Annotated in this window: 45 protein-coding genes and 1 riboswitch; of the genes, 18 read left to right on the forward strand and 27 right to left on the reverse strand. The window is 61.5% G+C overall.

What is annotated here, in order from left to right; genetic code table 11:
- Positions 1–361: 361 nt before the first annotated feature.
- From mobA to FS767_RS19755, 3 genes are all read right to left on the reverse strand, one after another.
- Positions 362–937 carry a molybdenum cofactor guanylyltransferase MobA gene (gene mobA, locus FS767_RS19745; protein WP_144967614.1) on the reverse strand — a complete coding sequence of 192 codons (576 nt, stop codon included), beginning with the start codon at positions 935–937 and terminating at the stop codon, positions 362–364.
- A gap of 61 nt (positions 938–998) precedes the next feature.
- Positions 999–4127 (reverse strand): efflux RND transporter permease subunit, encoded by a 3129-nt coding sequence (locus tag FS767_RS19750; RefSeq protein ID WP_144967616.1) that lies wholly within the window; start codon positions 4125–4127, stop codon positions 999–1001.
- A gap of 11 nt (positions 4128–4138) precedes the next feature.
- Complete coding sequence (locus FS767_RS19755) at positions 4139–5314, reverse strand: efflux RND transporter periplasmic adaptor subunit (RefSeq protein ID WP_144967618.1); 1176 nt, start codon at positions 5312–5314, stop codon at positions 4139–4141.
- Positions 5315–5522: 208 nt separating this feature from the next.
- On the opposite strand from FS767_RS19755, the gene FS767_RS19760 reads away from it, so the two are divergent.
- The 4 genes from FS767_RS19760 to ilvA all read left to right on the forward strand — a co-directional run bounded on the left by FS767_RS19760 (position 5523) and on the right by ilvA (position 9777).
- Positions 5523–6218 (forward strand): response regulator transcription factor, encoded by a 696-nt coding sequence (locus FS767_RS19760; RefSeq protein WP_058605030.1) that lies wholly within the window; start codon positions 5523–5525, stop codon positions 6216–6218.
- Positions 6219–6224: 6 nt separating this feature from the next.
- Positions 6225–7532 (forward strand): ATP-binding protein, encoded by a 1308-nt coding sequence (locus FS767_RS19765; RefSeq protein ID WP_144967620.1) that lies wholly within the window; start codon positions 6225–6227, stop codon positions 7530–7532.
- Between the two features lie 74 nt (positions 7533–7606).
- Positions 7607–8038, forward strand: coding sequence for a PACE efflux transporter (locus FS767_RS19770; protein ID WP_144967622.1), 432 nt, complete (start codon positions 7607–7609; stop codon positions 8036–8038).
- A 179-nt stretch (positions 8039–8217) separates the two neighbouring features.
- Positions 8218–9777, forward strand: coding sequence for a threonine ammonia-lyase, biosynthetic (gene ilvA, locus FS767_RS19775; RefSeq protein WP_144967625.1), 1560 nt, complete (start codon positions 8218–8220; stop codon positions 9775–9777).
- Between the two features lie 9 nt (positions 9778–9786).
- Here ilvA and FS767_RS19780 read toward each other — a convergent pair whose 3' ends face one another.
- The 3 genes from FS767_RS19780 to FS767_RS19790 all read right to left on the reverse strand — a co-directional run bounded on the left by FS767_RS19780 (position 9787) and on the right by FS767_RS19790 (position 16597).
- Positions 9787–10968, reverse strand: a complete 1182-nt coding sequence (locus FS767_RS19780) for a hypothetical protein (protein WP_058637768.1) — start codon at positions 10966–10968, stop codon at positions 9787–9789.
- A gap of 58 nt (positions 10969–11026) precedes the next feature.
- Positions 11027–12646, reverse strand: a complete 1620-nt coding sequence (locus FS767_RS19785) for an NADP-dependent glyceraldehyde-3-phosphate dehydrogenase (protein ID WP_144967627.1) — start codon at positions 12644–12646, stop codon at positions 11027–11029.
- Between the two features lie 141 nt (positions 12647–12787).
- On the reverse strand, positions 12788–16597 hold the full coding sequence (locus tag FS767_RS19790) for a dermonecrotic toxin domain-containing protein (RefSeq protein ID WP_144967629.1): 3810 nt from the start codon (positions 16595–16597) through the stop codon (positions 12788–12790).
- Positions 16598–16913: 316 nt separating this feature from the next.
- Here FS767_RS19790 and FS767_RS19795 point away from each other — a divergent pair, with 316 nt between their 5' ends.
- The 3 genes from FS767_RS19795 to FS767_RS19805 all read left to right on the forward strand — a co-directional run bounded on the left by FS767_RS19795 (position 16914) and on the right by FS767_RS19805 (position 20066).
- Complete coding sequence (locus tag FS767_RS19795; protein WP_144967631.1) at positions 16914–18062, forward strand: hypothetical protein; 1149 nt, start codon at positions 16914–16916, stop codon at positions 18060–18062.
- 66 nt (positions 18063–18128) lie between these two features.
- Entirely contained in the window at positions 18129–19259 is a 1131-nt protein-coding gene (locus FS767_RS19800) for a glycosyltransferase 61 family protein (protein ID WP_144967633.1), read from the forward strand.
- 36 nt (positions 19260–19295) lie between these two features.
- Entirely contained in the window at positions 19296–20066 is a 771-nt protein-coding gene (locus FS767_RS19805) for an AraC family transcriptional regulator (protein WP_144967635.1), read from the forward strand.
- Between the two features lie 10 nt (positions 20067–20076).
- Here FS767_RS19805 and FS767_RS19810 read toward each other — a convergent pair whose 3' ends face one another.
- A complete protein-coding gene (locus FS767_RS19810; protein ID WP_144967681.1) occupies positions 20077–20658 on the reverse strand; it encodes a LysE family translocator in 582 nt (193 codons plus the stop codon).
- Between the two features lie 285 nt (positions 20659–20943).
- On the opposite strand from FS767_RS19810, the gene FS767_RS19815 reads away from it, so the two are divergent.
- On the forward strand, positions 20944–22515 hold the full coding sequence (locus tag FS767_RS19815) for a TerC family protein (RefSeq protein ID WP_144967637.1): 1572 nt from the start codon (positions 20944–20946) through the stop codon (positions 22513–22515).
- Here the strand turns inward: FS767_RS19815 and rarD are convergent.
- Both rarD and FS767_RS19825 read right to left on the reverse strand, forming a co-directional pair.
- The gene (gene rarD, locus FS767_RS19820) at positions 22478–23365 is read right to left on the reverse strand and encodes an EamA family transporter RarD (RefSeq protein WP_058605022.1); all 888 of its coding nucleotides are present in this window, start codon (positions 23363–23365) and stop codon (positions 22478–22480) included. The two genes, FS767_RS19815 and rarD, sit on opposite strands and share 38 nt — an antisense overlap.
- A gap of 33 nt (positions 23366–23398) precedes the next feature.
- Positions 23399–24985 carry an EAL domain-containing protein gene (locus tag FS767_RS19825; RefSeq protein ID WP_144967639.1) on the reverse strand — a complete coding sequence of 529 codons (1587 nt, stop codon included), beginning with the start codon at positions 24983–24985 and terminating at the stop codon, positions 23399–23401.
- A 295-nt stretch (positions 24986–25280) separates the two neighbouring features.
- On the opposite strand from FS767_RS19825, the gene hppD reads away from it, so the two are divergent.
- Positions 25281–26357 carry a 4-hydroxyphenylpyruvate dioxygenase gene (gene hppD / locus FS767_RS19830; protein WP_027914930.1) on the forward strand — a complete coding sequence of 359 codons (1077 nt, stop codon included), beginning with the start codon at positions 25281–25283 and terminating at the stop codon, positions 26355–26357.
- Positions 26358–26372: 15 nt separating this feature from the next.
- Here hppD and FS767_RS19835 read toward each other — a convergent pair whose 3' ends face one another.
- The gene (locus FS767_RS19835; RefSeq protein WP_144967641.1) at positions 26373–27185 is read right to left on the reverse strand and encodes a CSS-motif domain-containing protein; all 813 of its coding nucleotides are present in this window, start codon (positions 27183–27185) and stop codon (positions 26373–26375) included.
- Positions 27186–27486: 301 nt separating this feature from the next.
- Here FS767_RS19835 and FS767_RS19840 point away from each other — a divergent pair, with 301 nt between their 5' ends.
- Positions 27487–29550, forward strand: a complete 2064-nt coding sequence (locus tag FS767_RS19840) for an ATP-binding protein (RefSeq protein WP_371921605.1) — start codon at positions 27487–27489, stop codon at positions 29548–29550.
- 18 nt (positions 29551–29568) lie between these two features.
- Here the strand turns inward: FS767_RS19840 and FS767_RS19845 are convergent, their stop codons facing one another.
- The 7 genes from FS767_RS19845 to FS767_RS19875 all read right to left on the reverse strand — a co-directional run bounded on the left by FS767_RS19845 (position 29569) and on the right by FS767_RS19875 (position 39206).
- Positions 29569–30624 (reverse strand): tetratricopeptide repeat protein, encoded by a 1056-nt coding sequence (locus FS767_RS19845; RefSeq protein WP_144967643.1) that lies wholly within the window; start codon positions 30622–30624, stop codon positions 29569–29571.
- 185 nt (positions 30625–30809) lie between these two features.
- On the reverse strand, positions 30810–32225 hold the full coding sequence (locus FS767_RS19850; RefSeq protein ID WP_144967645.1) for an efflux transporter outer membrane subunit: 1416 nt from the start codon (positions 32223–32225) through the stop codon (positions 30810–30812).
- Positions 32222–35401 carry an efflux RND transporter permease subunit gene (locus tag FS767_RS19855; protein ID WP_144967647.1) on the reverse strand — a complete coding sequence of 1060 codons (3180 nt, stop codon included), beginning with the start codon at positions 35399–35401 and terminating at the stop codon, positions 32222–32224. Before FS767_RS19855 ends, FS767_RS19850 begins: the two co-directional genes overlap by 4 nt.
- Before the next feature lie 12 nt (positions 35402–35413).
- On the reverse strand, positions 35414–36655 hold the full coding sequence (gene mexE / locus FS767_RS19860) for a multidrug efflux RND transporter periplasmic adaptor subunit MexE (protein ID WP_144967649.1): 1242 nt from the start codon (positions 36653–36655) through the stop codon (positions 35414–35416).
- A gap of 175 nt (positions 36656–36830) precedes the next feature.
- A complete protein-coding gene (locus FS767_RS19865) occupies positions 36831–37118 on the reverse strand; it encodes a hypothetical protein (RefSeq protein ID WP_058605015.1) in 288 nt (95 codons plus the stop codon).
- 86 nt (positions 37119–37204) lie between these two features.
- Positions 37205–38557 carry a GntP family permease gene (locus FS767_RS19870; RefSeq protein WP_027914937.1) on the reverse strand — a complete coding sequence of 451 codons (1353 nt, stop codon included), beginning with the start codon at positions 38555–38557 and terminating at the stop codon, positions 37205–37207.
- A gap of 109 nt (positions 38558–38666) precedes the next feature.
- Positions 38667–39206, reverse strand: a complete 540-nt coding sequence (locus FS767_RS19875) for a gluconokinase (protein ID WP_144967651.1) — start codon at positions 39204–39206, stop codon at positions 38667–38669.
- A 204-nt stretch (positions 39207–39410) separates the two neighbouring features.
- Between FS767_RS19875 and FS767_RS19880 the strand changes: the two genes are divergently transcribed.
- Positions 39411–40430, forward strand: coding sequence for a LacI family DNA-binding transcriptional regulator (locus tag FS767_RS19880; protein ID WP_058637753.1), 1020 nt, complete (start codon positions 39411–39413; stop codon positions 40428–40430).
- A gap of 28 nt (positions 40431–40458) precedes the next feature.
- Here the strand turns inward: FS767_RS19880 and FS767_RS19885 are convergent, their stop codons facing one another.
- From FS767_RS19885 to FS767_RS19920, 8 genes are all read right to left on the reverse strand, one after another.
- Positions 40459–43740 carry a transporter substrate-binding domain-containing protein gene (locus FS767_RS19885; RefSeq protein ID WP_144967685.1) on the reverse strand — a complete coding sequence of 1094 codons (3282 nt, stop codon included), beginning with the start codon at positions 43738–43740 and terminating at the stop codon, positions 40459–40461.
- A gap of 13 nt (positions 43741–43753) precedes the next feature.
- Complete coding sequence (locus FS767_RS19890; RefSeq protein ID WP_058605012.1) at positions 43754–44368, reverse strand: response regulator transcription factor; 615 nt, start codon at positions 44366–44368, stop codon at positions 43754–43756.
- 220 nt (positions 44369–44588) lie between these two features.
- A complete protein-coding gene (locus FS767_RS19895) occupies positions 44589–44831 on the reverse strand; it encodes a DUF1272 domain-containing protein (RefSeq protein WP_144967653.1) in 243 nt (80 codons plus the stop codon).
- Between the two features lie 63 nt (positions 44832–44894).
- On the reverse strand, positions 44895–45641 hold the full coding sequence (gene cobM / locus FS767_RS19900; RefSeq protein ID WP_144967655.1) for a precorrin-4 C(11)-methyltransferase: 747 nt from the start codon (positions 45639–45641) through the stop codon (positions 44895–44897).
- Positions 45642–45675: 34 nt separating this feature from the next.
- Positions 45676–46062 carry a cobalamin biosynthesis protein gene (locus FS767_RS19905; RefSeq protein WP_144967657.1) on the reverse strand — a complete coding sequence of 129 codons (387 nt, stop codon included), beginning with the start codon at positions 46060–46062 and terminating at the stop codon, positions 45676–45678.
- Positions 46059–46745 carry a CbtA family protein gene (locus FS767_RS19910; RefSeq protein WP_144967659.1) on the reverse strand — a complete coding sequence of 229 codons (687 nt, stop codon included), beginning with the start codon at positions 46743–46745 and terminating at the stop codon, positions 46059–46061. The genes FS767_RS19905 and FS767_RS19910 overlap by 4 nt, the downstream gene beginning before the upstream one ends.
- 10 nt (positions 46746–46755) lie before the next feature.
- The gene (locus FS767_RS19915; protein ID WP_144967661.1) at positions 46756–46947 is read right to left on the reverse strand and encodes a CbtB-domain containing protein; all 192 of its coding nucleotides are present in this window, start codon (positions 46945–46947) and stop codon (positions 46756–46758) included.
- Positions 46948–47034: 87 nt separating this feature from the next.
- A riboswitch (cobalamin riboswitch) is annotated at positions 47035–47258 on the reverse strand.
- 54 nt (positions 47259–47312) lie between these two features.
- Complete coding sequence (locus FS767_RS19920) at positions 47313–47792, reverse strand: GNAT family N-acetyltransferase (RefSeq protein ID WP_144967663.1); 480 nt, start codon at positions 47790–47792, stop codon at positions 47313–47315.
- A gap of 134 nt (positions 47793–47926) precedes the next feature.
- Here FS767_RS19920 and FS767_RS19925 point away from each other — a divergent pair, with 134 nt between their 5' ends.
- The 4 genes from FS767_RS19925 (at position 47927) to FS767_RS19940 (ending at position 50878) form a co-directional block, all read left to right on the forward strand.
- Positions 47927–48550 (forward strand): LysE family translocator, encoded by a 624-nt coding sequence (locus FS767_RS19925; RefSeq protein ID WP_144967665.1) that lies wholly within the window; start codon positions 47927–47929, stop codon positions 48548–48550.
- A gap of 20 nt (positions 48551–48570) precedes the next feature.
- On the forward strand, positions 48571–49491 hold the full coding sequence (locus FS767_RS19930; protein ID WP_144967667.1) for an alpha/beta fold hydrolase: 921 nt from the start codon (positions 48571–48573) through the stop codon (positions 49489–49491).
- A gap of 45 nt (positions 49492–49536) precedes the next feature.
- The gene (locus FS767_RS19935) at positions 49537–50400 is read left to right on the forward strand and encodes a pirin family protein (protein WP_144967669.1); all 864 of its coding nucleotides are present in this window, start codon (positions 49537–49539) and stop codon (positions 50398–50400) included.
- 217 nt (positions 50401–50617) lie between these two features.
- Entirely contained in the window at positions 50618–50878 is a 261-nt protein-coding gene (locus FS767_RS19940; protein WP_144967671.1) for a DUF1652 domain-containing protein, read from the forward strand.
- Between the two features lie 33 nt (positions 50879–50911).
- Here FS767_RS19940 and FS767_RS19945 read toward each other — a convergent pair whose 3' ends face one another.
- On the reverse strand, positions 50912–51199 hold the full coding sequence (locus FS767_RS19945) for a hypothetical protein (protein ID WP_049695925.1): 288 nt from the start codon (positions 51197–51199) through the stop codon (positions 50912–50914).
- 142 nt (positions 51200–51341) lie between these two features.
- Complete coding sequence (gene alkB, locus FS767_RS19950; RefSeq protein ID WP_144967673.1) at positions 51342–51989, reverse strand: DNA oxidative demethylase AlkB; 648 nt, start codon at positions 51987–51989, stop codon at positions 51342–51344.
- A gap of 171 nt (positions 51990–52160) precedes the next feature.
- On the opposite strand from alkB, the gene FS767_RS19955 reads away from it, so the two are divergent.
- From FS767_RS19955 to FS767_RS19965, 3 genes are read left to right on the forward strand one after another with little or no spacing between them, the layout of a single operon-like run.
- On the forward strand, positions 52161–52904 hold the full coding sequence (locus FS767_RS19955) for a gluconate 2-dehydrogenase subunit 3 family protein (RefSeq protein WP_144967675.1): 744 nt from the start codon (positions 52161–52163) through the stop codon (positions 52902–52904).
- 3 nt (positions 52905–52907) lie between these two features.
- Complete coding sequence (locus FS767_RS19960; RefSeq protein WP_144967677.1) at positions 52908–54692, forward strand: GMC family oxidoreductase; 1785 nt, start codon at positions 52908–52910, stop codon at positions 54690–54692.
- Positions 54693–54704: 12 nt separating this feature from the next.
- Complete coding sequence (locus FS767_RS19965) at positions 54705–56006, forward strand: cytochrome c (protein ID WP_144967679.1); 1302 nt, start codon at positions 54705–54707, stop codon at positions 56004–56006.
- Positions 56007–56176: the final 170 nt, after the last annotated feature.

The following is a 56176-nucleotide window of genomic DNA, read 5'->3' on the forward strand; positions in this document are numbered from 1 at the left end:
ACCTGCGTTCGGCCTTCTGAAGTCGCGAAGATCAAAAGCAAGATCAAGATCAAGATCAAGATCAAGATCAAGATCAAGATCAAGATCAAGATCAAGATCAACAGAAGCACAAACAGAAACAGTAACCTGTTTTAACTCTCAGTAGAGGTGTCTGGGTACGCGTAATAGTTATATCCGGAACAGTGTTCACGATATCCGCTGGCGTATATAGCACTTAAGAGCGACATTGCCGGGGCGCCTGAAAGGCCGCAATGGGTTGCGAGACAGCCCCGGCAATCTATGCTGCGAAGCTAAATTCCAGAGGCCGCACCGCCGCCCACCGTTGCTCTTTGTGCCGGGAAAACCCCCGAGAGCCACCTTTTCAGCCCTCAAGCCACTGCGGGCTGTTGAAATTATTCAATCGGCTATCCTCTTCAGCGCAATCAACCGCCGCTACGGGCGAGCCGAGCAAGGCTTTTTGCAAACTACGCTCCCCAGCATGCCAGGCTTGCTCAAGCAGCGGCAGGATGGCACGGGGCAGCACGCTGAACATCGGTTGCCAGTACCCACCCTGGCGGACCATGGCGGTACTGTTGGCCGCCAAGGCGGCGCGGCGCAGGTCATTGACCAACACCTGATCAACCCGTGGCGCATCGCAGGCGAGCACCACCACCCACTCGTGCCGCGCTACCGCCAACCCGGCAAGCACGCCAGCCAGTGGGCCAGGGAAGCCGGCCTCTGTATCACTCACGCATCGCTCGGCGTACCGCTGGTATACCTGCTGATTACGATTGCACGAAACGATCAGGTCATCACTGAGCCCCCGAACCACCGCATGAACGTGGGCAATCAGAGGACGGCCTTGCCAGTCGATCAGCCCTTTGTCACGCCCACCCATGCGTTGGCCACGGCCACCGGCGAGCATGAGGACAGAGCAAGGGGGCAGGGTAGCAGGCATGAAAAAGGGTTCCGGGCAGTCAATGCCCGAAACCCTCCCACTTCACGCTCCGCTTGTCCAGTCAGTCACTGCGCGTGGCTGGCTCGTGGCCAGGCTCCAGTGGTCGTCGGCGCCCGGACAAACGCATCACCACAACGAAGAACACCGGTACGAAGACCACCGCCAGTGTGGCACTCAACATACCGCCAATGACCCCCGTACCGATGGCCTGCTGGCTTGCCGAGCTGGCACCGGTGGCGATGGCCAGCGGCACCACCCCAAGGATGAACGCCAAAGACGTCATTACGATGGGCCGCAGGCGCAGGCGGGCAGCCTCGAGTGCAGCCTGGGTGGCATCCATGCCCTGGTCCACCAGGCTCTTGGCGAACTCGATGATCAGGATGGCGTTCTTAGCTGAAAGCCCGATCAAGGTGATCAAGCCCACCTTGAAGAACACGTCGTTAGGCATGCCGCGCAGTGTGACCGCCAGCACCGCACCCAGAATGCCCAAGGGCACCACCAGTAGTACGGCTGTGGGGATCGACCAACTTTCATACAATGCCGCCAGGCACAGGAACACCACCAACAGCGACAGGGCCATGAGTACCGGCGCCTGGCTGCCCGAGAGCCTTTCCTGCAGCGACAAGCCGGTCCATTCCAGCCCTACGCCGGGCGGCAGCTGCGCCACGATTCGCTCGATCTCGGCCATGGCCTGACCGGAGCTTTGCCCGGCTGCCGGCTCACCCGAAATGGACACCGCTGGGTAACCGTTGTAACGCGTCAACTGGACTGGACCGCTGACCCATCGTGGCTGGACGAAGGCGCCAAGCGGCACCATCTTGCCGGCGCTGTTGCGCACGTGAATCTTCAGCAAGTCTTCCACCTGGCTGCGCTGATCGCCCTCAGCTTGCACCACCACCCGCTGCATGCGGCCTTGGTTGGGAAAGTCATTGACGTAGCTCGAACCCACCGCTACGTCCAGCACCGAGCCGATATCGGCGAACGAGACGCCCAGCGCATTGGCCTGACGGCGGTCGATCTCCAGCTCCACTTGCGGGCTTTCGGCCAGGGACGCCTCGCGCACGTTGGTCAGTAGCGAGCTCTTGCTCGCCTTGGCCAGTAGCTCGTCACGTGCAGCCATGAGTTGGGCATGACCAAGCCCACCACGGTCCTGCAGGCGGAACTCGAAGCCGGTGGACTCGCCTAGGCCGTCAATCGGCGGCGGCAATACGGCGAAGGCGATGGCGTCCTTGAGTTGCGTGAATGCCATGTTTGCGCGATCGGCTATGGACTGGGCACTGTCATCGGCGCCACGTTCAGACCAGTCTTTCAGGGTCGTGAAGGCCAACGCCGCATTCTGGCCACTGCCGGAGAAACTGAAACCCAGAATTACCGTGGTATTGCCCACGCCAGCTTCACCGCCATTGTGAGCTTCGATCTGAGCTGCCACCTGCTCGGTCCGCATGCGGCTAGCGCCTGGCGGCAGCTGTATATCTGTGATGGTGTAGCCCTGGTCTTCGGTCGGCAGAAAGGCTGTGGGCAACTGACTGAAGCCGTAGCCCAACACGCCCAGCAGCACAGCGTACACCAGCAGGTAGATCCCGCTGCGGCGAAGTGCTTGGGACACCCAGCCCTCATAGCCCTTGCTCATGCCCTCGAAGCGCCGGTTGAACCAGCCGAAGAAACCGCCGCGCTGATGATGCTCGCCTTGGTTCACAGGCTTGAGCAACGTCGCGCACAGCGCTGGCGTCAGGCTCAGGGCAAGGAAGGCCGAGAACAGGATGGAAACTGCCATGGACACCGAAAACTGCTGGTAGATCACGCCGACCGAGCCCTTCATGAAGGCCATTGGCAGGAACACGGCTACCAGCACCAGCGTGATGCCGATGATCGCCCCGCTGATCTGGCCCATGGCCTTGCGTGTGGCTTCCCGTGGCGCCAGGCCTTCCTCAGCCATGATTCGCTCAACGTTCTCGACCACCACAATGGCGTCATCCACCAGGATGCCAATGGCCAGGACCATGCCGAACAGGGTCAGCACGTTGACCGAGAAGCCCAGTAACAGCATCACGCCGAACGTACCCATCAGCGCCACGGGCACCACCAGTGTGGGAATCAAGGTATAACGCAGGTTCTGCAGGAACAGGAACATCACCGCGAACACCAGCACCATCGCTTCGAACAGCGTGCTGATGACCTGCTGTATGGAGACCTTGACGAACGGCGAGGTATCGTAGGGAATGTCGTACTTCACACCCTCCGGGAAGTAGCGCGCCAGGTCCTTCATCTTGGCGCGCACCAGCGTGGCCGTTTCCATGGCATTGGCACCCGGGGCCAGCTGCACGCTGAATGCGGTGGCCGGCTTGCCGTTCAGGCGGGTGCCGTACTGGTACTCCTGGGCACCGATTTCTACCCGTGCTACATCCCCGATGGTCACCACCGAACCGTCGGTATTGGCCCGCAGGACAATGGCGGCAAACGCTTCTGGCGTGGTCAGTTGGCCCTTGACCACCACATTGGCGGTGATCTCCTGGGTAGCGGGGCTGGGCAGGTCGCCGATGCTGCCGGGCGCTACCTGCGCGTTCTGGGCGGTGATGGCTTCGGCCACGTCGTTGGGTGTGAGGTTCAGGCCCACCAGCTTGGCCGGGTCGATCCAGATGCGCATGGCGCGCTCGGAGCCGTACAGCTGGGCCTTGCCGACCCCCTTGATGCGCCGGATCTCGTTCATCACGTTGCGCGCCAGGATGTCGGACAACGCGGTCTCGTCGAATTTGCCATCCTCGGAGGTGAGCGTGCCCAGCAGCAGGAAGCCAGTGGACACCTTTTCCACCTGCAACCCTTGTTGGGTAACCGGGCGTGGCAGGCGCGACTCGACCACTTTCAAGCGGTTCTGCACGTCGACCTGGGCCAGGTCGGGCACGGTGCCCGGCTCGAAGGTGGCGGTGATGGTGGCGCTGCCCAGGCTGCTCTGCGACTCGAAGTACAGCAGGTTGTCGGCGCCGTTGAGCTCTTGCTCGATCAGGCTGACCACGCTTTCATCCATGGTCGCCGCCGAGGCGCCAGGGTATACGGCGTAGATCTCCACCTGCGGTGGCGCCACGTTGGGGTACTGGGCCACGGGCAATTGAGGAATGGCCAGGGCGCCAGCCAGCAGGATGAACAGCGCCACCACCCAAGCGAAAATAGGGCGGTCAATGAAGAATTGCGGCATCGATCAAGCCCTCACTGGCCGGTGTGCTGGGTGACGGAGGTGGCCTCGGGTGCGGAGTCAATCTGCACGCGTTCGCCTGCCTTGGCATGTTGCAGGCCTTCGACCACCACCTGGTCACCGGCAGCCAGGCCGTCGCGCACTACCCAGCGGTCGCCCTGTACGTTGCCCAGGACCACCTGCCGTTCGCTGACCTGCGATTGAGCATCCACGACCAGCACTTTCGGCACACCTGCACTGTCACGCAGGATCGCCCGTTGCGGGACACTCAGGCCTTGCGGTTGCACGGCCTGGGCCAGGCGCACGCGCACATAGCTGCCTGGCAGCAAGTCGAGGTTGGGGTTGGGAAACTCGCTGCGCAGGGTGATCTGATTGGTCGAAGGGTCGACCTGGATGTCGGAAAACAACAGCTTGCCGGGCAGCGGGTAGGCACTGCCGTCGTCCTCGATCAAGGTAACACTGGCCTGGTCTGCGTCGACCCGTTGAAGCTGGCCGGCACGCAAGGCCTTGCGCAGCGCCGTGATCTCACGGGTCGACTGGGTGACGTCGACATGAATGGGGTCCAGTTGCTCGATGGTCGCCAGCGGCGTGGCTTCGTTCTGCCCGACCAATGCGCCTTCGGTCACCTGGGCGCGGCCAATGCGGCCAGCGATGGGGGCGGTGACGGTGGCGTATCCCAGGTTCAGACGGGCTCGTTGTACGGCTGCCTTGGCCTCGGCCACCGCTGCGTTGGCTTGCAGCAGGCTGGCCTTGGCGTTGTCGTATTCCTGGCCGCTGACGGCCTTGTCGTTGACCAGCTCGCGGTAACGCTGCTCTTGCAGGCGAGCCTGATAACGGGTGGCGTCGGCTCTGGCCAGTGCCGCCTGGGCGCTGGCCAGGTCGGCCTTGAAGGGTGCCGGATCGATCTGGAACAACACATCGCCCTGCTTGACGTCGCTACCTTCGCGGTAGACCCGTTTGAGCACCACACCGGCCACCCGAGCCCGCACCTGAGCAGTACGCGGCGCCAGAATGCGGCCGTTGAGCTCGCTGGTAATGGCCAACGGTTGCAGTTGCAGCGTCTCGACGCGCACATGCGGGACCGGGGCTTGCTGTTCGGGTTCGTCGCTAGCGCTACAGCCGCCAAGGCCCAAGCTTACAAGCGCCAGAAGCGCCATGCGGCGCAGGGTAACAGTGAGTGTGTCGGACATGGGGATCTTCCGCTGATGATCTGCGCTATGCTACGGCACCCGGGCCATGATTGGCTGTTAACAGCTGTACGGGGAGTGTGAAAAAGTGTGAAGCGATGGGTTGTGCACCGTGATGTTTCTATAAGCTTGGGCCACTATAACGCAGCGCTCACCTGGCCATGCCGAGCCGGTGTGCTGCAAGTCCCTACACCTGCCTGCCAAGCGACCCATGCCCACTATACTTCTGGTCGAAGACGACAGCGCCCTGGCCGAGCTCATCGCCAGTTACCTGCAACGCAACGAATTCGTGGTCCGGGTCATTGCCCGGGGTGACCACGTGCTGGACGAATATCGCCGGGACAAACCCGACCTGGTGATTCTCGACCTGATGCTCCCAGGCCTGGACGGGCTGCAGGTGTGTCGCCAATTGCGTCAGCAGTCCCAATGCCTGCCGATCCTGATGCTCACCGCCCGCGATGACAGCCATGACCAGGTGCTGGGGCTGGAAATGGGTGCTGACGACTACGTCACCAAGCCGTGCGAGCCACGGGTGTTGCTGGCAAGGGTGCGCACCTTGCTGCGCCGCAGCGGTAACGAACCCAGGCTGGACCATGACCTGATCGTGGTAGGTGGGTTGTGCATCGACCTGGCCGAGCGCACCGTCACCTGGCGCGGCGAGCCTGTCGACCTGTCGGCCGGGGAATTCAACCTGCTGGTCGTGCTGGCGCGCAATGCCGGGGTGGTGCTCAATCGCGACCGCATTCTTCAACAGCTGCGCGGTATCGAGTTCAACGGCACCGACCGTTCGGTGGATGTGGCCATTTCCAAACTGCGTCGCAAGTTCGACGACAACGCAGGCGAAGCACGCAAGATCAAGACGGTCTGGGGCAAAGGCTATCTGTTCAGCCGTGTCGAGTGGGAGTAGGCCGCGATGTTCAAGATCCTGGTGCGGCTGTATCTGCTGATCATCGTGGCCTATGCCGGAGCCTTGCTGTTCATACCCGACACCATCGTGGGGCTGTTCCAGGAACGCTTCATGGCCTACAACCTCAGCCAGACCAAAGGTGTGCAGACGCTGATCGTGCGTCAGTTCCACCAGGCGCCCCAGTCCCAGTGGCCTGCCGTGGCGCAGGCGCTTGCCGACGATTTTGCGCCCTTGCAGGTACGGCTGCTGCGTATTGACCAGGCCGACTTGGATGAAACGGAGCGCGCGCGATTGGCACAGGGGGAGTCGGCAGTGCGCCTGGCCCAATGGGGCTACTACGAAACCCTGCTGGCGCCATTGGACAGCCATTGGCTGGTACGCCTGGATTCGCCGCCCGATCCTTTGGACATCAACGTCCTGTCCTGGGGCGTGACGGTGTTGATCGGGGCCGCGATGCTCGGTTGCCTGTTGCTCTGGGTATGGCCGCACTGGCGTGACTTGGAGCGCTTGAAGGAAACTGCCCGGCGCCTGGGGCAAGGGCAGATGTCCGAACGCACGCATATCTCGGCGCATTCGAACATTGGCGAACTGGCCAGGGTGTTCGACACCATGGCAAGCGACCTTGAACGCCATGTCAATCAACAGCGCGAGTTGCTCAATGCCGTGTCCCACGAGCTGCGCACGCCTCTGACGCGCCTTGATTTCGGTTTGGTGCTGCTATTTGACGAAGTGCCGCCGGCCAGCCGCAAGCGTTTGCTGGAGCTGGTCGGGCATGTGCGTGAGCTGGACGAATTGGTGTTGGAGCTGCTGTCCTACAGCCGTTTGTACAATGCCGACCAGGCGCGCGAGCGGGTGGAGGTGTCGTTGCTTGAGCTGGTGGACAGCGTGCTAGGCAGCTTTGCCGAGGAGTTGGACGGGCGTGGCATCCAGTGGGAGGTGCATGCCGACGCCGAGTTGCCGCGCTTTGTGCTCGATCCGCGTCTGACGGCCCGAGCGGTGCAGAACCTGGTGCGCAATGCCATGCGCTATTGCGAGCAGCGCCTGGTGCTGCGCTTGCGCCTGGAGCCCGACGGAGCATGCCTGCTGACGGTAGAGGATGACGGCATTGGCATTCCCGTCGAGGAGCGTGAGCGAATCTTCCAGCCGTTCTATCGCCTGGACCGCAGCCGTGACCGCAGCACGGGTGGATTCGGCCTGGGGTTGGCGATCAGCAGGCGGGCCATTGAGGGGCAGGGCGGGACCTTGACGGTTGCCCAGTCCCCATTGGGCGGAGCGCAGTTCCGTATTCGCTTGCCCGCCGGGACGGTGACCTGATGCCTGATAGTAAGCCTCTTCTTTTAACCGGCGGGATCTTGTAGCGTGTCGGGTCGTCATTCAGGGAGCTGAACATGCAAGGCAAGGCCCGCAAGATCGTCCAGGCCATTCTCTACGAGGCCATCGCCGTGGCGTGCGTCGCCCCCGCCCTGGAGTTGGCGTTCGGGGCGGGGATGGCGCAGTCAACCGTGCTGTCGGTACTGATGTCCGGCGTCGCGATGAGCTGGAACATGCTCTATAACTGGGTGTTCGAGCGCTGGGAGGCGCGCCAGCCTCATCGCAAGCGCACGCTCTTGCGCCGCTTGCTGCATGCGCTTGGCTTCGAGGGTGGCCTGGTGGTGATCCTGCTGCCGCTGGTGGCTTATTGGTTGCAAGTCAGCCTGCTGGCAGCGCTTTTGACCAATCTGGCCCTGTTCGTCTTCTTCTTCGTCTACGCCTTCGTATTCCAGTGGGGCTTCGACAAGGTTTTCGACGTGCCGTTGTCGGCGCAGCAGGCCAAGTGTTGACGTGCGGCCAGCCCTCGGGCTAACGTTCGGCGCATGAACCGCTATCAGCCTGCCTTCGCCAGCATTATTACCGCCATCATTGGATTGGCGGGCTAGCGCGAGCATGCACCGAACCCGCCCTGGAGGCGGGTTTTTTTCATCTGACTCCTGGGCACCGTTAACCGGCCAAGGAGTCGACGATGTCCAACCTGTGTTCCGCCCCGCGAGCAATCACCCCTCAGCGACTGCTGTCCGAGCAGGTTCGGCGTATCTTGGCAGCGCCCGTCTATGACCTGGCCATCGAAACGCCGCTGCAAGAGGCCGGGGGGTTGTCCGATAGGCTGGGTAATCGGGTGCTGCTCAAACGCGAAGACCTGCAGCCCACATTCTCGTTCAAGATCCGTGGGGCTTATACGCGACTATCGAGGTTGACGACCCGCCAGCGTCAGGCCGGCGTAGTGACAGCTTCTGCGGGCAACCACGCTCAGGGCGTGGCCATGGCCGCCGCGCACCTGGGCATGACGGCCACGATCGTCATGCCGTCCACGACGCCTTCGCTCAAAGTACAGGGCGTGCGTGCCCGCGGGGGGCGGGTGGTGCTGCACGGTGACAGCTTCCCCCATGCCCTGGCCCATGCCCTGAAGCTGGCCGACCTGGAAGGAGCCACATTCGTGCCACCCTTCGATGACCCGGATGTGATCGCGGGTCAAGGTACGGTCGGCATGGAGATTCTTCGGCAGTGCCCTGGGCCGCTACATGCCGTTTTCGTACCGGTTGGCGGAGGTGGCTTGATTGCCGGAATCGCAGCCTATATCAAATACCTGCGCCCCGAAGTCAAGGTGATCGGGGTGGAACCCGAGGATGCCAACTGCCTGCAGGCCGCCCTGCAAGCTGGCGAGCGGGTGGTGCTCCCGCATGTGGGCACCTTCGCCGACGGGGTGGCCGTGGCCCAGGTGGGCGCCCACTGCTTCGAGCTATGCCGGCATTTTGTGGACGAGGTGCTGACGGTCAGCAGCGACGCGCTGTGTGCCGCGATCAAGGACATCTACGATGACACCCGCTCGATCACCGAGCCGTCGGGCGCTCTGGCAGTTGCCGGCATGAAGCAGTACGTGGACCGCGAGGGTATTGGCGGGCAGACACTGGTGGCTATCGATTCAGGGGCCAACATCAACTTCGATCGGTTGAGGCATGTGGCAGAGCGCGCCGAACTGGGTGAACAACGCGAAGCGGTGATTGCGGTGACCATCCCTGATCAGCCCGGTAGCTTCCGGGCGTTCTGCCAAGCATTGGGCAAGCGCCAGGTCACGGAATTCAACTACCGCTGCCAGCCGGGCAAACCTGCGCGTCTGTTTGTTGGAGTGCAAACGCACCCTGTGCAGGACCCGCGCGATCAGCTGTTGAGCGGTTTAAAAGCACAAGGCTATGAGGTTGTGGACCTGACTGACAATGAACTGGCCAAGCTGCACGTGCGCCACACCGTGGGTGGGCCTTTGGCGCCTGGCAGTCACGAGCAGGTGCTGCGTTTCGAGTTTCCAGAGCGCCCCGGGGCATTGCTGGCGTTTCTGGAGCGCCTGGGCCAGCGCTGGAACATCAGCCTGTTCCATTACCGCAACCACGGTGCAGCCCATGCGCGGGTGTTCGCTGCGCTGCAAGTGCCTGCCGATGAGCGTGCCGGGTTATTCGTGGCGCTCGACCAGATGGATTATCGCTACTGGGACGAAACGGATAACCCGGCTTATCGGCTGTTCCTCGGCTGAGGCGGTGGTTTATCGCTCGCGCATGAAGAAACCGGCCACGAACTTGCGGAAGGTTTCAGGGCTCTTGAAGTCGGCATACCGTTTAAAGTTCTCGGTATCCGGCTCGGGCCCGATGGGTTGTTCAAGCAGCGATATGGACAGAACACGGTCTTGGTCGGACGTCATCACCAGTTCATCCATGAGCTGCCCGCCAACCACCGGGCGGCGCATCTGCACCTTGACGCCCTTGCTGGCCATCCAGTCCACCAGCGATACCAATGCCTTGAGCGGTTCGCGCTCTTCATCGCGATAGACCGGAAACAGATGGCCCCGCGATAGCACCGGTACGCTGGCCACGTGGATCAGCTCAAAGAAGTGACTGCCGGGAGTCGTAGGCGAATAGAGTGCCAGCGTCAGCAGCGGGCCGCAGGTGCGCTGACCACCCCAGTACAGATGATGGCCCTGGAAATCGAAACCGTCTTCGCTTCGGTAGTGAAAGACCTTGCGGCCCTTGATCTGGTCGATGCAGTCGAGCAGTAGCCCATGACGCCGGTGGTTGCCAAAGATCGTGGCCTCACGCAGACGCGCCTTGAGCATCATCATGTGCTTCATGTCCAGGCGCGTTTCCAGGTAGTTGCTGGCCGGTACCCGTTCCACCAGCGGATAGCGACTGGCCACAGCACGCAGTTGAGCGAATTGCCCGGTCAGGTCCTGTTTCAAATGCGTGGCGTAAAGGTTCAGGCCGCTGGTCTCGATCCACGTCAGCAACAAGGCCAGCAACCGCTGTTGTTCGCGGCGCTCACCTGGCCCGTTGGTGCTTGTGCTTGCGCCCGTGCGAAAATCGCCGATCAGCCGCAGCGGCGTATCGGGGGGCAGCCAGGCCACCGGCTGGACAGGTGCCTGTGCACGCTCGGCCGCTTCCTGTTCATCCTTGGTAAAGGGGCAGCCTGGGGCATGTTCGGCCGTGCCAGGGTTGTTCTTGAGAAACAACGTACCGGTGTTGCCATTGAGGGTGACATTGAGCACAGGCAGGGCATCGGTGCGGCAATCGCAGGCCAGCCACTGGTTAGCGTTGCGCACCTTCATCAGCATCTGGTTGGCCTGTAGCAGGCGGGGCCCGGTCAAGCCGCCGGTGGCGAAGTCCACCAGCAGCGCGTCCTCGGCGGGCGTCAGGCTGCGCACCTGGGCGGCGGTCTTGTCGATGATACGCATTGAGCGGCTCCGTGCTATGAGCTTCAAGCTTCCAGCAAAGCGGTGCCGCTTTCAACCGTCAGAAGATGTAGTCGGTGGTCAGGAAACTCGACCGCCGATTGCGGATGATGTCACTGAACAAGGCCTTGTTGTCGTCCTCAAAGCGCGTTGCCACCAGGGTGCGTATGGAAAAGACCCTCAAGGCATCGTGCACCGAAAGAGTACCCTCGGCGCTGTTCTTGCGGCCATTGAACGGATAGGTGTCTGGGCCTCGCTGGCATTGGGTATTGATGTTGATGCGACCGACCTGGTTGGCGAAGATATCGATCAGGCTGCCGACGGTGGCAGGGTCGCTGCCGAACAGGCTCAGCTGCTGGCCATAGTCCGAGTCCAGAACGTAGTCGATGACCGTCTGCAGATCGCGGTAAGGGACGATCGGCACAACCGGCCCGAACTGTTCTTCCTGGTACACACGCATCTGCGCCGACACCGGATACAACAGGGCTGGGTAGAAGAACGAACCCCGGCTGTGCCCCCCGTGCTCGTTGATTACCCGTGCTCCCTTGTCGGTCGCATCGTGCACCAGGCTGTCCAGGTAATCGATCTTGCCGGGTTCGGGCAGCGGTGTCAGGGCGACGCCAGGCTCCCAGGGCATGCCCGGCTTGAGTGTGGCGAGCTTGCGCGTGAACTTGTCGAGAAATGCATCGACCACATCTTCATGGACGAACAGAATCTTCAGCGCCGTGCAGCGCTGGCCGTTGAACGACAACGCGCCGGTCAGGGCCTGCTCGACGGCGTTGTCCAGATCCACCTGGGGCAGCACGATGCCGGGGTTCTTCGCGTCCAGGCCCAGTGCCGCGCGCAGGCGATGGGGCCGTGGGTGCAGCTTCTTGAGATCGCTGGCAGCCTTGTGGGTGCCGATGAAGGCGAAGACGTCGACCTTGCCGCTGGCCATCACGGCGCTGACGGTCTCGCGGCCCTTGCCGTAGATGACATTGATGACACCAGGCGGGAAGCTGTCGCGGAAGGCTTCGAGCAGCGGGCGGATCAGCAGCACGCCAAACTTGGCGGGCTTGAACACCACGGTGTTGCCCATGATCAATGCCGGAATCAGGGTGGTGAAGGTTTCGTTGAGGGGGTAGTTGTACGGACCCATGCACAGCGCCACGCCCAAAGGCGCGCGGCGTATCTGACCCAGGGTGCCCTGCTCGAGCTCGAAGCGGCTGGAGCGCCTGTCCAGGTCCTTGAGGGCATTGATGGTTTCATTGATGTAGTCGCAGGTGCGGTCGAATTCCTTTTCCGAATCCGCGAGGTTCTTGCCGATTTCCCACATCAGTAGTTTGACCACGGCCTGACGCTGCTCGCGCATGCGCGCCAGGAACGCTTCCACATGGCCAATGCGCTCTGCCACCCGCATGTTCGGCCATGCTCCGCGCCCCTTGTCATAGGCTTGAACTGCAGCGTCCAGTGCGGTCATGGCCGTGTCGGCGTCGAGCAGCGGAGCGTGGCCCAGCACCACTTGTTGCTCCTGTCCGTTGTCCTTGAGCCAAACGGGGCTACGGACTGTGGCCAACGGCCCGTCCCAATGGCGCAGTTCACCGCCCACCAGGTAGTCACGTTGTTCAAACGGAGCTTCCAGTTGCCACGCTTGAGGTACGTCGGCGGCGTTGGGGTAAAGGTTGTCGAGCAAGGATTTCATGAAACTGCACCTCACAGTGGCTGAGAAGGGTCTAGCACAGTGAAACGGTTCAGCGACGAGCATGCGCCTGACACGGTCAGAATACCAGCGCACAGCAATCGCTTTAGCAGTGCGCCGGTCGCCCGGCGCGTGATCATGGTGTCACAGGTCGAGCTCGAATAGCCCCTCTGCAGGTTGTTCCAACAGGGCTTGCCGGCCTGGCCCTGCATTATCGATCACGGCCAACCGACGCCAGAACTCCCGGCGCGCTCGCTCGGGGTAGATGAGGAACGGCTCAGCCTCCAGCAGCGCCCTGAGGTCGCGCCGGTATTGCAATGGCAAGCGGCGCCACAGCGCAAATTCAGGTGGGCCGGCCTGTTCGAAGAAGTCGGTGTAGTCGGCCTCATTCACCAACAGGTCCACGTCGTGGATTTCGTTGTACGCTTCGATCTGGTGCAGTATCTGCCCTGCCAGCCATCTGCTTTCCATAGACAGCGGGTCGGCTACCTGAACGGGCAGGGCGAAGCCGTCGGGTAGCTGCACGAACTGGTTATCCGTCAGGTCGACGGTGAGCGGCTCCGTCAATTGCGCTAACCCCTGTGGCAATTCGGTCAGCGAGCATCCCGACAGGAACAGCGATCTTATCCCGCTGTGCATGCGCAGGTCGGGTGCAACCAGCAGCGGATTTTCACTCAGATCGAGTACAGCCAGGCCGGTGTACCGTTGCAGGGTGGTCTGGTCCGTAGCGTCCCAGGTGATGCGGTTGCGGTCCACATCCAGCCAACGCAGGCGCTGGCCGAAGGCCAGGCGAGGCAGGTGGTCGAAGCGGCAATCGCTGAGCAGTAACCGCCTGAGGTTCGGGAACCGCTGGTGGAAAACTGCAGGCAGCTGGCTGAGTGCGGGGTTCCCGCGCAGAGAAAGGTGCTCGATGTGATTGAAATCATCGGTCAGGGGCAAGCTGGCCAAGTCTTCATGCGTCAGGTCCAGCTCGGAGAGTTCGAGGCTGTATAGACGACCGCCGCCATCGAGCATCGTGCGTGACACCCGACGCCAGGCATTGATGACAGGGCGCACGGCAAGGTGGCGCTGATGTGGGCGCAGGGGGTTGGGGGCAGCCCACTGAGCCAGATCACGACGCAAGTTCTCAAGACGGGCTTGCAGGTCGCGCAAGCGCTGGGTGGGCGAGCGCATGTCATGCAGGTTGTCTTCGTCCTCCCCTTCATTGAGCCAGTCGGCAAACTCTGCGTCGGTCGCAGTAGGATAAAGACGCCGGTAGGCCGCGCTCAACGAGCTGGTCTGGCGTGGCGCTGCCGGCAGTGGCTCAAGTGGCTGTCCACCACGCAGCCAACCCCGTGTTTCCAGGCGCAGGCTGCGCTGCCCGTAAAGCCTGCGGGCGAGGGTGGCGCGGTTTGCCTTGGCCCATGTCATCACCCGGTGGCGAAGCTGGGCGCCATCCGTATGCTCGATACCCAGCAGGTCGCGACGGGCGCGAGGCAGTGCCTGTTCGATCGCCTGGCAAATATCCATACTCACCACGCCGGGCGCAGGACGCTCTCCAAGGAATCCTTCATAGCCTTGGCTTGATTTGATCACACGAACGAGCTGACCTACGCCGGTATGAGCCAGGATCGGGCCGTCAGGGTTACCGGCGCGCAATTCCAGACGTATATCGGCGGGCCAGTCCGGCATGGCATCAAGCGCGCTGAATAGCAGACGCTCGGTGTCGGTATTGGCCAGCGCTGGCTGGACGAGCCCCTCCAGCGCCCGCACCAGGGGTAGCTCGCTGTGCACCTGTTCTACCGATTGGCGAATGCTGGCAGGCAGTGTCCCTTCCTGCTCCCAGGCCAGAACTTGGCCAGCCTCCAACCGGCCCAGCAGTTGCCTTGCCAACGGCGGCGTGAGACGCGGATAGGTCGAAAGCAGGCGGTCCAAGCCAGGGGCGTGCGGCCTGCTTGGGCTGTAGCGCTGCTCGAACCACTGCGACGCGTCTTGTGCGTTCATCGGAGGGCGTTCGGCGCTAATGCGCAGGCGCTGCAGAACATCCAGCAGCAACGCCGGCGCCGGTTGCCCGCCAAGGTGCAGGTCTCGCAGGCTGTCGGCGTCGATGCCAATCACATCGCACGCTTGCTGGATGTGCTCTGCTGTAAATGCCTCGAACGGCTCACCCAAGCGCTTTACCAGCGTTGCCAGCGGCCAATCGCCTGGCTGCTCGTGCTGGGCGCGCCAGGCGCCTTGAGCATTGTGTTCAAGGGGTGGCTGCCAGGCATCTGCCCGCTCGGGGTGGACAATCTGCCAACGCGACAGTGAAGGCTCCAGCCGCTGCTCATAGAGGTGTCCGTCCATCTTGATGAAGTACCGGCCGTCATGCAGGTACTGGCCCAGCGCGTTGGGCCGCAACTGCGTTGGCAGCGTTTCATTGCAACGGTAGGGGGCCAAGTCCTGGTTCCAGAGCCTGAATGTGCCATCGCTGCCACGTACCTCTTGCAGCGTCGTACCCCGCAGTTTACCGAACAGTCGTGGCAACGCGTGTCCTGCTGCGGCGAAACCGCCTAGCAACGCAAGGTTGATCCCAACCGATTCGATATGCTCTAGCGCCAGATGACGATCGCCGGCTTCCCAGGCTTCATAACCTTCGAACGCTTCGCCCAGGAGCTGGCAAGCAGTGACGGCCAACATGAAGGTGCCCACCGCAGGTACGAAAAAGCTGGCGATGTTGAGCAGGTCCCAGCCGCGACTTTCCCACGTCGCCAGACGCTGGGCCCTGGCATTGGCGTCGAATTGTGCGGTGGGAACGGCAAGCAGACTGGCTTCGTGCTGCAGACGTGCCCAGTGCCGGGCATAGCAGTCGCTAAATGGGTCCCCCTCGATGGCTTGACGGGCGGGGCGCAGGTCAGCGTCCACGGCGCGTTCCCAGGGGCTATCGATTGGGGTATTGCCAGTCGCGTCCAGGTTTTGCTGGAGCATATCGAAGAAGTGGCCGCGTTGGTCTTGGGCTACATACCCTGCGAACGCTTCACGCGCTGCTGGCTCGAGCAGCAAGATGGCCAGCGCTTCATGCACGGCTGCGAGGTCCTTGCAGCTGCGCAACGCAGGCTCGTGGCTGGGCAGGTACACACCTAGGCCGGCCTGGCCCAGGTCGATCAGCATGACTTCGTACAGGACGGTGCCAAACAGGCTCAGCCGCCAGCATGGCAAAGGCTCGCCCTGCAACAGGCGGTCAAGCTCATCGCGGGCGCTGCCGCTGATCAAGTGCCTAAGCAAGGCCAGGTCTGCCGCCATCTGCAGGCGAACTTTGAGCATCTGCAACATGTGCGTCTTTACGACCGGGCTGTCGAAATACCTTTGCAGATGAGCCTGGTAGGCACTTCCCAAATCCAGCGCTCGCATCATGGCGGCGAACGCGGCTGGCGTGAGGGGCAATGGCGTTACTTGATAGCGCTCCGAGTCAATGGGAAATTGCGCAGCCGGCACCTGCATGCCAATCGGCGCGGTGCCCGTTACCGTAATGGGTGTGATGTGAATATTCTTGCTCAGGGCGATTGCACTCTGGGAAGAGAAAACTTCATCCTCGCCAAAGTTCTGCAGTGCAGCCCTTACGATATTTTCCCGTTGGTGGCTATAGACATAGCGCAGGCCGACCCATCGCCAGGTTTGCTCGACGCGCAGCAACTCGCAGGCCTTCAAGTCCACATTCAAACCTTGCGCCTGCAAGCCCTGCTGCACGGCACGCTCTGCGAATTCTGCAACTTGTTCCAGACCGCGCATCGCTCGCCCCAGCGCTGCCTGCGCGTTGACCAATCGCCGATGACTGGCGGCAACGGCTTCCCTCAGATCCGGTGGGGCATTGCAGAACCAGTCTTGGGTTTCCCAAGGGGGTTGTTGCGTCTGCTTGAGGGCCTGCCATTGACGCGCGGTGGCCCGTGCAGCCCAATGTGGCAAAGTTGTCGGTGACACTGAGTTGCTTTCAGACATGTGGCGCGAGCTCCTTTTGTTGAGCCGCTATCACACGTCATGGGTATTTGATGCGGTGGTACTCGGTTATTACCAGGCGCTATAACTCATAGCTTGGCCCAATCGGGACCAGGCTGCGCCGTGGATTATTGGCGCCATAAAACATATGGCTTTTATAGAGGCTCGCTGCTTGCCAAACACTTTGGTAGCACCTTAAATTGTTACTGAATATGAAACCTCAAAGTAATGCAATGCTCTATTAATCAATAGGTTAGTCGTGCTTCGGCTTTTTTATATGTCTGCAAGAACGCAAAACTTACAGTGGACGTCGAATCTGATGAAACAGACGCTCTGGGCAGTGGCTCGTCGCTCACTGTCACCCTCCCAGCGATATCGGTTACGGCACTTGGCAACCCAGGCACGTGAGATTGCCGCCCGTGCCTGCGTCTGGCGTTGGGAAATCAGTCGGTTTCGCCTGCAACACGAAAGTGCCCATGACATCCTTTATGTAGGCCGCAAACAGCAGCGCGACATGGCCAAGTTGCTGATGAGCGGACTGTCCAGCCCCCGCTCTTCAGTGATCAGCCCTGTACCAAACGCCCGACGTCCAGTGGTAATGGTCAGCGAAGTTCCTACCGCAGGTGCTCTGACGGTGCCTCACTACGTGAGCGCCGTCGTGCCGTTGGGGCGCCCCCTAGAAGACATAACCGCGCGCTATGACAGCGAGTTGCGCCGCAGCATTCGCAAACACCGGCCCCTTTATCACATGCGCCAGGCGGTGTCTGACGAGGACATCGAGATGGCGGACCGGGAGTTCCTGCGCCCCTATGCCACAGCCCGCAAGGGCCTTCTTGCGTCGCAAATACCGACCGATGAAGTCTTCAGGATCGCCAAGCAGGTCGGCAGGCTCGACCTCATCGTGCAGGGTGAACACGTGATCGGTTGTCACCTGGGTTGTGAAGTGGTTCGCGCCGGCAAGCGCTACTGGAGCACTTTGCGTTTCGGCTATTGCGAAGCGGTGTTCTCCGATGCCAAGCGCCTGCGTGAAGTCAACTCGATTACGACTTACATGGCGCTGGAGTGGGCGCTTGGGCAGGGCTTCGATTACTACGACATTGGCCTGTGTCTGGCGCGGCCCGACGACGGGCTGTTGAGGTGGAAGCGTCGCAGAGGCGGCGACATCGACTCGCTGGGCAACCATGCCCACCTCTTTGTGCGCCTGCCCAAATCCGGCATCGCCCACTTTCTATGGGAGACGCCATTGTTTGCAGTCGAAAGTGACAAGCTTACGCTGCACCTTGGCGTGCCTGACGGCGCGAGCGAGCAGGCGCTGGCCAGTCGTTATCACGAAATGGTCTTCGGTGGGCTCAGCAAGATCTACTTGTATGGTGCCGCGGGGGCGGGCGATCAGTTGGTCACAGCGCTCAAGCAGCGGTATGCAGGCCTGCCATCAGCGCCGGCAATGGAGATCATCACCTGTACCTGAGCGCGGTACAGGCAACGCACGGGCCAAGCGGCCACCTTAATCGACAATTTCGCGTGGAGACGTTCAATGGCAGGTGATAGCTTGCAGCCCAGCACTTTGCCCGCGGCCCCGTCGTCGCGCTCATGGACCCTGGCTGCTTATCAGTACATGTTGCGCAAGCGCCTGCTCAGGCAGGCCTCGCCAGATATCAGGAGCATTGCCGAGCGTTCGTGGGACATTGCGCCGGGTGAAATGTCCATTACCCCGCCCGCGATATTTTTGCCAGGCCAGCTCGAGCGCGTCACGGGCTGGGAAGGCAAGCGGTTCTATCCCTTCGTGCACCCGCGCTCCACCATGGAAGGCGGCATCCGGACCGCGCATGGGCCGACCCGCGGCTATTTGTGCAGGGACGTGTGGTTGATCGACGGCGCGTTGTACAAGGGCAAGGCTGCCCAGTGGCTGTCGCACCGGCACAGCGCGTTTGCGCCCCTGAGCGTTGAGCATGAGATCGATCGCGGGGCCATCTACTGCACGCATAACGGCAATGCGTGGTTCGGCACTTGGTTGATGGAAGACTGCCCGACCTACGCGCTGGCCTGCAACGAGGGCATGCCCGTCACCACCGCGCCCTCTGCGAAATACCCGATCTTTACCCAGGCCCCTGCCTATGAAGCATGGCTTGGCATGCAGCCGCATCGCCTGCGCACGGCGTTCTTCCGCGAACTGGTGCTGTTCGATGACCAGAGCAATAACCGTGACCGTCATGCCCGTTATCGGGCAATGGGCGACAAGCTTCGTGCGCATGTTGCCCACGCCTCGCACCCAGGCGTATTTCTGCTGCGCGGAGGCGATGGCGACCTGCGCTTGCTGCGCAACGAACTGGCACTGGCTGAACACTTGCGTGTCACCCGGGGGTTTCGCGTCGTCGATCCGTTGAAAAGCGACGTGCCTTCGATCGTCGCAGCCTGCGCCGGGGCGCATGTGGTCATCGGGGTGGAGGGGAGCCAACTGGTTCACGGCGTGAACGTGCTGGAGGCGGGCGGGTGCCTGCTGACCCTGCAGCCTCCGAACCGCTTCGTCAGCTACTACAAGTACCTCACCGATCGCGACCATCAGCACTTCGGGTTCGTGGTTGGCTTGCCCGACGGGGACGGCTTTCGTATCGACATCCAGGAGGTGGAGCGAACCCTGGACCTGTTTCCGTCTCCGGCGGTGTAGTATCGGCCGATTCCATGGGATGGGGACAAAGCGGCGATGCTTGAGGTATCTCGGTTCTGGCGTGATCCGGCACTGCCTTTCGTCGAGGCGCGTGTGGTAGGAGACGGGCGCCAGGTCTGCCACGCAGCCCACTCCCACGAGAGCTTCTCACTCGGGGTGATCACCGGCGGGCGCAGTACATACGTTAGCGGTAACCAACAGGTCGAGGTCGCGGCCGGCAGCACCGTGTTAATCAATCCGGGCGTGATTCACGCGTGCAATCCTGTGTCGGGTCTGCCGTGGTCGTACATCATGCTGTTCATCGACACGCCGTGGCTGGCATCGGTAGGTTTTACCTGGCCGAGCCAACGATACAGCGCAGCCCCGGGCCTGTATCAGCAGGTGCTATCGGTGTGCGCCACGCTGTTTGACCCTGATGCGGCCGAGCGTGAGCAAGGCCTTATGTCGATGCTGTGCGACCTGCCCAGCTTCCTTGACCATGAACCGGCGCCCGAGGCTGCGCTCAACCCGCGCCTTGAGGCGGCCGCAGCGTTCATCCGCGCCCACCGAAGCGATCCGCTAACGCTGCAAGACATTGCCACGGCCTGCGGCTTGTCGCGTGCCTACCTGATCCGTGCCTTCGGCAAGCGCTTCGGCCTGACGCCGCACGGTTACCTGCTCGATCAGCGTGTGCAATTGGCTCGGTCGCACTTGCGCCACGGGCAATCGATCGCCGAGGCAGCCCAGCACGCAGGCTTTGCCGATCAGTCGCACTTGCAGCGGGCATTCAAGCGGCATCTGGCGGCCACCCCCGGGCATTATCGGTAAGCCGCAGAGTCTATATGACCAGCCCTACTGCGCTGGCGACCAACAACGCAGCAAGCGTACGATTCAATAGGCGCAGCGGGCGCGGGCTGTGCAGGTGCCGGCCTGCAACGCTACCCGCCCAAGCCCAGCAGGCCACGGACACGAAGCATATCGGTGCGTATATCCCTGTAAAGACCCACAGCGCCTGTTGCTCGCCTGCCGTATAGGCGCCCACCCCGGCCACTGCGGCAAGCCACGCCTTGGGGTTCAACCACTGCATGGTTGCCCCGCACCAGGCTGAAGGGGGCGCGCAGGTATGAGTGGCGCCCAGTGCGCCGTCGTCGCTGGCGAGTCGCAAGGCCATGTAAAGCAGAAACAGCACTCCCCCGGCCTGGAGCACACCCTGTAGCGGCGCCCAATGTGCCAGTAGCTGATGCAGGCCGTTGCCCACCAGCAGCAGGAGCGCGCAAAAACCCAGTGTCGCGCCTGCTGCGTGGCCCAGGCTTGCGGGTAGGCCGTGCCGAACGCCGCTGGCCAGGGCCACTACATTAACCGGGCCTGGTGAAATGGAGGCCGCCAGTGCGAAGGCGGCCATGGACAATGCTAGATTCATGGCAAAGTACTCACGGGTGATGTGCCGGGCATCATCCAGCCACAACGTCAGGCCGGTATTGAACAAAAGTGCCCATCCGGCGCCGGGGAACGCACCGGCTGCACACGGGGATAGGCTGCTAACGGTTTGTAATAGTTTTGCGCTTACCGGAAAACCTGCTGTGCTTGTAGGATCATCTTCCCTAATTGTTATTCAGGTCACTATGAGCACCTTCGCGGAGCCTCCCAGTCCCCGGCCTTGCTGGCCACACCGTTCAATCCCCTCAATCTCTACGAGTATCCGCTGATGGAATGGCTGGCTGATCCGACGGCCTGGCTAGGCCTGCTCACGCTTATCGTCCTGGAATTGGTGCTGGGTATCGACAATCTGGTATTCATCGCCATTCTGGCTGACAAGCTTCCCCCTCATCAGCGCGACCGCGCCCGCATCATTGGCCTGAGCCTGGCGCTGATCATGCGCCTGGGCCTGCTGGCGAGTATTTCCTGGATGGTCACGCTAACGGCGCCACTGTTCGAGGTGTTCGACAAAAGTTTCTCGGGGCGCGACCTGATCATGCTCTTTGGTGGTGTGTTCCTGCTGTTCAAGGCGACCATGGAATTGCATGAGCGGCTCGAGGGCCATGTCGCCCAGACCAGCGGCCCCGTACGTCACGCGGCCTTCTGGCCAATCGTTGCGCAGATCGTGGTACTCGATGCGGTCTTCTCCCTGGATGCGGTGATCACCGCCGTGGGCATGGTCGAACACCTGTCCATCATGATGATCGCGGTAATTTTCTCCATCGGTATCATGATCGTGGCCAGCAAGCCGCTGACCCGGTTCGTCAATGCCCACCCGACGGTCATCATGTTGTGCCTGGGCTTTTTGATGATGATCGGTTTCAGCCTGACCGCAGAAGGCCTGGGCTTCCACATCCCCAAAGGCTATCTGTATGCAGCGATCGGCTTCTCTATTCTGATCGAGCTGTTCAACCAGCTGGCCAGGGCGCGGCGCAAGCGCAGCCTGCAGCAGCATCGGCCTTTGCGTGAGCGTACGGCGCATGCGGTGTTGCGTCTGCTGGGTGGTCGTCGCGTCGAAGCTGACGAAGTCGGGGAAGAGATCGCCGACATGGTAGAGGGCAATGGCGAACAGGTGCTGTTTGATCGCCGCGAGCGGGTCATGATCAGCGGCGTGCTGAACTTGGCCGAGCGCCCGATCCGGACAGTCATGACCGTGCGCTCGGAAGTCGACGTGATTGATCTGGCTCAACCGCCCGACGCCATCACACACGCCTTGATCAGTTCGCCTTACTCGCGGCTGCCGCTGATTCGTGATGGCCGGGTGGACGAGCCACTAGGCTTCGTGCACAAGAAAGAGATGCTCAAGGAACTGCTGTCGGGCAATCAGCCTGACCTGGAGGGCATGGCCCGCGCCCCGTTGAACCTGCTGGACAGTTTCAGCATCCTCAACGCCCTCGAACAAATGCGCAACCAGTCCACCCACATTGCTTTCGTGGTCAACGAGTTCGGGGATTTCACAGGCGTGCTGACCATGACCGACATCCTTGAATCCATCGCCGGTGAGCTACCTGACGCCAGTGAAGTCGAAGGGCCCGGGATCATTCAGGACAGCGAGGGCTTTGTCGTCAGTGGCGCAGTGAACCTGACCCAGGTGCAGGCTCGAACAGGCTTCGCTGCTCGTGCGACCGAGGACTACCAGACCCTGGCGGGCCTGGTGATGAGCTTGCTCGATCGACTTCCGATGGTAGGCGATCGTATTGCCTGGAACGGCTGGACGCTGATCGTCGAGGCTGTGGAAGAGCGCCGGGTACGTCAGGTGCGGCTTAAACCGAACGCCGACGGTGACGCAGCATGTGCTTGAACCCTTCGATGACCAGCACCACCACGGCAGCCCAGATGGGCAGGTAAGTGAGCCATTGGTCTGGACCGATGGTTTCGCCCAACAGCAAGGCTACGCCGACCAGCAGGACCGGCTCGACGTAGCTGAGCAGTCCAAACAGGCTAAACGGCAATAGCCTGCTGGCCAGGACATAAGCGATCAACGCAGACGCGCTGATCGCTCCCAGCACGGGGATCAGTACGTAAAGGCCTGGATGTGCCTGCATATCGGCGCTGGAGAGCGGCCCTTGCACCACGAAATAGATGGCCCAAGGCAACAGCAGGCACATGTCGCACCACAGCCCGCCTAGATGATCCGTGCCGCAGCGGCGCCTTAGCACGAAATAGATCGGGTAGCCGATAACCACCACCAGGGTTTCCCAGGCAAAACTGCCATGCTGATACAGTTCATGGCCCACCCCAAGTGCCGCACAGCCCACTGCAATCTTCTGCAAGTGCGACAATCGTTCGCCGTAGACCAACCGGCCCGTGAGCACCATGGCCAGGGGCAACATGAAGTAGCCCATCGACACTTCCAGGCTGCGTCCATGCAGCGGCGCCCACAGGAACAGCCACAATTGCACGCCCATCAGCCAGGACGTACCCACCATACCCAGCAGCAGCTGGGGTGTACGTCTGACCCTGCGCAGCAATTCGCCCACCCTTGCCCAGTCCTTGGACACCAGCATGAACAGCGTCAGGCAAGGCAGTGTGAGCAGCGTGCGCCAACCGAAGATTTCCTCGCCGTCCAATGGCTTGAGCAGCGATGTATAAAAGTACATCACGGCGAACAGGCAGGACGCCGTGACCGATGTAACAATCCCTTTTGACACAAGTGCCTCGTATGCAGGAGATGAGCGTTGAGATCAGCCGTGCATGATCTCAGGGGGCGTGCTCTGCGGCAACCGCGAGGCGGCAGGCTGCGCCGCCAGCGTCTGCAGAAACTCGGCGGCAGGCATGGGTTTGGCGTAAAGATAACCCTGCTGGAAGTGAACCCCGTGCTGCTCGAGGTAATCGCGCTGAACTAGCGTTTCGACGCCTTCTGCCACGATGCCGAGCCCCAACTTGACCGATAGTTCGATGATGGTTTCGAGAACGGCAACGGACAACGCGTCCCCGCCGATCAGGGCTACGAAGCTCTGATCTATCTTCAGGTAATCCACCTTGAATTGCCTGAGGTAATTGAGGCTCGACTGGCCCGTGCCGAAATCATCGAGGGCGATCAGTACGCCGATCTCATGCAACTGCTCGAACAACTCAAGCGTCGTGGGCGAGGGTTCGAGCAACTTGCGTTCAGTCAGCTCCAGCGTGAGGATGACCCGACCCGGTGGGAAGTGCGCCAGGAATGCGCGGCAATCATCCAAAAGCTCAAGGTTGCGGCAGTGGTCGGCCGTGATGTTGATGCCGATGTGGAATCCGTCATCCATCAGGGCGGCGTAGGGCGCCAGGCTGCTCGCCGTCTGCTTGATCAGCGAACGGGTCATCGCCACGATCTGGCCGCTGTGCTCGGCATAGGGAATGAACAGGTCGGGCCTTACCAGGCCTTCGCTCGGGTGATTCCAGCGCATGAGCACTTCCGCACCGGCCCAGCGGTAGTCCCCTCGACGGACCACCGGTTGGAAATAGGGCAGGAACTCGTCGGCTTCCAGCGCCCTGCGCAGTTCGGCACGCGGCGAGGTAGCCCGCCTGATCTGCCAGTGGCAGGCAACGCCGGCAAGAACGCCCAGCACCACCAGCAAGCCTAGAAGCGCCAGATAGTGACTGCGCCAAAGCCGGCTCGACTGGGGCGCCATATAGCCGCCTTCAACGCTGAACGGATAGTGTGCAGACGCCATGAACACAGGGGCGCTTATTGCAGCCGGGGCTGGCCCCTGGTGAACAATGCCGTCTCGGCCCATCCAGGCGTTTCCCACGCGCAGGTACAGCGCATGGCCTGCACCGAGTAGGCGCAGCGCCATCAGCAGATGATCGCCATCTACCGTGGTGATCGCCGCGCGGTCTTTTTCACTGGCGCGATAGACCATCAGCGGGTGCCCAGGTGTAACGGAATTACCGTCCATCAACCACAGGTGCCCATCGACATAGTCGCTGGCTGTCACTGGTTCATCGAACGCGCCGAACAACGAACTGCAGTACAGCCGATCTTGCTTGACCAGGTTGGTCGAGCGAATGAAGGCGTTGCGGGTGACTTCGCCCCGTAACAGCAGCTGCGCCTCGGCGCACGGGGTACCCGCCGAGGGCAGCAACGCGATCGCTGTACGCGAGGCGCCGTCGAGGATGCGTTCGACGTGCGCGATGACCTGCTGGGCAGACGCTCGGCTGCCGGCTTGCAGATCACGCTCGATCTGCCAGTTCATCACGGCCATGCCGCACGCGATAGGGAATGCGCCAACCATCCAGGGCAGCAGGGTTCGCCAGCCGAAGCCTGAGCGCGATTTTCTAGAAAGGGGCATAGTGGCAACTGATCGAGGGAGACGCTACAAAGCATAGCCCTGTGCTCAGGGACGAGGAACAAATGCGGGACAAAACAAATTACGCTGTGTAGAATCGATTTACGAAAAAAACAATAAGGCTCCTTTGTTTCGGAGGAGTCACACCTGCTGAGTACGGGTCCTATGACATACCCTGGCTTCAGATTGATCATTGGCGACTTCCTCGCGCGCAGTGTGCGGGGCATTCCGTGCTCCCCGCCAGCGCTGTTCGACATCCCAGGCAAACATTGAATTCGCTGCAGATGAGGACACGCACATGGCTGATATTTTCGACAATCCTATGGGTTTGATGGGCTTTGAGTTCATCGAGCTGGCTTCGCCTACCCCCGGTGTTCTGGAGCCTGTATTCCAGATGTTGGGCTTCACCAAGGTGGCCACCCACCGCTCCAAGGATGTGCACCTGTATCGACAGGGCGACATCAACCTGATCCTGAACAATGAACCCAGAAGCGTAGCGTCGTATTTCGCCGCCGAGCATGGCCCGTCTATCTGCGGTATGGCGTTTCGTGTGCGCAACGCTCACGACGCTTACGCCCGCGCTCTCGAGCTGGGCGCTCAGCCGGTCGAAATCGAAACAGGTCCCATGGAATTACGTCTTCCGGCGATCAAGGGCATTGGCGGTGCCCCGCTTTATCTGATCGACCGTTTCGAGGAAGGCAGCTCGATCTATGACATCGACTTTAATTTTATTGACGGCGTGGATCGCCACCCGACCGGTGCGGGCCTGAAGGTCATCGACCACCTGACCCACAACGTGTATCGAGGGCGCATGGCCTATTGGGCCGGCTTCTACGAGAAGTTGTTCAACTTCCGAGAAATACGCTATTTCGACATCAAGGGCGAATACACGGGTTTGACCTCAAAGGCCATGACCGCGCCCGACGGCATGATCCGGATTCCGCTCAACGAAGAATCGTCCAAGGGGGCGGGGCAGATCGAAGAGTTCCTGATGCAGTTCAACGGCGAAGGCATCCAGCATGTTGCATTTTCGACCGACGACCTGGTCAAGACCTGGGATGCTCTCAAAGGTCTGGGTATGCGTTTCATGACTCCTCCACCGCAGACCTACTACGAAATGCTTCCCGAGCGCTTGCCTGATCATGGAGAGCCGGTGGATCAGCTTCAGGCACGTGGCATTTTGCTGGACGGAGCAGCACAAGCCGGGGACAAACGACTGTTGTTGCAGATTTTCTCCGAAACGCTGCTGGGGCCGGTGTTCTTCGAGTTCATCCAGCGTAAGGGTGACGATGGTTTCGGCGAAGGCAACTTCAAGGCGCTGTTCGAGTCCATCGAGCGTGACCAGGTACGCCGCGGCGTGCTGAGCGTCGAGTAATGGCCGGTAGTGCCGTCATCGTCCTTGGCGATCGACGGCACTGTCTCGCTGCCTGACGCGCATCTTGCCCAAAACCACGTAAATCACCGACCCCGTCATGAGCCCCACCAGCATCAATGAAGGAAGCATGTTGAACACCGCGGCGCGCAGCTCCTGCGCGGCGTAACCAGTGGGATAGCCAGCGACCACCCGGTAGGGGTAATGGGTTGACTCCAATTCATGGGTGAATTCGGCGACGGAAGGCCTTGTGCCGTTCAGGCTGTCGCCATCTTTCCAGACGGCGTGTTTGTCAAACTCCAGCACCAGCGTGAGTCCGTCCTTGAAAGCGTCAAGTTCATTGCGTAACTGCACCGGGTAGCTTGTTGCGATCACGCTTGTTTTCTCACCTTGCACATGCAAGTTCATCAATACGTAACCCTGCGCATCCAGCATCAGTTGGTTGAATGTCAACAGCTCGCCGGTCGAGGCGATGTCAGTCAGCACCTCAAGCGAGTCCGACGCTGAGCTGCAATAGGCCTTACCGTCCTCAATCAGCGTCAGCGACCTGAGCATCGAACGGCTCGTCACTTGGTCGACGAGCGCGCGTCTGATCATATTGCAAGGCTGACCTGCCAGTGGCAGCGTGCTCATGGCCACCTCATATACGCGGTCCAAGGCTTGATCGACGCTGAAAATGGCCTCGCGCACCGACACTTCAGCGTTGCCCTCAAGCTTGGCGTCCTGCTGAAAGTTGATGACCAGCAGTCCTGAAAAGACAGGTACCAGACCTACCGCCATCAGCAGCACCAACTCAAGCAGGCTCCGGCCCGCATGCATGAATTTGTCCATTGATCATCCTTCCTCACGTCTCGCGCTGCCCAGGGTGGGCAGCTGGCTCGATCCTAGGTCGTTATCGAAAACAGCACTGTAGGGAGAGAGCCGTGAAAACGTGGGATTTGGTTAGGCTGGATGTAGTTGTCATCCCCTATAGGAGCGGTATCACAGCCGATCAACGCGCTCGGACCGGCGCATCCGGAGTAGGAAGGTCATCGTGTCGCGCTGGCCTATGCTAACGTGACACGACGCATGGACCTTGTGCACAGGCCCCACATCCGAGCCACAGGCTTTTGCTTAATGACGGAGAATCACATTGCCCGGCAAACAAGGACCTAGAGGCCCAATCGCATCGGTGGCAAAGGAGCTGCCCAAACGCAGCCTCCCAAGCGATTTCAAGGAACAGGTGATCCGCTTCGATTGGTCGCAAACGGCGCTGGGGGCCTTGCCACACTGGCCTGCCTGCCTGCGCGTCGCCGTCGACACCATGTGTCACTCACCGTTTCCGTGTGCCGTGGTGTGGGGCAATCAGCTAACGGTCATCCCCAACGACGCCTACGTGGCGCTCAAGGGGTCGTCAGGCACGCTGGGTGCGCGTTTCGATATGCTGTGGCACGACCAGTGGGAGAGTCTGGGCCCGTATGTGTTCGACGCGCTAGCGGGCCGTTCCAGTTTTATCGAAGATCCGCCAATAAGCATCGGTCGTTGCGATCACGCCGAAGGACCTTGGTGCGCCTTGGGTTATACCCCCTTGAACGATGAGCTAGGGGAGGTTGCAGGGTTTGTCCATACGATTATCGAGACCGCTGCGAACAAGGAGGGGCGTGAGCATTGGCGAAGCCAGGCCAAGTCTTTGGAGAGGCAGATTGCATCTCATGTCAGTGAGCTGGAAAGAATCTGGCAGCTCTCAAACGACGCCATGATGACGGTCACCCCGGACCTCAAGCTGCACAATGCCAATCCCACTTGGCTAAGTATTCTAGGATGGGAGCTGGAGCAGGTGCAGCACTTGCCCATCCTGTCCCTGGTCCATCCTGCAGACCTTGCGCAGGTCCAGCAAGCGATAGAATCGCTGCTGCGTCGCAACGACACCCATCAGATCGAGACACGCCTGCGGCACCGTGAGGGTCACTACCACTGGTTCAGCTGGAGTGCGCGGGGGGGGGCAAGGTTGGTGACCATCGTAGGTCGAGACATTACCGGCGCACGCGAAGACGCCATGCGTCAGTCCCGCATGTTGATGCGTAACACCGAGCGCATGGAGGCGGTGGGCCAGCTGGCCGGCGGCATGGGCAACGAGATGAACAATCTGCTGGCAGGCATTGGGGGTGGGCTTGAGTTACTGCAGCTGCGGCTCCAGGAAGGGCGCCTGGAACGTATCGAGGAGTACGTGAAGCTTTCTCGTGACTCGGTACTGCGCGCCATGGAACTGACCCATCGCCTACTTGCATTCTCTCGTGATCGGCCGTCGGCGCCGAGGCCGTTTCACCTCAATCGCCAACTGCGCCTGAGCGAGCCGCTGCTGCTGAGTGCTCTAGGCCCCGAGATGCATATTGACTGGCAACTGGACGTCGCATCCTGGGTCGTGTGCTTGGACATTGCGGCGTTGGAAAACGCATTGCTTTGCCTGTGCGCCAATGCGCGAGAGGCATGCCTTGGCAAGGGCACCGTGACAGTTCGGAGCGTCAACGAACGGCTAAGCGTGCCTTTTCCGGATGAAACAGGGCTGCCTGCGGGCGACTATGTGGCCTTGCATGTCGCCGATGAAGGGCATGGCATGCCGGCCAGCGACGTGGCCAGGGCTTTTGAACCCTTCTTCACCAGCAAGCCTCCAGGTCGCGGGGCTGGGCTGGGGCTGTCGATGGTCTATGGTTTCGTACGTCAATCGGGTGGCTATGCGTGGATCGAGTCTACAGTGGGCGAGGGCACCAAGGTGAGCATGCTGTTCCCCCGCTGCTTTGAGGCCGTTCACGAAGCGCCCGTCGGCCGCAAAAGCCCGAGTCGGGTAGGGAGCGGCGAGCGTGTATTGCTGGTAGACGATGAATTGAACCTGCGTACGGTGATGCGCGAATATTTGCTTGAATCTGGCTTCGATGTAACCGATGTCGCAGATGCAAATAGCGCTCTGCAGCGCTTCCGCCAGGATGATCCGTTCGATCTGGTGGTTACCGACATCGGGCTACCCGGCAACTTCAGTGGCAGACAAGTGGCCAGGGCCATGCGCATGCTCAAGCCAGAACAAAAAATCCTGTTCATCACAGGCTATGCCCTGCAAGAGATCGAGTCAGAATCCATTCTACAGCCCGGAACGGCGCTTCTGCGCAAGCCGTTCCAGTTGGCGCAGCTGGTGGAGCAGGTACTGGAGATGATCGACAGCTGACCCAGGGCGGCCCCATGTCTAAAGGTCTTTCTGCAGATAAGGATCATCCGGGTTCTGGCGCTCGAGTTCGGCGAGCAGCACCTGCACATTCTGCAACTGTCCGGACTCTTTCCAGTACTCGATCAGCAGGACTCTGGCTTGCCGATTGGCGGGCGCCCTGCTCAGAATGGCTTCCAACTGCCTTTGGGCCGCATCCAGCTGCTCAAGGTCATGCAGGGTCTTGGCAAGGCTCAGACGATACTCGGCATTGTCCGGCTCCAGTTCCACCGCCCGCGACAGCGCCAACAGTGCATATTCCTGCTGGTCGTGACGAATCAGCCAACGGCCGAGCTCATGCTGCAAGAACGCCGAATCGGGGGTTACTGCCAGCGCATCGGCCAGCACCTGACGTGAAGCATCCTGCGCCCCTTGGCGCTCAAGCAAGGTCACCTTCAACGCCACGGCATCGAGGTTACTGTCATCGCCTGCCAATGCCCGCTCGATGGCAGCGCCCGCCTTGGCATACTCGTCCTCGTGCAGGTACAGGCGGGCAAGCTGGACCTGCGCATCGACGTCCTGGGGCTGAGCGAGCAGAACCTGTTCCTGCGCTTGAATGGCTTCGTGCAAGGCGCGGATGTAAAGGCCCATGCTGTCAGGGTCCACGCCCAGCAGCGCCCCTACGGTCGCAAAACGAACGCTCTGATCGCTGTCTTCGAGCAGGGGGCCAAGTATCAGGCTCCGCTGGGGCCCAGGCAGCAGGCGGCTGATCGCGGATACGGCGGCGCGGCGTACGATGGCATCGGCATGGTTCAGGTCTGCCTGGGCCAGCTTGAAGGCTTGCGCAGACGGGTAGTTGGGCAGCTCGGCATACAGGGCCGCTCGGCGGATGGCCGGTAGGTCACGGCGCTGCAGCTGTTGGTACAAGACCCGTGCAGCGCCGGGCTGACCGTCATGGGCCTGACGCAGCGCCTTCACGTAGCTGTGCGGGGGCAGGGCTGGCTGTTCAGGCTCCACGTCGCGCCACAGATAGCCGAACAGCGCTGACAGCATCATCAACGGCAGCAGTGCAATCAGGTAGCGGGTACGTCTTGGCATCGGACGGTCCGTGTGTCAGGAGTGGCAAAGCTTGGGCCAGCCTACGGGCAAATGCAACCGAGGCTGGACACGCGTGTGGCGGGCTGGGCGTGAAACCCCAGGCTTGAGCAAAAAAAGCCCCGCAGAACTGAATCGGCGGGGCAAACGGTCGGTCATGGACCCACCAAAGGAGCCTGTGGTGCTGCTCAGTGCGAGTTGGCCACCGTGTCGGGTTGCCAGCCGCCACCGAGTGCCTTGTAGATCGAAACGATCCCTCGATAGAGGTCGACCTCGCCAAGCGCCTGCGCATCTTCCGCACTCAGGCGCTCGCGCTCGGCATCTAGCAGAACCAGGTAATCGACTGACCCCTCGCGGTAGCGGATCGACGCCAGGTCGGCCGCCTTGCGGCTGGCTTCGCTCTGACGCATCAGCGACAGCAGGCGCTGCTGGATCTTGTCGTAGTCGCTGAACGCGTTGGCCGACTCTTCCAGCGCCAACAGTACCTGCTGCTCATAATTGGCCAGCGCGCCTTGCGCGTCGGCCTTGGCGCCGCGCAGGCGTGCCCTCACGCTACCCAGGTCAAACGCCGCCCAGGTAATGCTGGGGCCCAACCCCCAGGCGCCCGCTGCCGAGGAGCCGAGCTGAGAGCCGCGCGCTGCGGTGAAACCCAGGAAACCGCTAAGGCTCACCCGGGGAAACAGATCTGCCGTCGCCACCCCGACGTTGGCGGTGGCTGCGGCAAGCTGGCGCTCGGCGCTGCGGATGTCCGGACGGCGGCGCAGCAGTTCACCCGGATCGCCCACAGGCAGGGCCTTGGCGATGGCGGGCAGGGCCTTGGGCGAAAGGTCCACACCGATTGCGTCAGGCCGACGGCCCAGCAAGGTGGCGATGCGATGCCGCGATCTGGCCTGTTGAGCCTGCAACTGCGGCACACTGGCTTCAACCCCTGCCAGGCGCGCGTCGGCCCGTACCACGTCCAGTTCGTTACCCACTCCGGCATCGCGCAACGTTTCAGTGATAGTACGTGACTGTTGCTCCGTCTTGAGGTTAGCCAAGGCAATGTGCTCACGCAGTTGCGCGCCGCGCAGCTGGCCATAGGCGTCGACCAGCTCGGCGATGAGACTGACCTGAAGTTGCTGAAGGTCGGCCGCCGCTGCTGCTTCCTGAGCCTGCCTGGCTTCGATCTGGCGGGAAATTCGCCCGAACAGGTCGACTTCCCACGCCATGTCCAGGCCCAGGTCATAGCGCTCGGTATTGACCCGGTGGTCGGTCTGGCCAGGCACCTGGCCTTTGCCCACTTCACTGCTGGCACGGCTGGTCACGACCGGAAACAGATCGTTTTCGGCATCGCCCCGAATCGCCCTGGCCGACTTAAGCCGTGCGAAAGCGACCCGTAGATCTCGGTTGCCTTCCAACGAGGCCTGTACCAGTTGGTTCAGGGTCGGGTCGTCGAACTGTTTCCACCACAGGCTTTCGAAACGGGTACGGTCATAGGCCTTGGCCTGGGCTTCGACGTCCAGGTGGGCTGGGGCAGTGGCCGGAGCCTGGTAATCAGGTCCCACCGCGCAAGCCGCCAGGGCCAGGCTGAGCAGGCTCGGTGTCAGGTGTTTGAACAGGTTCATGCAGGGTTCTCCAGCGGATGGGCGCGCTCGGCCTTGCGGGCCTGACGTCGCTCGACAAAACGGCGGATCAGGAAGAAGAACACCGGCGTCAGGAACAGGCCGAACACCGTGACACCGATCATTCCGGAGAACACCGCCACGCCCATGGCATGTCGCATCTCCGAGCCCGCGCCCGAGCTGAACACCAGCGGTACGACACCCATGATGAACGCGATGGACGTCATCAGGATGGGGCGCAAGCGCAGACGGCAGGCTTCGAGCACCGCAGCCAGGGGGTCTAGGCCTTTGGCCTGCTCGTCCTTGGCGAACTCGACGATAAGGATGGCGTTCTTGCAGGCAAGCCCCACCAGGACGATGAGCCCGATCTGGGTGAAGATGTTGTTGTCGCCCCCCGAGACAATGACCCCGGTGATGGCCGAGAGCAGCGTCATTGGCACGATCAGGATCACGGCCAAGGGCAGGCTCCAGCTTTCGTACTGGGCGGCCAGTACCAGGAACGCCAACAGCACGCACAGCGGGAACACGAACAGCGCAGTGTTGCCCGAGAGGATCTGCTGGTAGGTCAGGTCCGTCCACTCGAAGGTCATGCCGTTGGGCAATTCCTGCTTAAGGAGTTTCTCGATGGCTGCTTCCGCCTGGCCTGAACTGTACCCAGGCGCCGCTGCACCATTGATTTCCGCGGTGATGAAGCCGTTGTAGTGCATCACGCGGTCGGGCCCGGAGGTATCGGTGACCTTGAGGAACGTGGCCAGTGGGATCATCTCGCCCCGGTTGTTGCGCACCTTCAGTTGCCCGATCTGCTCGGCGTCGAGTCGAAACTGCTGCTCGGCCTGTACGTTGACCTGGTAGGTACGTCCGAACCGGTTGAAGTCGTTGGTGTACAGCGACCCCAGGTACACCTGCAGGGTGTCGAAGATATCGTTGATGGCCACGCCGTGGGTCTTGGCTTTCTCGCGATCAATGGCCGCGTCGACTTGCGGCACATTGACCTGGTAGCTGGTGAACAACCCCGCGAGCTCTGGCACCTCATGGCTCTTGGCAATGATGTTCTGGGTTTCCTTGTACAGCGCTTCGTAACCCAGGTTGCCACGATCCTCAATCTGTAGGCGGAAACCCCCGATAGTACCGAGACCTTGCACGGGCGGCGGTGGGAAGATCGCGATGTAGGCGTCCTGAATGTCCGCGAACTGGGCGTTCAACGCCGCGGCGATGGCAGCGGCCGACTGGCTGGGGTCCTTGCGTTCGTCGAAGGGCTTGAGGGGGGTGAACACGATGCCGCTGTTGGGGCTGTTGGTGAAGCCGTTGATCGAAAGGCCCGGGAACGCGACAGAGTCCGCCACGCCCGGTTGCTTGAGGGCAATCTCGCTCATGCGCTTGATCACCGCTTCGGTGCGGTCAAGGCTGGCGGCATCTGGCAGCTGGGCGAAAGCCACCAGGTATTGCTTGTCCTGGGCAGGTACGAAACCCGTTGGCGTGGAGGAGAACCCCAGGTAGGTCAGGCCCATCAAACCGGCATAGACGAACAAGGCGATGCCACTGGAGCGGATCACTCGGCGAACACCGCCTACGTAGCGATGACTGGCGCGGTCGAAGAAGCGGTTGAACGGGGCAAAAAGCCAGCGGCCCAGCAACTTGTCCAGCAGCCGCGAGAACGTGTCCCGGGGTGCGTGGTGGTCTTTGAGCAACACCGCTGCCAAGGCAGGGGACAGTGTCAGCGAGTTGAACGCCGAAATCACCGTAGAGATCGCAATGGTCAGGGCAAACTGCTTGTAGAACTGCCCGGTCAGCCCCGAGATGAACGCTGCAGGGACGAACACCGCGCATAACACCAAGGCGGTGGCGATGATCGGGCCTGTCACCTCGCTCATGGCTTTTTGCGTAGCCTCGAGCGGTTTGAGGCCCAGCCCGATGTTGCGCTCGACGTTTTCCACCACCACGATGGCGTCATCGACCACGATGCCGATTGCCAACACCAACCCGAACAAGGAAAGGGCGTTGAGCGAGAAGCCGAACAGGTGCATCACGGCAAAGGTGCCGATCAGCGATACCGGCACGGCCAGCAACGGAATGATCGATGCACGCCAGGTCTGCAGGAACAGGATGACCACCAGCACGACTAACACCAGTGCTTCGAACAGCGTGTGCACCACCGCCTCGATCGAGCCGCGCACGAACACGGTGGGGTCGTAGACGATGCTGTAGTCCATGCCTTCGGGGAAGTCTTTCTTCAATTCCGCCATCTTCGCGCGCACTTCATCGGAGATGTCGATGGCGTTCGAGCCTGGGCGCTGGAAGATCGGGATGGCCACGGCGGGCTGGTTGTTGAGCAGCGAGCGCAGGGCGTACTGGCTGGAGCCCAGTTCGACGCGAGCGATATCCTTCAGGCGCGTGATTTCACCGTCCGCGCCGGCCCGGATGATGATGTTCTCGAATTCTTCCTCATTGACCAGGCGACCCTGGGTGTTGATCGAGAGCTGGAAGCTGGTGGAGCCTGGTGCGGGCGGAGCGCCCAACTGCCCCGCAGCCACCTGGCGGTTCTGCTCGCGAATCGCGGTAACCACATCGGTGGCCGTCAGGTTGCGCGAGGCGGTCTTGTTAGGGTCCAGCCACACGCGCAAGGAATAGTCGCCCATGCCAAACAGTTGCACATCACCCACACCGCCCAGCCGCGCCAGCTCGTCCTTGATGTTCAAGATGGCGTAGTTTGACAGGTAGAGCATGTCATAGCGGTTGTCCGGTGAGGTCAGGTGCACGACCATGGTCAGGTCGGGCGAGGCCTTGTCCACCGTGATACCGATACGGGTCACTTCCTCGGGCAGCTTGGGCTGCGTGCGGGTCACACGGTTCTGCACCTGTACCTGGGCATTGTCCAGATCGGTCCCCAGGGCGAAGGTGATGGTCAGGGTCAGCTTGCCATCGGCGGTGGACTGTGAAGACATGTAGAGCATGTTCTCGACCCCGGTGATGGCTTGCTCCAGGGGCGCGGCGACGGTTTCGCCGATGACCTTGGGGTTGGCACCCGGGAAGTTGGCGCGCACGACGACCGTGGGCGGTACGACTTCGGGGTATTCGCTAATGGGCAACTGGAACAGCGATATGGAGCCGGCGATCAGCAGCACCAGTGACAGCACCGCCGCGAAGATGGGCCGTGTGATGAAGAATTTGGAGAAGTTCATCGGTGGGGTTCCTCAACCGCGCGGCGCAGGGGCGCTGGCGCCCTGGTTGGTGGTGCCGGCCACTTTGGCCGTGCCGGTGCTCGCTTCCAGCGCCTGACGTTGATGGGCGAGTGCGGCCAGTGTCTGCTCGCTGGCCATGGGCGCTTCTTCAGGGGTGACCTGGGAGCCCGGGCGTACCCGCTGCAGGCCCCTGACGACGATGCGATCGTCCTTGGCTAGCCCGCTGCGCACGATGCGCAAGCCCTCGAGCTTTGGCCCCAGCTCGACAGCGCGGTAGGCCGCCTTGTTGTCATTGTCCATGACCAGCACGAACTTCTTGCCCAGATCGGTGCCCACCGCTTCATCGTTGATCAACACAGCATCGTACTGTGCGCTGCCGACCAGTTTCAGGCGTGCATACAGGCCAGGGGTGAATTCACCGCGCTTGTTGTCGAACACGGCCCGTCCACGAATGGTGCCGGTGCGTGGGTTGACCTGGTTGTCGACGAAGTTCATCTGCCCCAGGTGCGGGTTGCCAGTCTCGTTGGTCAGGCCCAGGTAGACCGGTGTGCTTTGCCCGCGCTGGCCTTGGCGGGCCAGCTGCGTGTACTTGAGGTAAACGCGTTCGTCAGCATCGAAATAGGCGTACACCTTGTCGGTGGAGACCACGCTGGTCAGAGGCGTGACATCGGCGGTGACGATGTTGCCGGCGGTGAACTGCGCGCGGCTCACGCGGCCGTTGATAGGGGAGGTGACCCGGGTGAAGCTCAGGTTCAGACGTGCCAGGTCAAGTTGCGCCTGGATGGCATCTACGCCGGCGCGTGCTTCGGCCGCAGCGCTGTTGCGTGATTCTGCCAGTTCGGCGGAGATGGCGTTGCTGTCTCGTAGCCGCTCGCCCCGGCGGGCTTCGTTGGCGCTTCGGATGGCACTGGCCTTGGCTTGCTGTAGCTGGGCTTCAAGGCGGCGGACTTCGGCCTGGAAAGGCCGTGGGTCAATCTGGAACAGCAGGTCACCTTTGCGCACCTGGGCGCCTTCGGTGAACGCCACCTGGTCGATCTGACCCGAGACACGGGGGCGCACTTCGACGGTTTCCGGCGCTTCCAGGCGCCCGGTGAACTCGTCCCATTCGTTGATCGGCTGCTCGATCACCTTGGCCACGGTGACCTTTGGAGCTGCCGGGGCCTGCGCGGCATCGGGGGTTTTGCTGCAAGCGCCGAGCGCTACCACTGCAAGGGCTGCAAGTGGGACGCCGAACGGTTTGAGTGACTGCTCCATGGAGAACTCCGCCAATATATTAGGAATGGGCGGAGTGTGAGTGCGTTGCGCGCGGGGAACGAATCGAATGGGCTGAAGGTTAATATCATGGTGAATGATATGAACCCGTCGCTTATCGCCTTCTGGCAATACCGCAGCCGTTCAGCGATGGGGCGCTACAGGCGCCCCCAACAGCTCAGGGCTGGCTTGCACCCTTGCCCGTTGTGCCTTCCGAGCCAGTGCCGTCCATGCCTGGTAAATCCTGGTTGTCGTTCTGCTGGGCTGGCGGGCTGTCTGGATCGTTGCCTTGTAGCCTTGGATCCGTATCACGGGGCATAGGCTTTTCAATCGGGTTGAGCGTGCTGTCTGCGCCTGGCTTGGGTGCCTGGTTGTGTGGGTCATCCGGGTAAGTAGGCCCGGTCCCGGCAGCGAGGGCCAGGGGTGAGGCGAGCAGGGCAAGCAGCAGGATGCTGGGGCGATTCATGGCAATCTCCTTAGCGACGGGCAGGGCAGGTTCGTAACCTTTTGGCCTTGCCCGGCAGTTCAAAGTGCCAGCACCCCGATCAACGGTCACACCACCAGCGACAGCGCCATGATGAACACGATGCCGACCACTGACAGCAGGGTCTCCATCATGCTCCAGGTTTTGAAGGTCTCGGCCACAGTCATGTTGAAGTACTGCTTGACCAGCCAGAACCCGGCATCGTTGACATGGGACAGGATCAGCGACCCGGCACCGGTCGCCAGCACCAGCAGTTCACGGTTCACCCCAGGCACCAGGTCGATCACAGGTGCCACGATCCCTGCGCCGGTGATGGTCGCCACGGTGGCAGACCCTGTGGCGATTCGAATGACCGCAGCGACCAGCCAGGCCAGCAGTATCGGCGAGATCTCGGCTTGTACAGCCATTTGCCCGATCACGTTGCCAACGCCGGTATCGACCAGCATTTGCTTGAAGCCGCCGCCGGCGCCAACAATCAGGACAATGGCAGCCGTGGGCGCGAGGCTGTGATCGAGCATCTTCATGATCTGTTGGCGATTGAAACCGCGCGCCGAGCCAAAGGTGTAGAACGCCAGCAGCAAGGCGGCGAGCAACGCAGTGATGGGGTGCCCGATCAGGTCCATCCATTGGCGCACGATGTGCTCGGCAGGTAGCACCACGTCGGCGAAGGTCTTGAGCAGCATCAGCACCACTGGCAGCAACACGGTAATCAAGGTGACGCTGAAGCTCGGCAGGTTGGCCTGGTCCGATTCCTTGGCGATCTGGTCCATCAGCTCCTGGGAAGGGTGCCCGGGGATATAGCGCGAGATGAAGTTGCCGAACAGGGGGCCGGCGATAATGGCCGTGGGCAGGGCCACGATCAGGCCATAGAAGATGGTCTTGCCGATGTCGGCGTGGAAGATGCCGATGGCCAGCAACGGCCCTGGGTGCGGCGGTACCAGGCCGTGCACCACCGACAGGCCTGCCAGCAAGGGGATACCGATCTTGATCAGCGAAACCCCGGAACGCCGCGCGACGATGAAGACCAGGGGGATGAGCAAGACGAAACCGATCTCGAAGAACAGCGGAATGCCCACCAGGAAGGCAGCGAACATCATCGCCCAGTGCACGTTCTTCTTGCCAAAGGCCCTGATCAGGGTTTGAGCGATCTGGTCAGCCCCGCCCGAATCGGCCATCAGCTTGCCCAGCATCGTCCCCAGTGCGAGCACGATGCCGACGAACCCCAGCACGCCTCCGAAGCCGTCCTGGAACGATTTCATGACCTTGGCTACCGGCATGCCAGAGGTCAGGCCAAGGAAACCGGCAGCCAGGGTGAGGGCGACGAAGGGGTGCACCTTGAAATGGGTGATAAGCAGAATCAGCCCGACGATGGTAACCAGCGCGTCGAGGAGCAGGAAGGTATCAGTAGCCAGTCCGAACATGGTATGTAGGCCTCGGTCTTATCGTTGTTTTTGGCGGAGTTTGGTGGGTGAGTCGTTGCAAGAATGGGGTCAGACAGCGCTGTCTTGGCGGAGCGAAGTGCGAGCAGGCTCAGGCAGTCTGCGCAACACTGTGCTCGGCGCAGCGCTTGAGCCAGCCGTCTACCGCCTCGGCGAGCGCAACGATCGGCTGGGTGGCATCCAGCGTCAGGGTAAGCGGTTCATCGTAGGGTGGCTCAAGGGCGGCAAACTGGCTCTGGATGAGGCTGGCCGGCATGAAATGCCCCGGTCGCGCCAGAACCCGTTGCTCAGCCTGGTCAGGGGTGAGCTCAAGAAAGACGAACATCAGCCCAGGCATCGCGCAACGCAGCGTGTCGCGGTAGCTGCGCTTGAGTGCCGAACAGGTGAGAATCGGCCGAGTGCCGGCCTGACTTGTCGCTTGCATTTCCTCGCCCAGACGGACCAGCCAACCAGCACGGTCATCGTCATCCAGGGGAATACCGGCGCTCATCTTGTCGATATTGGCCTGCGGGTGAAAAGCGTCACCTTCGATCAGGTGCCCGCCGCTGTAAGCGGCGATGGCCGATGCGATGCAGCTCTTGCCGCAGCCGGCCACACCCATGACCACGATGGCGGGCAGTGGAGAATTCATCTGTACCTCCTGCAGGGTGGGACAGCGCTGTCTTAGGCTCGGGCAGCGCGATCTCCCCAATGTTATTGATCTTGTGCTTACGCAGTATGGACGCCGTGCGGCAATCACCTGAGGGCAACGTGCAAACAGCCGTTGCCTACGTCCTGAGACAGCGCTACCTTAGAGGCCGTTCCCAGTCCTTGCAAGTAGTAAAATTACAACATTATGGCCCGCATTGGTTCGCGCACTACTGGTCGTCCCACCCTGGCTGAAGTCGCCAGAATGTCCGGGGTTTCCCCCATAACTGCATCCCGGGCCTTGCGCGGCGTCACGACCGTGGCCCCTGAACTCGCTGCCAAGGTCATGGCTGCGGCCACGACCCTTGGCTACGTGGCCAATCCTGCCGCCCGGGCGTTGGCATCTGCCCGCAGCCACTCGGTCGTGGTGCTCATACCGTCATTGTCCAACCAGTTGTTCATCGACACCCTCGAAGCCATCCATGATGTGATGCGCCCACGAGGGCTGGAGGTGCTGATCGGCAACTACCACTACGATACCGCCGAGGAAGAAAACCTCATCCGCAACTATCTGGCCTACCAGCCCTGTGGGATGCTGCTGACGGGTTTCGAACGCACTGACGCTTCACGTCAGATGCTCGCGGCCAGTGGCGTCCCCTGCGTTCACATGATGGAACTGGATGGGGATGCCGACGCGTTGGCGGTAGGCTTTTCCCAGCACCAAGCGGGCCGGGCCGCGGCTCAACACCTGATCGAACGTGGTTGCACACGGCCTGGATTCATTGCGGCACAGCTCGATCCCCGGGTCATGCAGCGGGCCGAGGGCTTTCGCCAGGCGTTGGCCGAAGCTGGGTTGCACGCGGCCGAGCGAGAGGTCCTGACCCCAGCACCGTCGTCCATCGCACTCGGCGGTGAGCTGTTCAGCCGCCTGATCAGGCAGGCGCCGGCAGTGGACGGTATCTTCTTTTGCAACGATGACCTCGCCCAGGGCGCTGTGCTTCAAGCGCTGCGCCAGGGCATCAATGTCCCGCAGCAGGTTGCCATGGTTGGCTTCAATGATCTGCCGGCTTCGGCGCACATGGTGCCCAGGCTTACTTCCATTCGCACGCCAAGGGCTGCGGTGGGGCGGGTCGCCGCCCAGGCATTGTTGACGCTGCTCGATGGCAAAGCCGTGACGCCAGCCCGGCAGGACCTGGGGTTTGAGTTGATGGTGCGAGAAAGCTCCTGAGATTCAACACCCAAGTGATGCGACCGCTTCAGTTCCGCTCTGGTGGTTTGGGCATGGTCTCCAAAGTGGCAATCAGGTCTTGCAGCAGCACTTGCAGGGTGCCCTGGAGTACGCGACGCAAGTCGTCTACAGGACCACCTGCTGCAAGCGCCTGCTCGAGCGCTTCGCAGTCGGCGACCAGGTGACGTACCTTGAGCATTTTGGCCCCACCCTTGATACGGTGAGCCAATGCCTTGAGTGCGCCATCCGGGGCTTGCCCATCAAGCGTACGCAGCGTTGCAAGGTCTTCGGCCACGCTTTGCGACAACTGCTCGATCAGATGCCGGATCAAATCGTCGTCGTCGCGGGTCAGGTGACGCAATTCGGCCAGGTTCAAGCCAACGGGCCGCGCAGGTGCAGGGGCTGCTTGCGGCTTACCAGCCGACTGGGGCAGGTGTGCCTTGAGGCCATGCAGGCCGATAGGCTTGAACAGGCAGTCATTCATTCCGCTGGCCAGGCATCGCTCCCGCTCCTCGGCCTGGGCATTGGCGGTCACCCCCAGAATCGTTACGGGCGACAATCCTTGCCGGCGTTCTTGGGCACGGATACGGCGGGCCAGTTCGTGACCGTCCATCACAGGCATGCTGCAGTCGGTGATCACCACGTCAAAGTGCGCTTCACGCCACAGCTGCAGCGCGACTTCGCCGTTCTGCGCCTGGGTCACCTGATGCCCCAGTGAGCGCAACTGGCGGTCAAGCAACAGCAGGTTGGCCGGATAGTCGTCCACGACCAGAATGTTCATCGTGCAAACCTCAAGGTGCGTGGCTGAGTCCTGCTTGTCGGCACTGAGCTCAGGGGCGCACTGGGGCAGGGCCATCACGATCTGTACCTTGGTGCCCACGCCTTCGACACTTTGCAGCGTCAGCGTACCGCCCATGAGCTCGGCAAGAGCCCGGCTAATGACAAGGCCCAGCCCGGTGCCCTGGCGCGCACGGGGCCCGTCGACCTGAACGAATGCATTGAACAGACGCGCCTGGTCCGCAGGACTTATGCCAATACCGGAGTCGCGCACACAAAGCTCGACGCATTGGCGCTCCCCTTGCAATGACGCGTGCATCGAGGTGTGGACTTCACCACGGTCGGTGAACTTGATCGCATTGCTGATCAGGTTCGACAGCACCTGCTTCAGGCGCGCAGCATCTACCTGAACCCACACAGGTTCGGTGGGTAGTTCACAGGCAAGCTCAAGGCCCTTGGCCCTCGCATTGCCCTCGAAGACGCGAACGGTAGCGCGCACGAGGTCCACCAGGTCGGTGGGGGTCGGCTGCAAACTGATGTGGCCTGATTCGATCCTGGAAATATCCAGAATATCGCCTATCAGCGCTAGCAGACCCAGTGCTGACTCATGCGCGGTCTCGAGCATGTGGGTATCGCATCGACCGTCGCGACTGTCCTCGAGCGCCAATTCCAACAAGCCGATCACGGCATTCATGGGGGTGCGTATCTCGTGGCTCATGGTGGTCAGGAACGTGCTTTTCATGAGGCTGGCCTGCTCGGCTTCATCCTTGGCATGGCGAAGCTGCTCCAGCAAGCCACGACTCAGCGCCAGTTGTGTCTGCAGGGCGCGCTCGGCTTCGACTCGCTTCTGGATCAGTTTGCGCAGGTAGCTGTTCCAGAAGACGACACCTGCGATCAGCAACGCCGCAAGGACCAACACCTGTAGCGCCAGTTCTCGGTAGTTGCGCCATGGGCTGTCGCTGACCACGGTGCTGGTCCTCCAGCGATTGATCAATTGCTCGAGTTCTTCGGGCGCTATGCTCAGTAAGGCTTTGTCCAGGATCGATTGCAATTGTGGCTGATCGGCCGCGACGGCAAACGCCGCAACGGCCGGATCTTCGTCAAGGATGCTTGCGATCTGAAGTCGGTTCTTGAAGACGTGACTGATGTAGTAAGCCGCATTGATATGGCTGCTCAAAGCGGCATCGGCACTGCGATTGACCACAGCCTCCATCAGGTCCAGGGGGTTGTCGACTTCGACAAGCCGGGCCTGGGGGTAGCGATGTTGCAGCATGGCGCGCTGCGGGGAGCTGCGAATCAACGCGATTCGTTGCGGTTCGAAGCGCTGGATACCGGCCTGCAACGGGTAATCGGCACGGGTAACGAGCACGCGCGGGCTGATCAGGTAGGGCCGTGTGTAGCGCACGTGCCTGGACCGTTCGCCGCCGTAACCCAACGCGCCGATCATCATTGCGTCGCCTTGGCCCAGGCGGTCGATCATGGACTGGGCGGACTCGGCTTGCCTGGTATGAAATTGCAGCCCGGTCCTCAGGGTAATTTGCTTGAGCAGGTCAAGGGTTATGCCACTGGGCCGCTGCTGGTCATCGTAGAACGTCAAGGGCGCCAAGGCCGGATTGATCAACACCTCTACGACCGGGTGAGCCGTGATCCAGGCTTGCTCCTCGTCGGTCAGTACACTCAGGCGGCGCTGTAACAAAAGACTGGTGTTGCTGTTGCTCCAGCGCTTGAGAATGGCCAGGCGCTCGCTTTCGCCAATCCGGCGCAGTGCCTTGTCGAGCAGTTGGCGCAGTGCATCGTTATCGCGTGCCACTGCAAAGGCAAACGCTTCAGGAACAATCGGCGAGAAGTGATCGATCCGCAGTGCGCCTCTGAATGTCTTGCCAATCAGATAGTCCGTGCTGATAGCATCGCCCAGGTAGGCGTCGGCTTCGCCCATTGCCACGGCGGCCAGACCCGCCTGGGTGGAGCGATACAAAATCAGCTGCGCTGCCGGATAAAGGGCGCGGGCACGATTGGCGGGCAGGTAATGGTCAACCATGGCCAGACGCAGCCCTGCAAGGTCGTGGGCAGGTGCAAGGCGCTGGCCTTCCCGGGTCACGATCACCGGCAGGTCATCGGCATACGCTGTAGTCAAGCTCAACCCGGCGTCAGCAGCCTCAAAGCTGTTGGAGCTGCCCAGCACGTCCACGCGTCCTTCATGCAGCGCTTCTATGGCCTGATAACGGCTATCGAAACGTTTGACTTCAACGGCTATACCCAACAACTCGGCGATGATGCCGACGTAATCTGCCGTCAGGCCTTCGTAGTCATTGGGACTGACATTGATATCGAATGGCGGATAGTCGGGCCGGGAGGTGCCCAACACCAAGCGCTTGCGGGCGTCTAGCCACTGGCGCTCGGCCGTTTGCAGATTCAAAGGCTGCGTGGCGCTTACTGAACGGGCCAGCAAACTGCGCGTCTCGCTGGCCAGCGACTGCGCGACGGCGCACGCCAGCACCATCATCAGGACGGTGCTCGCCAGCACGCGTTTGATCGTCATGCGCCGCTCAGTAGACGTGGTTACGCTTGGCGAGATCGACCATCTCCACCAGTGACTCGGTCTTGAGCTTTTCCATGATCCGGCCGCGGTAGGTGCTGATGGTTTTGGCGCTGAGGTTCATGCAGCTGCCGATGTTCTTGTTGCTTTCTCCACGCGCCAGGCGCCTGAGGACTTCCATTTCGCGGTTGGAAAGGCTCGCCAAGCGCACCGGCTCGCTTTCCAGCGAATTGCTGTTGACCGACATCTGCGGGAACGTCGAATAGCCTTTTACCAGGGCCTTGAGCGCGAACAGCAAGGCTTCGTGATCTTCCTCCTTGGTCACGAATGCGCCGATGCCTGCGTCCAGACAGCGGCGTACATACAAGTCAGTTGCCTGGCCGGTGAGGACCATGATTTTGGGCACCTGATCGAGCGATTGCAGGCGCTTGATGACTTCCATGCCGTCCAGCCCAGGCAAACCGATGTCCAGAATCACCACGTCCGGTTTCAGCTCGCGTGCCACTTGCGCGACTTCACTGCCATTGCCCACTTCTGCGATCACATTGAAACGTTCATGTTCGAGCAGCATGCGCAAAGATAAGCGGACGATGGGGTGGTCCTCCACGATCAGCACGTTGGTCATTAGGAAAACTCCTGTTCAGATGTGGTCCAGTTCCTGAGATATTCAGGAATACTTCTGTAAGTGGGTTAGTCAGAAGCGCAGCACGATACGACCATTACCGAACTTTGATAATGCCGAGTATAGAAGTGTTGAATTGCCCTGAAGGGGTCGTTGAAAATTCCTACAAAAAACAGGCCGGTTCAGCGGCGTTTGGCCTCTCGTTAGCCGCCGAACCGTAAGATCAGCTACACGCTATGTGTACTTTACTTACGCGTAGTGACGATGCAGGGTGCTCTACCAACGATTTGCCAACCCGTGCGGGTCGAGCTGCAAGCATGCCCTGGCAGTTGGGGCATCGACCTTGCAAACGTTCCTGCGCACACTCTCGGCAAAAGGTGCACTCGAATGAGCAGATGAAGGCATCGAGGCTGTCACCGGGCAGGGCGGCATCACAGCACTCGCAGTTGGGGCGCAATTCCAGCATAAGCGTGATTCCTGTCAGGACTGTCTGTACGCAGTGTGTTCCGGACCAGAACTGGCTGGCAAGCTAGACGCGGTACAGGTGCGCATGCCCCGCACGGTAAAGGGCCGATTCGGCGAACGGCGTGTCGCCCAGTACTCGGCCCACCAGAATCAACGCGGTGCGACGATAACCTTTGACAGTGGCGCGCTCGACGATGTCGTCCAGTGTGCCTCGCACCCAATCCTGGTCTGGCCAGGTGGCACGATAGACCACGGCAACGGGGCAGTCGCCACCGTAGTGAGGCAGTAGCTGTTCGACGATGCGTGCCAGGTGCTTGACCCCCAGGTGAATGGCTAGCGTCGTGCCATGGCGCGCAAGCGCCTCCAGCTGCTCGCCGGCTGGCATGGGCGAGCTGTCTGCGAAGCGGGTCAGGATCACGCTCTGGGCGACGTCGGGCAAGGTCAGTTCGCATCCCAGTAACGCGGCGCTGGCAGCCACGGCGGTGACGCCTGGCACAATCTGATAGTCGATGCCAAGACGCTGCAGATGGCGGATCTGTTCACCGATGGCGCCATAAAGGCTCGGATCACCGCTGTGCACACGCGCGACATCCTTGCCCTGCGCATGGGCGCACTCGATAGCGTCGATGATCTGCTCGAGGTGCAGTTCTGCGCTGTTGATCAGGGTATCGGCGCAGTGGCCTTCCAGAACGGCAAGGGGGACCAGAGAGCCGGCATAGATGATGACAGGGCAGGTGCGAATCAGGCGCTGCCCCTTGACCGTGATCAGCTCGGGGTCGCCGGGGCCGGCGCCGATGAAGTAAACCGTCATGGTATTCCTGAATGATTGACAAGGGTGAGCGGGATCAGTGAGCGATGGCCAGGGTCGCAGGGCCTAGCGTTCGACGCGTGACCAGCAGTTGCGGGTCGCCATTGTACTGGTCAGCCATGGCCAGCGCTGCACTCTCTGCCACGCCCCAGCACCCGCTGTGCGCATAGGCGACGGCTGAGCGATGGCTTAGATGCGTTTCGAAGCGATTCAAGTGCGGTGCAGGGTAGAACACCAAGGGCAGCGCCAGGTGGCTGGCCAGTGCATGCAGCCCTGGCTCGCGCGCCTTGAGATCGATGCTGGCGATACCGTGAAGGTGCGCAGGGTCCAGGCCTCGCTGGGCGAGGCCTTGTTCGAGCAAGGTCAACAAGCTGTCCATCGGGCAACCCCTGCGGCAGCCAAACCCTGCGTAGAACGGCTTCACTCTGGTCGGCTGAAGCGGCGATACAGCGCTGCGCTGATCAGGCCAAGGGCAAGCCAGAATGCTGCATTGGTGAGCCAGGACGCCAGCTGGAACTGAGTTTCCAGCGCCGCTGGAGCCAAACTCTGGTGCACTTCAGGCTGAGGCGCACCCACCACGTGCGGCAGCAGCAGGACAATGACACCCACCCCCTTAAACGCCCAGTGGCGGGCAAATACCAGCAGTGCCAGGCCCACGGCCGTGGCACCCGCAGCGCCAGCCCACCAGACCTGGCGTTGCGCCAGGTCCGCCGCAGCGGTGCCCGGCAGCTCCGGCGGCAGCCCGAGCGTGGGCGCCAGGCAGAACACGGCGAAACCGGCCAGGCCCCAGGCAGCTCCACTGGCCGTGGTGCGCGGTTGGCGCAGGCTGTACAAGCCAGCCAGTATCAAAGCGAACCCCACCGCCACGACCAGGTTGCCGCCGGTGGTCGAGAGCGTGCGCTGCCAACCCTCTTCGGGTGACCAGGCCTCGTCACTGTGCTCATGGGCAGCCTCGGTACCTTGGGCATGGGCATGTGCCGGGGCCGATGCCTCGTATGTCTCCGCTTCCAGGATCAGCGGGCTGACCCACAAACTTTGCAGCACGGTCAGCAGCAGTGCTGCCAGCAGTCCGCTGAAGCCCGCCGTACGGGCAATGTGCGTGATCATGGGTGGCAACTCAGTGGCAGGGGAAGGCGGCGCTGTGACGGGTGTCATGCGCAGCGTTGTGAACGGCTTCGATGTGCGAGAAGCCGGCAAAGTAGACCAGGCACAAGCCCAGCAGGCTGGCGCTTACAGCGACGACAATGCGTTGGCTGAGAGATCCGGGGGCAACGATGCTGGTAACGTGCGGGCGGGTTGTGACGGGCATTGGCGCCTTCCTCTGCGTGTTGGGGACGGGCAGGCGCGGCAGCTGCAGGCGATACCCGCAGGAATGCGACAGCGCCCGCCCACCGCGGGGTGTTGATGGACGCCAGGCCGGTCTCCGGGCTTGCGAGGAGGAGTGTATCTCCTGGGCAGCGTCACCTTCCCATGCCCAGTCTCCTGGCACAGTGGTAAAGACGCCTCACTCGCTTACCGTTGCGGGGGCAGCACCGGAATAGTCAAAGCCTGCCTGACAGGCCTGCGACGCACCGATTTCCCGTTTCACCCTTTAGGGGCACCTGACGCAATGCGATAGAAAAGCACGAGCGCTGCGTTGCGTCAAATGCACAGGCGAGGCGGGCAAGCGCTCGATCATTGCTGAGCGAAGGCAATCAGCCGCTCGCCATCGAGCCGATACCGCAGCCACTCGTTCTGCGGTTGCGCCCCCAATGCGTCATAAAACCCAATGGCCGGTTCGTTCCAATCCAGCACACTCCATTCCAGACGGCCGCAGCCTTGGGCAACCGCCTGCTTGGCAATGTGCCTGAGCAACTCACGTCCGGCGCCATCGCCACGGTCGTTGGGCGTGATGTAGAGGTCTTCCAGGTAGATGCCATTGCGCCCAAGCCAGGTCGAGTAACTGTAGAAGTAGATGGCAAAACCAATCGCGCGGCCCTCACGTTCGGCCATCAGGCAATGAACGGTGCTGCCTGCGTCGAACAGGCTGCGCTCGATGTCCTGGGTAGTAGCCAGCACCTCGTCGCGGGCGCGCTCGTACTCGGCCAATTCGGTAATGAAATCCAGGATCTGTTGGGCGTCAGTGCGTAGGGCAGGGCGAATTACAAGACTCATCGAGCGCTTATCCTTTATCGGCTGCGAGTGGTACAGCTATGTGTATCTGCGAAATTCTCTGTATCTGTACTGCAAGGGGGAAGACGGCACTGGGCTAGTGTGAACCCTTTCCTGAACCCAGTGGAATACCCGTCATGTTCGCCTCGCTCGACCTGCTGATCGCCTTCGTCCTGTTCGCTTTCGTGTCTTCCATCACTCCTGGGCCCAACAACACCATGCTGTTGGCTTCGGGCGTGAATTTCGGTGTGCGCCGCTCGGTGCCACATGCGCTGGGCGTCAGCGTCGGGTTCATGGTCATGGTGCTTGCCGTTGGCCTGGGCCTGGGAGAGGTGTTCAAGGCCTGGCCTGCGCTCTACACCGTACTGCGCTATGCCGGAGCGGGCTATCTGCTGTACCTGGCTTGGAAAATCGCCACCTCAGGGCCGGTTGGCGCCGCTTCTACGGCAGAGCCCAAGCCTATTGGCTTCTGGGCCGCGGCTGCTTTCCAATGGGTCAATCCGAAGGCTTGGGTCATGGCCATTGGCGCGATAACGACCTATACCCCGGCGCAAGGCTATGTCGCTAACGTGGTGGTCATCGCCGCATTGTTCGCCTTGGTGAACCTGCCCAGCGTGGGCGTGTGGGTCATGTTCGGCAGTGCGCTGCGCGGCCTGCTGCAGAACCCGCGCTGGCTGATGCTGTTCAATGTCCTGATGGCTGCACTGCTGGTCATATCTCTCTACCCGCTGCTGTTTGTAGAATCGGCGTTTCACCCTTGATGCAGAAGGCAGCGCCCATCATGCAACTGACACCGTGGTCCCACGACTGTAGCGCAGGGTTCACCATGCGCGGCTGGCGCAGCGAGCCTACAGGGCGTCCCCTGCTGCACGTTCTGCACGGCAACGGGTTCTGCTCGCTGGCCTATCAACCGTTGCTGATGCACCTGGGGCAGCACTTCGATCTTTGGCTCAGCGACGTCCAGGGGCACGGGGACAGTGACCACGGTGGCCCATTCCGTGGCTGGAACCGCACGGCAGCACTGGCCGCCGAAGCCTTCAGCGCGCACGTGACTGAGTATGGCAACGTACCCCGGCTTGCCATCGGTCATAGCTTCGGTGGAGTACTCACCGGGTTGCTGCTGGCCAGTGAGCCGCAGCTGTTCGAGCGCGCGGTGCTACTCGACCCGGTGATCTTCAGCCGGCGCATGCTGTTTTCGATGAAGCTGGCCGCCTGCTTCGGGCTGAATCGGCACCATGCGCTGGCGCGCAAAACGGCCGGCAGGCGCAGTACCTGGCCGGACCGCCCCTCAGCCATGACTTCCCTGAAAGGGCGGGGCATTTTCAAAGGCTGGACCCACGCGGCATTGCAGGCCTACGTGACGCACGCGATCGCCGAAGGCGAAGGGGGTGTAATGCTCAAGTGCCGTCCAAGCCGCGAAGTGGACATTTTCAGTACCTATCCGTCCCACCTGTGGTCGAGCCTGGCGCGTATCAGCGTGCCGACGCGTGTGGTGTACGGCAGCCAAACCTACCCTTATGTACAGGCGTCGGCATTACGGCTGGCAGCGCTCAACCCTCATGTCAGTGCGCAGAAGGTCGCCGGCGGACACTGTTTCATGCAGGAAAACCCTGAGGCTGCGGCGCAGGAGGTGCTGGCTTTCCTCCGATCCAGCGTCCTACCCATAGAACACGCTGGACCGTTCCCGGTAGCTAGCCCGTGAGTCGATGCAACGTTATGGTGGCACCCGCACGTTTAGGAGCGCACGATGAAGACGATTTTGAATACCCGTTCCAACCCTGCCGGGCACTGGGTCGGCGATGGCTTTCCGGTCCGCAGCCTGTTCACCTATGACGACGACGTCAGTCGCACCAGCCCGTTTCTGCTTCTCGATTACGCCGGCCCCCACACCTTTGCCTCCACCTCGGCGCGCCGCGGGGTCGGAGCTCACCCACACCGGGGTTTCGAGACGGTCACGATCGTCTACCAGGGCGAACTCGAGCACCGCGACTCCACTGGCGCTGGCGGGCTCATTGGACCGGGTGAGGTTCAGTGGATGACCGCTGCAGACGGCATCGTTCATGAAGAGTTTCATTCACCTGGGTTTGCCCGCAGCGGCGGCGTGCTGGAGTCGGTGCAACTATGGGTGAACCTTCCGGCCCGGTTCAAGCGCGCGCCGGCCGGCTATCAGACTCTGGCCAGCGCCGATATCCCCACGGTGGACTTGGGTGCGGGCGTGGGCAGCCTGCGTGTGATCGCAGGAGAGTATCAAGGCGCGAGCGGCCCGGCTCGCACTTTCACGCCAATGGACGTGTGGGACCTGGACCTTAAGGCCGGCGCCAAACTGGTGCTGCCCGTCCCAGCAGGCCGCACGGCTGCAGTGGTGAGCCTCCAAGGCGGTGTGCGGCTGAATCAGGTCAGTGAGGCTGGCTCGTGCTCAGTGACGATATTGGCTCGTGACGGCGCCGATGTACTGCTTGAAGCCCCGCAGCACGCTCGTGTGCTAGTGCTGAGCGGCGAGCCTATCGACGAGCCGATGGTGGCATACGGCCCCTTCGTGATGAACACGCGGGAAGAAATCATCGAGTCCATCGAAGGATTTCAGTCAGGGAAGTTTGGCCGGATACCCTGAGCGCGCACCGTTCCGGGGCGCTAACCACCACCCGTCGCACCGATTCGATACGGCTCGAACTACCCAGCACTCGGCGTGTTCTTCAGCTAAGGTGCAGATGGAACCCAGCACTTCGATACCGCATCGTTGCATGCGCCCCGACAGGTTCCTCTTCCTGTGATCCTGTGCCTGACACCCAGGCCTATTCACCCACAGCTAATCCAAAGAGGGCTCTGCCATGTCTCTGATAGGCGTATCGACACTGGAACTGCGACAGATGATCGAGCAGGCCTGCTTGCCAGATCGGTGTGAAATCAGCTGCGCCGACGGCGCACACCTGACCATCCGCCTTGGCAATGGTCAGGATCTGACACAGGCCGTCACGCTTTGTGATGTCCCGCTCAGCAGCCTCAACAGCAGCAGGGACCTGGTCAATCTGGTCGGCCAATTACACGCAATGCGCGACGGCGCTCCCGTGTACTCGAAGAGGTTGGCCTGACAGCGCGGCGCAACCGACGTTTCTAACCGGCCGTTACTGCAGTTCGAGCAGAAGGTTAAGCCCACCGTCACCGCACTTGCCCTGGTCTCTGACAACACCATGGTAACTGCGCCCATCCCAGATGAACGCGACACTGTGCGCTCGGTGCACCTTGTTGGGCAAGGGTGGGCAGATGTGCAAGCGCAGTGCAGGCCGCCCTTGCAGGTTGAGCGGTGCGAGCTGGCACTGGCACTCGACACTTTGCGCCACGGGTCCGAACAGGGTATCGCGGACGTAGTCAAGTTGTACCGATGCATTTGGAGCGCGGCCTGGCATTCTCATGGTCGCTGCTCTCTGACCGTGGTCCGTGCTGGGGCATGCCGATCTGTCATGACGATCTCCTGTAGGGAAGAAACTTGAGGAGCCTGCAGGCTGCATGGGAGTCCAATCCCGCCTCATGCGTTCAATTCGATTGCGTTGGCGTTCAGGCGCCTGCCTTGCGAAACGTCAGGTTGATGCGGCGCGGGCCCATGCGCGGATGCACGCCTGGCTTGATCGGCAGTACACCATGAAAGCGTAGACGGTCTTCACCGCCCCACACCAGCACATCGCCATGATTCAGGGCAATACGCTGGGTTCTGTCTGAACGTTGCAATCCACCCATCAGAAATACGGCAGGCAAACCCAGCGAGAGGGACACGATGGGTTGGCTGAAATCCTTTTCGTCGCGGTCCTGATGCAGGCTCAGGCGGATACCTGGTTGGTAATGATTGATCAGGCACGCATCCGGTACGAAGCCCTCGAACCCTGCAAGCGCAGCGCATTGCGTGGCCAAGGTCAGCAGCACGGGCGGCATCGCCGGCCAGGGTCTACCAGACAGCGGGTCCACGGGGCTGTATCGGTAACCGCGTTCGTCACTGATCCAACCCAGTGCGCCGCAGTTGGTCAGGCCCACGGCCATGTTCAAACCGCCAGGGGTACGCATGTGCCGCCAGGGCACGCAACGCAGTATCGGGCGAAGCGCATCCAGCACATGCTCGACATCTTCCAGCGCGGCACCAGGCAACAGTACAGTGCAGGGTGCCAAGTGCTGCGGTTGGGCCCCGAACAGGTCCAGATCGGATTGGATCATCAGTCTGAGTATTCCAGTTGGCCTGTTACCCAGCAGAGGAAAGCTGGAGTTCATGGGTGTTCACTATCAATGAGCCACCAATTAATTCAAAACATTTCTGAACGCCATCCATCTGTTAATGGTCTTCATCGTGCCGTGGCCGCGGTAGCCGATTGATGATGAGGATTACACATGTCTGAGCACGTACCGGACAACCCCCGCAGGGAATTCCTGCGCAAGACCCTGACCTTGATACCAGTGGTAACGGTGGCCAGTACCGGCATTGGCCTGGGCAGTGCCACCGCACTGGCCGAGCCGGTACGCCAGCCTGAGCAGCCCGAATCCAAGCCCGCTGGCACTGCCTACCATCCTGCGTTCTTCACCCCAGAGGAGTTCGCCTTTGTCCAAGCAGCGGTCAGCCGTCTCATTCCAGCCGACGAGCTGGGGCCTGGGGCCCTCGAGGCCGGCGCTGCGCAGTATATCGACCGCCAGATGGGCACTGCTTACGCCAGTGGCGGGCTGTGGTACATGCAAGGTCCGTTCAAGGCCGATGCGGCGCCTGAGCTTGGCTATCAATTGCAACTGACCCCGCAACAAATCTACCGCCTAGGTATCGCGGGTGTTCACCAATGGTGCCTGGCCAACGGTAACAAAGCCTTCCACGCGCGCAGCCCCGATCAGCAGGACAAGGTGCTGGCGCAGCTGGAATCTGGCGAGCTGACTTTGCAGGACGTGCCGGCCAAGGCCTTTTTCAGCCTGCTGCTGCAGAACACGCGCGAAGGCTTTTTCTGCGATCCGGTCCACGGCGGCAACCAGGGCATGGTCGGCTGGAAGCTCATCGGCTTTCCCGGAGCGCGCGCCGACTTCATGGATTGGGCCGAGCGCAACGAGCGCTACCCGTTCCCCCCTGTATCCATTCGCGGCGAGAGGGCCTGATCAATGGCCAATGCATTGAAGAAGGTCGACGCCGTGATCGTCGGCTTTGGCTGGACGGGGGCCATCATGGCCAAGGAGCTGACCGAGGCCGGCCTGCACGTGGTTGCGCTGGAGCGCGGGCCCATGCAGGACACGTACCCTGACGGCAGTTATCCGCAAGTCATCGACGAGCTCACCTACAGCGTGCGCAAGAAGCTGTTCCTGGACCTGTCCAAGGAAACGGTGACCATACGCCATACCGTCAACGATGTAGCGCTGCCGTACCGCCAGCTGGGCGCGTTCTTGCCTGGCAAGGGCGTGGGCGGTGCCGGTTTGCACTGGTCGGGGGTGCACTTTCGTGTCGACCCGATGGAGCTGCGCATGCGCAGCCACTACGAAGAGCGCTACGGCAAATCGTTCATTCCCCAGGACATGACCATTCAGGATTTCGGCGTCAGCTACGAAGAACTGGAACCCTACTTCGATTTTGCCGAGAAAGTGTTCGGTACCTCTGGCCAGGCCTGGACGGTCAAGGGTGAGCTGGTCGGGCAGGGCAAGGGGGGCAACCCGTTTGCCCCAGACCGCTCCAATCCGTTCCCGCTGCCCTCGCAGAAGAACGTGGTGTCGGCCCAGGTTTTCCAGAAGGCCACCTCGTCGTTGGGCTATCACCCTTACAACCTGCCCTCGGCCAACACATCCGGCCCTTACACCAACCCGTATGGCGCTCAGATGGGGCCGTGCAATTTCTGCGGCTTCTGCAGCGGCTACGTGTGCTACATGTATTCCAAGGCGTCGCCCAACGTGAACATCCTCCCAGCGTTGCGCCAAGTGGAGCACTTTGAGCTAAGGCCCAATGCCCATGTGCTGAAGGTGAACCTGGACGACAGCAAGCAGCGTGCGACCGGCGTGAGCTATATCGACGCCCAGGGCCGTGAAGTCGAACAGCCGGCTGACCTGGTGATCCTGTCGGCCTTTCAGTTCAACAATGTCCGCCTGATGCTGCTTTCTGGCATCGGCAAGCCCTACGACCCGGTCAAGAATGAGGGTGTGGTCGGGCGCAATTTCGCCTATCAGAACATGGGCACGGTCAAGGCCTTCTTCGACAAGGACTTGCACACCAACAACTTCATCGGCGCCGGTGGCAATGGCGTGGCGATCGACGACTTCAACGCCGACAATTTCGACCATGGCCCCCACGGCTTCGTCGGTGGCTCACCGATGTGGGTCAACCAGGCAGGGACGCGGCCCATCGCAGGTGTAGGCAACCCCCCGGGCACCCCCGCATGGGGCAGCGCCTGGAAACAGGCCACGGCCGACTACTACACCCACCAGATATCCATGGATGCGCACGGCGCGCATCAGTCCTACCGCGGCAATTACCTGGACCTGGACCCAACCTACCGTGATGCCTATGGCCTGCCGCTGCTGCGCATGACCTTCGATTGGCAGGAAAACGACATCCGCATGAATCAGTTCATGGTCGGCAAGCTCAGCGCCATCGCCAAGGCCATGAACCCCAAGGCCATTGCGGTGCTGGGCAAGCAAGTGAACGAGCATTTCAATACTGCCACCTACCAGACCACTCACCTAAACGGTGGGGCGATCATGGGCACCGACCCAAAAACCAGCGCCTTGAACCGCTATTTGCAGTGCTGGGATGTGCACAACGTGTTCGTGCCCGGGGCTTCGGCATTCCCGCAGGGGCTTGGCTACAACCCGACCGGCCTGGTCGCTGCGCTGACCTACTGGTCGGCGCGGGCCATTCGTGAACGGTACCTGAAGAATCCCGGCCCCTTGGTGGCGGTGTAAGGAGCGATGAGCATGAACAGAATGTTGATCGCCACCGTCCTGGTCGGTGTAGGCATGACGGCGCAGGCAGCGCAGGACGAGCCGGCGCTGGTCAGCCAGGGTGAGTACCTGGCGCGGGCAGGAGACTGTGTGGCGTGCCACACGGCCAAAGACGGCAAGCCGTTCGCAGGTGGATTGCCGATGGAAACGCCGATCGGCACGATTTACTCGACCAACATCACCCCTTCATCCGAGGGCATTGGTCATTACAGTTTCGAAGATTTCGACCGTGCCCTGCGCCATGGGGTCCGCAAGGATGGCAGTACGCTGTACCCGGCCATGCCATACCCGTCCTATGCCCGGTTGACCGAACCCGACATGCAGGCGTTGTACGCCTACTTCATGAAGGGCGTGGCCCCCGTGCAGGAGCCGAACAAGGACACGGACATTCCTTGGCCCTTGAGCATGCGTTGGCCGTTGTCGATCTGGCGCGGTGTATTCGCCCCGGACCCTGAACCCTGGCAGCCGTTGCCCGAGCGGGATCCGGTGGTCGATCGCGGAGCTTACCTGGTCGAAGGCCTGGGCCACTGCGGTGCCTGCCATACCCCAAGGGCACTGACCATGCAGGAAAAAGCGTTGAGTGCCGAGGAGGGCGATGCCTTCCTGGCCGGCAGCGCGCCGCTCGAAGGTTGGGTGGCGAAGAATCTGCGAGGCGATCACAAGGATGGCCTGGGCAGTTGGAGCGAGGCGCAACTGGTGCAGTTTCTCAAGACTGGCCGCAGCGACACCAGTGCAGTGTTCGGCGGCATGAGCGATGTGGTGGAGCACAGCATGCAGTACATGAGCGACGCCGACCTGACGGCCATCGCGCGCTACTTGAAGACCTTGCCGCCCAGCAATGCGAATGACACGCCCCACGTCTATGACCGGCAAGTAGCGGATGCGCTGTGGAAGGGCGATGACAGCAAGCCTGGGGCTGGGGTGTATATCGACAATTGCGCCGCCTGCCACCGTACCGATGGCAAGGGATACACGCGCGTCTTTCCAGCGCTTGCCGGTAACCCGGTGGTGCAGACCCAGGATGCTACCTCGTTGATCCATTTGATCCTCAAGGGCGGGACCCTTCCTGCGACCCGCACTGCGCCCTCGACCTTCACCATGCCGGCCTATGGCTGGCGCCTGAGCGATCAGGAGGTGACTGACGTGGTCAACTTCATTCGCACCAGTTGGGGTAACCAGGGGGAGCCTATCGAGGTCAAGGCGGTGAAAAAGCTGCGCACAAGCGACATGAAGCAGACATCGGGTGACGATCTCGGGCAGGTGACCGAGCATTAGACGTTGTTGATTGTAGTTAGGCCGCTGCCAGAACGACTGTGTTGGGGCTGTGGGGTAGGAGCGGTCTAGCCGGGTCGGAGGACCGGCAAGACCGTTCCCGGAAATCGGCTAGCCTTTAGAGGCGGCACAAGGCAGTTGCTTCTGCAAAGTCCAGGCCTGCGCTATCTCAG

Origin of the sequence: Pseudomonas sp. DE0010, from assembly GCF_007680745.1 — a bacterium.
Lineage (GTDB): Bacteria > Pseudomonadota > Gammaproteobacteria > Pseudomonadales > Pseudomonadaceae > Aquipseudomonas > Aquipseudomonas parafulva_B.

What these genes read in the sequence shown, in the direction of transcription:
- FS767_RS19835 (WP_144967641.1), bottom strand. Translation starts at nt 27,185, where the DNA reads ATGGACAAATTCATGCATGCGGGCCGGAGCCTGCTTGAGTTGGTGCTG.
- FS767_RS19955 (WP_144967675.1), top strand. Translation starts at nt 52,161, where the DNA reads ATGTCTGAGCACGTACCGGACAACCCCCGCAGGGAATTCCTGCGCAAG.
- FS767_RS19780 (WP_058637768.1), bottom strand. Translation starts at nt 10,968, where the DNA reads ATGCGTATCATCGACAAGACCGCCGCCCAGGTGCGCAGCCTGACGCCC.
- FS767_RS19890 (WP_058605012.1), bottom strand. Translation starts at nt 44,368, where the DNA reads ATGACCAACGTGCTGATCGTGGAGGACCACCCCATCGTCCGCTTATCT.
- FS767_RS19760 (WP_058605030.1), top strand. Translation starts at nt 5,523, where the DNA reads ATGCCCACTATACTTCTGGTCGAAGACGACAGCGCCCTGGCCGAGCTC.
- mobA (WP_144967614.1), bottom strand. Translation starts at nt 937, where the DNA reads ATGCCTGCTACCCTGCCCCCTTGCTCTGTCCTCATGCTCGCCGGTGGC.
- FS767_RS19800 (WP_144967633.1), top strand. Translation starts at nt 18,129, where the DNA reads ATGGCAGGTGATAGCTTGCAGCCCAGCACTTTGCCCGCGGCCCCGTCG.
- FS767_RS19750 (WP_144967616.1), bottom strand. Translation starts at nt 4,127, where the DNA reads ATGCCGCAATTCTTCATTGACCGCCCTATTTTCGCTTGGGTGGTGGCG.
- cobM (WP_144967655.1), bottom strand. Translation starts at nt 45,641, where the DNA reads ATGACGGTTTACTTCATCGGCGCCGGCCCCGGCGACCCCGAGCTGATC.
- hppD (WP_027914930.1), top strand. Translation starts at nt 25,281, where the DNA reads ATGGCTGATATTTTCGACAATCCTATGGGTTTGATGGGCTTTGAGTTC.
- FS767_RS19945 (WP_049695925.1), bottom strand. Translation starts at nt 51,199, where the DNA reads ATGAGAATGCCAGGCCGCGCTCCAAATGCATCGGTACAACTTGACTAC.
- FS767_RS19875 (WP_144967651.1), bottom strand. Translation starts at nt 39,206, where the DNA reads ATGAATTCTCCACTGCCCGCCATCGTGGTCATGGGTGTGGCCGGCTGC.
- FS767_RS19810 (WP_144967681.1), bottom strand. Translation starts at nt 20,658, where the DNA reads ATGAATCTAGCATTGTCCATGGCCGCCTTCGCACTGGCGGCCTCCATT.
- FS767_RS19910 (WP_144967659.1), bottom strand. Translation starts at nt 46,745, where the DNA reads ATGATCACGCACATTGCCCGTACGGCGGGCTTCAGCGGACTGCTGGCA.
- FS767_RS19880 (WP_058637753.1), top strand. Translation starts at nt 39,411, where the DNA reads ATGGCCCGCATTGGTTCGCGCACTACTGGTCGTCCCACCCTGGCTGAA.
- ilvA (WP_144967625.1), top strand. Translation starts at nt 8,218, where the DNA reads ATGTCCAACCTGTGTTCCGCCCCGCGAGCAATCACCCCTCAGCGACTG.
- FS767_RS19915 (WP_144967661.1), bottom strand. Translation starts at nt 46,947, where the DNA reads ATGCCCGTCACAACCCGCCCGCACGTTACCAGCATCGTTGCCCCCGGA.
- FS767_RS19815 (WP_144967637.1), top strand. Translation starts at nt 20,944, where the DNA reads ATGGAATGGCTGGCTGATCCGACGGCCTGGCTAGGCCTGCTCACGCTT.
- mexE (WP_144967649.1), bottom strand. Translation starts at nt 36,655, where the DNA reads ATGGAGCAGTCACTCAAACCGTTCGGCGTCCCACTTGCAGCCCTTGCA.
- FS767_RS19855 (WP_144967647.1), bottom strand. Translation starts at nt 35,401, where the DNA reads ATGAACTTCTCCAAATTCTTCATCACACGGCCCATCTTCGCGGCGGTG.
- FS767_RS19825 (WP_144967639.1), bottom strand. Translation starts at nt 24,985, where the DNA reads ATGCCCCTTTCTAGAAAATCGCGCTCAGGCTTCGGCTGGCGAACCCTG.
- FS767_RS19785 (WP_144967627.1), bottom strand. Translation starts at nt 12,646, where the DNA reads ATGAAATCCTTGCTCGACAACCTTTACCCCAACGCCGCCGACGTACCT.
- FS767_RS19765 (WP_144967620.1), top strand. Translation starts at nt 6,225, where the DNA reads ATGTTCAAGATCCTGGTGCGGCTGTATCTGCTGATCATCGTGGCCTAT.
- FS767_RS19805 (WP_144967635.1), top strand. Translation starts at nt 19,296, where the DNA reads ATGCTTGAGGTATCTCGGTTCTGGCGTGATCCGGCACTGCCTTTCGTC.
- FS767_RS19850 (WP_144967645.1), bottom strand. Translation starts at nt 32,225, where the DNA reads ATGAACCTGTTCAAACACCTGACACCGAGCCTGCTCAGCCTGGCCCTG.
- FS767_RS19940 (WP_144967671.1), top strand. Translation starts at nt 50,618, where the DNA reads ATGTCTCTGATAGGCGTATCGACACTGGAACTGCGACAGATGATCGAG.
- FS767_RS19920 (WP_144967663.1), bottom strand. Translation starts at nt 47,792, where the DNA reads ATGAGTCTTGTAATTCGCCCTGCCCTACGCACTGACGCCCAACAGATC.
- FS767_RS19790 (WP_144967629.1), bottom strand. Translation starts at nt 16,597, where the DNA reads ATGTCTGAAAGCAACTCAGTGTCACCGACAACTTTGCCACATTGGGCT.
- FS767_RS19870 (WP_027914937.1), bottom strand. Translation starts at nt 38,557, where the DNA reads ATGTTCGGACTGGCTACTGATACCTTCCTGCTCCTCGACGCGCTGGTT.
- FS767_RS19770 (WP_144967622.1), top strand. Translation starts at nt 7,607, where the DNA reads ATGCAAGGCAAGGCCCGCAAGATCGTCCAGGCCATTCTCTACGAGGCC.
- FS767_RS19935 (WP_144967669.1), top strand. Translation starts at nt 49,537, where the DNA reads ATGAAGACGATTTTGAATACCCGTTCCAACCCTGCCGGGCACTGGGTC.
- FS767_RS19960 (WP_144967677.1), top strand. Translation starts at nt 52,908, where the DNA reads ATGGCCAATGCATTGAAGAAGGTCGACGCCGTGATCGTCGGCTTTGGC.
- FS767_RS19925 (WP_144967665.1), top strand. Translation starts at nt 47,927, where the DNA reads ATGTTCGCCTCGCTCGACCTGCTGATCGCCTTCGTCCTGTTCGCTTTC.
- FS767_RS19965 (WP_144967679.1), top strand. Translation starts at nt 54,705, where the DNA reads ATGAACAGAATGTTGATCGCCACCGTCCTGGTCGGTGTAGGCATGACG.
- alkB (WP_144967673.1), bottom strand. Translation starts at nt 51,989, where the DNA reads ATGATCCAATCCGATCTGGACCTGTTCGGGGCCCAACCGCAGCACTTG.
- FS767_RS19930 (WP_144967667.1), top strand. Translation starts at nt 48,571, where the DNA reads ATGCAACTGACACCGTGGTCCCACGACTGTAGCGCAGGGTTCACCATG.
- FS767_RS19895 (WP_144967653.1), bottom strand. Translation starts at nt 44,831, where the DNA reads ATGCTGGAATTGCGCCCCAACTGCGAGTGCTGTGATGCCGCCCTGCCC.
- FS767_RS19795 (WP_144967631.1), top strand. Translation starts at nt 16,914, where the DNA reads ATGAAACAGACGCTCTGGGCAGTGGCTCGTCGCTCACTGTCACCCTCC.
- FS767_RS19865 (WP_058605015.1), bottom strand. Translation starts at nt 37,118, where the DNA reads ATGAATCGCCCCAGCATCCTGCTGCTTGCCCTGCTCGCCTCACCCCTG.
- FS767_RS19755 (WP_144967618.1), bottom strand. Translation starts at nt 5,314, where the DNA reads ATGTCCGACACACTCACTGTTACCCTGCGCCGCATGGCGCTTCTGGCG.
- FS767_RS19845 (WP_144967643.1), bottom strand. Translation starts at nt 30,624, where the DNA reads ATGCCAAGACGTACCCGCTACCTGATTGCACTGCTGCCGTTGATGATG.